This is a genomic window from Vibrio sp. Sgm 5, from assembly GCF_026241575.1.
Taxonomy (GTDB): domain Bacteria; phylum Pseudomonadota; class Gammaproteobacteria; order Enterobacterales; family Vibrionaceae; genus Vibrio; species Vibrio jasicida.
In genome coordinates, this window is the sequence record NZ_JAPHPY010000038.1 from 1 (window position 1) to 56,312 (window position 56,312).

55 protein-coding genes and 1 tRNA gene are annotated in these 56,312 nt (G+C 45.0%); 32 read left to right on the plus strand and 24 right to left on the minus strand.

What is annotated here, in order from left to right; translation table 11 throughout:
- The first annotated feature begins 423 nt into the window (after nt 1–423).
- From OQJ86_RS18665 to OQJ86_RS18680, 4 genes are all read left to right on the plus strand, one after another.
- The gene (locus OQJ86_RS18665) at nt 424–1,629 is read left to right on the plus strand and encodes a DUF1611 domain-containing protein (RefSeq protein WP_265989121.1); all 1,206 of its coding nucleotides are present in this window, start codon (nt 424–426) and stop codon (nt 1,627–1,629) included.
- Nucleotides 1,626–2,738: an alanine/ornithine racemase family PLP-dependent enzyme gene (locus OQJ86_RS18670; protein ID WP_265989123.1), complete on the plus strand. Its 1,113-nt coding sequence runs from the start codon at nt 1,626–1,628 to the stop codon at nt 2,736–2,738. The genes OQJ86_RS18665 and OQJ86_RS18670 overlap by 4 nt, the downstream gene beginning before the upstream one ends.
- Nucleotides 2,713–3,099 carry a type II secretion system pilot lipoprotein GspS-beta gene (gene gspS2 / locus OQJ86_RS18675; protein WP_225874956.1) on the plus strand — a complete coding sequence of 129 codons (387 nt, stop codon included), beginning with the start codon at nt 2,713–2,715 and terminating at the stop codon, nt 3,097–3,099. The genes OQJ86_RS18670 and gspS2 overlap by 26 nt, the downstream gene beginning before the upstream one ends.
- 92 nt (nt 3,100–3,191) lie before the next feature.
- Nucleotides 3,192–3,500 (plus strand): DUF1840 domain-containing protein, encoded by a 309-nt coding sequence (locus OQJ86_RS18680; protein ID WP_265989126.1) that lies wholly within the window; start codon nt 3,192–3,194, stop codon nt 3,498–3,500.
- A gap of 148 nt (nt 3,501–3,648) precedes the next feature.
- Here OQJ86_RS18680 and nhaA read toward each other — a convergent pair whose 3' ends face one another.
- From nhaA to OQJ86_RS18710, 6 genes are all read right to left on the minus strand, one after another.
- Nucleotides 3,649–4,992 (minus strand): Na+/H+ antiporter NhaA, encoded by a 1,344-nt coding sequence (gene nhaA, locus OQJ86_RS18685; RefSeq protein WP_265989128.1) that lies wholly within the window; start codon nt 4,990–4,992, stop codon nt 3,649–3,651.
- Nucleotides 4,989–5,978, minus strand: coding sequence for a protease modulator HflC (gene hflC, locus OQJ86_RS18690; RefSeq protein ID WP_265689583.1), 990 nt, complete (start codon nt 5,976–5,978; stop codon nt 4,989–4,991). Before hflC ends, nhaA begins: the two co-directional genes overlap by 4 nt.
- Nucleotides 5,975–7,033: an FtsH protease activity modulator HflK gene (hflK, locus tag OQJ86_RS18695; RefSeq protein ID WP_265689584.1), complete on the minus strand. Its 1,059-nt coding sequence runs from the start codon at nt 7,031–7,033 to the stop codon at nt 5,975–5,977. The genes hflC and hflK overlap by 4 nt, the downstream gene beginning before the upstream one ends.
- Nucleotides 7,034–7,643: 610 nt before the next feature.
- On the minus strand, nt 7,644–8,888 hold the full coding sequence (locus OQJ86_RS18700; protein ID WP_265989134.1) for an NAD(P)/FAD-dependent oxidoreductase: 1,245 nt from the start codon (nt 8,886–8,888) through the stop codon (nt 7,644–7,646).
- Nucleotides 8,889–8,896: 8 nt separating this feature from the next.
- Nucleotides 8,897–9,964 carry a class I SAM-dependent methyltransferase gene (locus OQJ86_RS18705; protein ID WP_038879344.1) on the minus strand — a complete coding sequence of 356 codons (1,068 nt, stop codon included), beginning with the start codon at nt 9,962–9,964 and terminating at the stop codon, nt 8,897–8,899.
- A 27-nt stretch (nt 9,965–9,991) separates the two neighbouring features.
- A complete protein-coding gene (locus OQJ86_RS18710) occupies nt 9,992–10,390 on the minus strand; it encodes a hypothetical protein (protein WP_038879342.1) in 399 nt (132 codons plus the stop codon).
- 74 nt (nt 10,391–10,464) lie between these two features.
- On the opposite strand from OQJ86_RS18710, the gene OQJ86_RS18715 reads away from it, so the two are divergent.
- Genes OQJ86_RS18715 through OQJ86_RS18795 form a run of 17 tightly spaced genes read left to right on the plus strand, consistent with a single transcriptional unit; the run spans nt 10,465 to nt 25,716 of the window.
- Nucleotides 10,465–11,205, plus strand: a complete 741-nt coding sequence (locus OQJ86_RS18715; RefSeq protein WP_265989137.1) for a beta-ketoacyl synthase chain length factor — start codon at nt 10,465–10,467, stop codon at nt 11,203–11,205.
- Entirely contained in the window at nt 11,202–11,963 is a 762-nt protein-coding gene (locus OQJ86_RS18720; RefSeq protein ID WP_039975620.1) for a lysophospholipid acyltransferase family protein, read from the plus strand. The genes OQJ86_RS18715 and OQJ86_RS18720 overlap by 4 nt, the downstream gene beginning before the upstream one ends.
- Before the next feature lie 10 nt (nt 11,964–11,973).
- Nucleotides 11,974–12,246: a phosphopantetheine-binding protein gene (locus tag OQJ86_RS18725; RefSeq protein ID WP_038865613.1), complete on the plus strand. Its 273-nt coding sequence runs from the start codon at nt 11,974–11,976 to the stop codon at nt 12,244–12,246.
- 15 nt (nt 12,247–12,261) lie between these two features.
- Entirely contained in the window at nt 12,262–12,519 is a 258-nt protein-coding gene (locus OQJ86_RS18730; protein ID WP_042604629.1) for an acyl carrier protein, read from the plus strand.
- The gene (locus OQJ86_RS18735) at nt 12,519–13,079 is read left to right on the plus strand and encodes a septation protein IspZ (RefSeq protein WP_038865617.1); all 561 of its coding nucleotides are present in this window, start codon (nt 12,519–12,521) and stop codon (nt 13,077–13,079) included. Before OQJ86_RS18730 ends, OQJ86_RS18735 begins: the two co-directional genes overlap by 1 nt.
- 5 nt (nt 13,080–13,084) lie before the next feature.
- Nucleotides 13,085–14,455: an AMP-binding protein gene (locus OQJ86_RS18740; protein WP_265989143.1), complete on the plus strand. Its 1,371-nt coding sequence runs from the start codon at nt 13,085–13,087 to the stop codon at nt 14,453–14,455.
- A 13-nt stretch (nt 14,456–14,468) separates the two neighbouring features.
- Nucleotides 14,469–14,828, plus strand: a complete 360-nt coding sequence (locus OQJ86_RS18745) for a 3-hydroxyacyl-ACP dehydratase (protein ID WP_045463721.1) — start codon at nt 14,469–14,471, stop codon at nt 14,826–14,828.
- 1 nt (nt 14,829) lies between these two features.
- Nucleotides 14,830–16,563 carry a glycosyltransferase family 2 protein gene (locus OQJ86_RS18750; protein ID WP_265989148.1) on the plus strand — a complete coding sequence of 578 codons (1,734 nt, stop codon included), beginning with the start codon at nt 14,830–14,832 and terminating at the stop codon, nt 16,561–16,563.
- On the plus strand, nt 16,547–18,100 hold the full coding sequence (locus OQJ86_RS18755) for an HAL/PAL/TAL family ammonia-lyase (protein WP_265989150.1): 1,554 nt from the start codon (nt 16,547–16,549) through the stop codon (nt 18,098–18,100). Before OQJ86_RS18750 ends, OQJ86_RS18755 begins: the two co-directional genes overlap by 17 nt.
- Nucleotides 18,100–18,546, plus strand: coding sequence for an acyl-CoA thioesterase (locus OQJ86_RS18760; protein WP_265989152.1), 447 nt, complete (start codon nt 18,100–18,102; stop codon nt 18,544–18,546). The genes OQJ86_RS18755 and OQJ86_RS18760 overlap by 1 nt, the downstream gene beginning before the upstream one ends.
- Complete coding sequence (locus OQJ86_RS18765) at nt 18,546–19,157, plus strand: LolA family protein (protein ID WP_038865630.1); 612 nt, start codon at nt 18,546–18,548, stop codon at nt 19,155–19,157. The genes OQJ86_RS18760 and OQJ86_RS18765 overlap by 1 nt, the downstream gene beginning before the upstream one ends.
- Nucleotides 19,129–21,471 carry an MMPL family transporter gene (locus tag OQJ86_RS18770; RefSeq protein ID WP_265989155.1) on the plus strand — a complete coding sequence of 781 codons (2,343 nt, stop codon included), beginning with the start codon at nt 19,129–19,131 and terminating at the stop codon, nt 21,469–21,471. The genes OQJ86_RS18765 and OQJ86_RS18770 overlap by 29 nt, the downstream gene beginning before the upstream one ends.
- A gap of 26 nt (nt 21,472–21,497) precedes the next feature.
- Nucleotides 21,498–22,109 carry a DUF3261 domain-containing protein gene (locus tag OQJ86_RS18775; protein WP_265989157.1) on the plus strand — a complete coding sequence of 204 codons (612 nt, stop codon included), beginning with the start codon at nt 21,498–21,500 and terminating at the stop codon, nt 22,107–22,109.
- A gap of 20 nt (nt 22,110–22,129) precedes the next feature.
- The gene (locus tag OQJ86_RS18780) at nt 22,130–23,317 is read left to right on the plus strand and encodes a beta-ketoacyl-[acyl-carrier-protein] synthase family protein (RefSeq protein WP_265989159.1); all 1,188 of its coding nucleotides are present in this window, start codon (nt 22,130–22,132) and stop codon (nt 23,315–23,317) included.
- Nucleotides 23,310–23,774, plus strand: a complete 465-nt coding sequence (locus OQJ86_RS18785; protein WP_038865636.1) for a hotdog family protein — start codon at nt 23,310–23,312, stop codon at nt 23,772–23,774. The genes OQJ86_RS18780 and OQJ86_RS18785 overlap by 8 nt, the downstream gene beginning before the upstream one ends.
- On the plus strand, nt 23,771–24,496 hold the full coding sequence (locus OQJ86_RS18790) for a 3-ketoacyl-ACP reductase FabG2 (RefSeq protein ID WP_039975601.1): 726 nt from the start codon (nt 23,771–23,773) through the stop codon (nt 24,494–24,496). Before OQJ86_RS18785 ends, OQJ86_RS18790 begins: the two co-directional genes overlap by 4 nt.
- Nucleotides 24,493–25,716 (plus strand): beta-ketoacyl-ACP synthase, encoded by a 1,224-nt coding sequence (locus OQJ86_RS18795; protein WP_171373602.1) that lies wholly within the window; start codon nt 24,493–24,495, stop codon nt 25,714–25,716. Before OQJ86_RS18790 ends, OQJ86_RS18795 begins: the two co-directional genes overlap by 4 nt.
- 101 nt (nt 25,717–25,817) lie before the next feature.
- Here the strand turns inward: OQJ86_RS18795 and OQJ86_RS18800 are convergent.
- Nucleotides 25,818–25,894: transfer RNA gene (locus OQJ86_RS18800), tRNA-Arg, on the minus strand.
- A gap of 203 nt (nt 25,895–26,097) precedes the next feature.
- Between OQJ86_RS18800 and folD the strand changes: the two genes are divergently transcribed.
- Together folD and OQJ86_RS18810 are read left to right on the plus strand one after the other, a co-directional pair.
- Entirely contained in the window at nt 26,098–26,958 is an 861-nt protein-coding gene (gene folD / locus OQJ86_RS18805; protein ID WP_039975596.1) for a bifunctional methylenetetrahydrofolate dehydrogenase/methenyltetrahydrofolate cyclohydrolase FolD, read from the plus strand.
- Between the two features lie 644 nt (nt 26,959–27,602).
- Nucleotides 27,603–27,962: an endonuclease domain-containing protein gene (locus tag OQJ86_RS18810; protein ID WP_080869700.1), complete on the plus strand. Its 360-nt coding sequence runs from the start codon at nt 27,603–27,605 to the stop codon at nt 27,960–27,962.
- Nucleotides 27,963–28,329: 367 nt separating this feature from the next.
- On the opposite strand, the gene OQJ86_RS18815 is transcribed toward OQJ86_RS18810, so the two are convergent.
- The 4 genes from OQJ86_RS18815 to OQJ86_RS18830 all read right to left on the minus strand — a co-directional run bounded on the left by OQJ86_RS18815 (nt 28,330) and on the right by OQJ86_RS18830 (nt 32,084).
- Nucleotides 28,330–29,529, minus strand: coding sequence for a NupC/NupG family nucleoside CNT transporter (locus tag OQJ86_RS18815; protein ID WP_042606107.1), 1,200 nt, complete (start codon nt 29,527–29,529; stop codon nt 28,330–28,332).
- Nucleotides 29,530–29,764: 235 nt separating this feature from the next.
- Nucleotides 29,765–30,709 carry a LysR family transcriptional regulator gene (locus OQJ86_RS18820; RefSeq protein WP_038879297.1) on the minus strand — a complete coding sequence of 315 codons (945 nt, stop codon included), beginning with the start codon at nt 30,707–30,709 and terminating at the stop codon, nt 29,765–29,767.
- 70 nt (nt 30,710–30,779) lie between these two features.
- Nucleotides 30,780–31,751, minus strand: a complete 972-nt coding sequence (locus OQJ86_RS18825; protein WP_038865648.1) for a lytic murein transglycosylase — start codon at nt 31,749–31,751, stop codon at nt 30,780–30,782.
- Nucleotides 31,752–31,802: 51 nt separating this feature from the next.
- Complete coding sequence (locus OQJ86_RS18830) at nt 31,803–32,084, minus strand: YcgL domain-containing protein (RefSeq protein WP_038865650.1); 282 nt, start codon at nt 32,082–32,084, stop codon at nt 31,803–31,805.
- Nucleotides 32,085–32,281: 197 nt separating this feature from the next.
- On the opposite strand from OQJ86_RS18830, the gene minC reads away from it, so the two are divergent.
- From minC to minE, 3 genes are read left to right on the plus strand one after another with little or no spacing between them, the layout of a single operon-like run.
- Nucleotides 32,282–32,944: a septum site-determining protein MinC gene (gene minC / locus OQJ86_RS18835; protein ID WP_054756979.1), complete on the plus strand. Its 663-nt coding sequence runs from the start codon at nt 32,282–32,284 to the stop codon at nt 32,942–32,944.
- Nucleotides 32,945–32,961: 17 nt separating this feature from the next.
- Entirely contained in the window at nt 32,962–33,774 is an 813-nt protein-coding gene (minD, locus tag OQJ86_RS18840; protein ID WP_005437688.1) for a septum site-determining protein MinD, read from the plus strand.
- A gap of 2 nt (nt 33,775–33,776) precedes the next feature.
- Nucleotides 33,777–34,040, plus strand: coding sequence for a cell division topological specificity factor MinE (gene minE / locus OQJ86_RS18845; protein ID WP_005437690.1), 264 nt, complete (start codon nt 33,777–33,779; stop codon nt 34,038–34,040).
- Nucleotides 34,041–34,148: 108 nt separating this feature from the next.
- Here minE and rnd read toward each other — a convergent pair whose 3' ends face one another.
- From rnd to OQJ86_RS18880, 7 genes are all read right to left on the minus strand, one after another.
- The gene (gene rnd / locus OQJ86_RS18850) at nt 34,149–35,267 is read right to left on the minus strand and encodes a ribonuclease D (protein WP_265989170.1); all 1,119 of its coding nucleotides are present in this window, start codon (nt 35,265–35,267) and stop codon (nt 34,149–34,151) included.
- Nucleotides 35,268–35,354: 87 nt separating this feature from the next.
- Nucleotides 35,355–37,046 carry a long-chain-fatty-acid--CoA ligase FadD gene (fadD, locus tag OQJ86_RS18855; protein WP_038865654.1) on the minus strand — a complete coding sequence of 564 codons (1,692 nt, stop codon included), beginning with the start codon at nt 37,044–37,046 and terminating at the stop codon, nt 35,355–35,357.
- A gap of 106 nt (nt 37,047–37,152) precedes the next feature.
- Complete coding sequence (locus tag OQJ86_RS18860; RefSeq protein WP_265989172.1) at nt 37,153–38,007, minus strand: alpha/beta fold hydrolase; 855 nt, start codon at nt 38,005–38,007, stop codon at nt 37,153–37,155.
- Nucleotides 38,008–38,013: 6 nt separating this feature from the next.
- Entirely contained in the window at nt 38,014–38,571 is a 558-nt protein-coding gene (locus OQJ86_RS18865; protein WP_042606110.1) for a Slp family lipoprotein, read from the minus strand.
- 25 nt (nt 38,572–38,596) lie between these two features.
- Complete coding sequence (locus tag OQJ86_RS18870; RefSeq protein WP_005428720.1) at nt 38,597–38,902, minus strand: hypothetical protein; 306 nt, start codon at nt 38,900–38,902, stop codon at nt 38,597–38,599.
- A gap of 53 nt (nt 38,903–38,955) precedes the next feature.
- Nucleotides 38,956–39,657: a tRNA (adenosine(37)-N6)-threonylcarbamoyltransferase complex dimerization subunit type 1 TsaB gene (gene tsaB / locus OQJ86_RS18875; RefSeq protein ID WP_038891806.1), complete on the minus strand. Its 702-nt coding sequence runs from the start codon at nt 39,655–39,657 to the stop codon at nt 38,956–38,958.
- Nucleotides 39,658–39,702: 45 nt separating this feature from the next.
- Nucleotides 39,703–41,628 carry an ATP-dependent DNA helicase gene (locus OQJ86_RS18880; protein WP_265989177.1) on the minus strand — a complete coding sequence of 642 codons (1,926 nt, stop codon included), beginning with the start codon at nt 41,626–41,628 and terminating at the stop codon, nt 39,703–39,705.
- 217 nt (nt 41,629–41,845) lie between these two features.
- On the opposite strand from OQJ86_RS18880, the gene purU reads away from it, so the two are divergent.
- Nucleotides 41,846–42,679 carry a formyltetrahydrofolate deformylase gene (purU, locus tag OQJ86_RS18885; protein ID WP_038865660.1) on the plus strand — a complete coding sequence of 278 codons (834 nt, stop codon included), beginning with the start codon at nt 41,846–41,848 and terminating at the stop codon, nt 42,677–42,679.
- 75 nt (nt 42,680–42,754) lie between these two features.
- Here purU and OQJ86_RS18890 read toward each other — a convergent pair whose 3' ends face one another.
- Nucleotides 42,755–43,354, minus strand: coding sequence for a VOC family protein (locus OQJ86_RS18890; protein WP_265989179.1), 600 nt, complete (start codon nt 43,352–43,354; stop codon nt 42,755–42,757).
- A 220-nt stretch (nt 43,355–43,574) separates the two neighbouring features.
- Here OQJ86_RS18890 and argS point away from each other — a divergent pair, with 220 nt between their 5' ends.
- The 3 genes from argS (at nt 43,575) to OQJ86_RS18905 (ending at nt 46,513) form a co-directional block, all read left to right on the plus strand.
- On the plus strand, nt 43,575–45,308 hold the full coding sequence (argS, locus tag OQJ86_RS18895) for an arginine--tRNA ligase (RefSeq protein ID WP_265989181.1): 1,734 nt from the start codon (nt 43,575–43,577) through the stop codon (nt 45,306–45,308).
- Between the two features lie 104 nt (nt 45,309–45,412).
- Complete coding sequence (locus OQJ86_RS18900; RefSeq protein WP_038879276.1) at nt 45,413–45,841, plus strand: HIT family protein; 429 nt, start codon at nt 45,413–45,415, stop codon at nt 45,839–45,841.
- A gap of 150 nt (nt 45,842–45,991) precedes the next feature.
- Nucleotides 45,992–46,513: a YqhA family protein gene (locus OQJ86_RS18905; RefSeq protein WP_265989185.1), complete on the plus strand. Its 522-nt coding sequence runs from the start codon at nt 45,992–45,994 to the stop codon at nt 46,511–46,513.
- Nucleotides 46,514–46,604: 91 nt separating this feature from the next.
- Here the strand turns inward: OQJ86_RS18905 and OQJ86_RS18910 are convergent, their stop codons facing one another.
- The 5 genes from OQJ86_RS18910 to znuA all read right to left on the minus strand — a co-directional run bounded on the left by OQJ86_RS18910 (nt 46,605) and on the right by znuA (nt 54,565).
- Entirely contained in the window at nt 46,605–46,835 is a 231-nt protein-coding gene (locus OQJ86_RS18910) for a FeoC-like transcriptional regulator (protein WP_038865666.1), read from the minus strand.
- Complete coding sequence (gene feoB / locus OQJ86_RS18915; RefSeq protein ID WP_265989189.1) at nt 46,832–49,108, minus strand: Fe(2+) transporter permease subunit FeoB; 2,277 nt, start codon at nt 49,106–49,108, stop codon at nt 46,832–46,834. The genes OQJ86_RS18910 and feoB overlap by 4 nt, the downstream gene beginning before the upstream one ends.
- The gene (locus OQJ86_RS18920; protein WP_038879271.1) at nt 49,108–49,335 is read right to left on the minus strand and encodes a FeoA family protein; all 228 of its coding nucleotides are present in this window, start codon (nt 49,333–49,335) and stop codon (nt 49,108–49,110) included. Before OQJ86_RS18920 ends, feoB begins: the two co-directional genes overlap by 1 nt.
- Nucleotides 49,336–50,097: 762 nt before the next feature.
- Nucleotides 50,098–53,472 (minus strand): AraC family transcriptional regulator, encoded by a 3,375-nt coding sequence (locus OQJ86_RS18925; RefSeq protein WP_198593889.1) that lies wholly within the window; start codon nt 53,470–53,472, stop codon nt 50,098–50,100.
- A 211-nt stretch (nt 53,473–53,683) separates the two neighbouring features.
- Nucleotides 53,684–54,565 carry a zinc ABC transporter substrate-binding protein ZnuA gene (gene znuA, locus OQJ86_RS18930; RefSeq protein WP_265989195.1) on the minus strand — a complete coding sequence of 294 codons (882 nt, stop codon included), beginning with the start codon at nt 54,563–54,565 and terminating at the stop codon, nt 53,684–53,686.
- 78 nt (nt 54,566–54,643) lie between these two features.
- Here znuA and znuC point away from each other — a divergent pair, with 78 nt between their 5' ends.
- Entirely contained in the window at nt 54,644–55,432 is a 789-nt protein-coding gene (gene znuC / locus OQJ86_RS18935; RefSeq protein WP_265989197.1) for a zinc ABC transporter ATP-binding protein ZnuC, read from the plus strand.
- Complete coding sequence (gene znuB, locus OQJ86_RS18940; protein WP_265989199.1) at nt 55,425–56,210, plus strand: zinc ABC transporter permease subunit ZnuB; 786 nt, start codon at nt 55,425–55,427, stop codon at nt 56,208–56,210. The genes znuC and znuB overlap by 8 nt, the downstream gene beginning before the upstream one ends.
- The last annotated feature ends 102 nt before the right edge of the window (nt 56,211–56,312 follow it).

Consider the following 56,312-nt stretch of genomic DNA (forward strand, 5'->3'; position numbering starts at 1 on the left):
ACCAGAGAAGCCATCACTCAACATCACCAATGCTGAAAAGTCTGGGCTGATGGCGATGGCTTAAACCGATCTCAGGTAAATTTAGCACAGACCTCACTACTGTATTTTTGGACAAAAACGCGTTACACTAAAAGCTCTGACCCACTCAACTGATATTAGAAAAAGTATCTGAAACTTTAAACCTTAGAGGTTGATATGGAAGTGTTGAACAAGAAGTCTTAAATCTCTAATCAATCACTCGAGTATGGGTTAAGTCTTAAAGTGATAGACGCCGAAAGTGTATCAATAATAACCAACAAAAGTCTTGGAAGTGTGTTAGCATGGTTGCTCACCCTACCGCTTAGTAGGGACTTCTTTTCTTTTCCGAACTCACATCTCGGCACTCCTTAGTAGCCCCCCTAAGCCTTACTGCAGGCTTTAATTATGTCAATTTCAACTAGAAAGCTAAGAAACATCTTTCAATTAACTAGAACCGAACATATAAGAAACGACCATAGCCCAACTCGTCCGGAACCTTGGACGCCGCTTTGTCATAAAGTTAATCCGACGACTCCTTCTGCAATTATTTACTGTGAAGGTAACTTTAATAAAACTGACGGAAAGACAGCGAATGGTTTGGTAAGGCACTCCCACAATTATCGCATTTTATCTGTCATTGATAGTGAGCTCGCTAGCTTAGATTCCGGTGAAGTTCTTTATGGTACGAAAAATCATATTCCTATTGTGGCAAATATTGAAGAAGCCATTATTCAGGCGGAAACAGTTCCTGATTACTTTATTTTTGGGATAGCGCCATCAAAAGGTTTTCTTTCAGATTCTGAAAAGCAAATTATTCTCGATGCTATGTCATTAAATATGAATATAGTGAATGGCTTACATGAGTTCTTAAATGATGACCCTGTTTTTCGTGAAGCCAGCTTAAAAAATAATGTTCATATTCTTGATATTCGTAGACCCAAGAGCAAGGGAGAACTGCAATTATTTAGTGGCAAAATACACAGTGTTCAGTGTCCAAGAATTGCGATAATGGGAACGGACTGCGCATTGGGGAAAAGAACGACTGCGACGATACTGGCGAATGAGTTAAGAAATAAGGGTCTCAATGTTGTTATGATAGCGACGGGACAAACGGGCATTATACAAGGTGCTCCTTATTGTGTGGCATTAGATGCTGTCCCCTCTCAATTTTGTGCTGGGGAGCTAGAAGCAGTAATTGTTAAAGCGTATGAAGCAGAGAATCCAGATATCATTATTATTGAAGGACAGGGAGCACTGAGTCATCCTGCATTCTCTACCAGTTCGTTTATATTACGTGGTAGTTGTCCGACTAGTGTTATTCTACAACATGCGCCTAAGCGTATGTATCGCATAGATTTCCCAGATATGCCGATGCCTTCCGTTGCCTGTGAGATAAACCTCATAGAGGCGTTCTCCAATACTACAGTTATCGGGTTAACTCTGAATCATGAAGGGATGTCTTCAGATGAGATTATTTCCGAAATAAATTTGTATTCTGCTGAGTTTGGCCTACCTGTGACAGATCCATTATCTCAATCTAAAGAACAACTGTTGCAGATGGTATTGTCGACCTATCCTTTGTTAGAAAACAAAATATCAGAGCAAAGGTGAGTTACCCGAAGCTAAATATTGACTGTTCAAAAATCCACCATAACGCTAAGTTTCTTATTGAAACACTTGCTTTAAAAAATGTCTCAGTCACACCAGTTACAAAGTCCTGTTTAGGTCATCCTATCATTGCGCACATTCTGGTTGATGCTGGAGCAAGTATGCTTGCTGATTCTAGAGTGGAAAATATACAACGAATGACACATTGTGGGGTTGCAGTTCCGAAAGTGTTAATACGCACTCCAATGCTGAGTCAGATTGCGAGTGTGGTTGCGTATTGTGACATCAGTCTGAATACTGAAGTTCAAGTTATTCAGCGGCTCTCTCGCGTAGCAAAACGAGCAAATATTAAACACGGTGTGATAATAATGGTTGAGCTTGGAGATTTGAGAGAAGGTGTTATGCCATGTCGCGTCATTAATTTCATACGTGAGATCATTCTATTACCCAATATAGTTATTAAAGGGATAGGGGCGAATCTTACGTGTCGCTATGGTGTTGCTCCTGATGATAAAAAGATGAGGCTTCTTTCTGATCTTGCAGACGGTATTGAAGCAGTTTTTGGTATTAGTCTTGAGATTATTTCAGGTGGAAACTCATCTTCAATCAATTGGGTTCTAGCTCATGAGGGGAAAACTCGAGTCAACAACTTGCGACTCGGAGAAGCAATATTCTTAGGCTGTGTCCCTGTAGAGCAGAATTCAATCAAAGGGTTACACACCGATGCGATTACGTTAACTGCTGAGGTGATCGAAGCTAAAATTAAACCTTCTTTGCCATGGGGGAATCGAGGGGGCAATGCATTTGGTGAAAGGGAAATACTCCAAGACCGCGGAGCTGTTTCGCAAGCAATTCTCGCCTTAGGTCGTCAAGATGTTTGTGTGACGGGACTTAACGCTCCTTATGATATGAACATTTTGTCGTCAAGCAGTGATCACTTGATACTCGAAAGTTCCCAAACACCCTTAACCGTTGGAACGAAAGTTCAATTCACTCTCGATTACAGTGCATTTTTGTCGGCTATGTCATCCAACTCAATGCATAAAGTTTTTCATAATTATAACTCTAGAAATAGTTCAAGAGGGAGTGTTTTTCTTGAATCAACATCGTAATACATTCGTACTATTTATCATCATTCTGCTGAACGGTTGTTTATCAAATCAAATGTTACCAAATGAGTTATCTGATTATAGAGCAACGATTATTTCAAGTCGACTCCCACAAAAAATAGGAGCATTAACACTAGTACAAGCCAAGTCAGATGCGAATAACATTTCTCTTATTTTTACCAAAAGCAAATTTGTTGATATGGATAGTCTAGTTGAGCAAGTCGCTATCGAATTTTGTGAGAAAGAGGAAACTAGATATCTATTGAAACGTGGTATTTCTTATCGAATTATAACGTTAGATTCCAGTAATAAAGTAGATAGCCTCAATTCCATCTCTTTAAACACATGTATTAATGATGAATGAACAAATAGATACTAGCAAACATTCAATTGGGGTTATCTTTGAAGCTGCTTAAGACATAGTTTTGTTTAGATAGCAAATGCAGAGAGGTTTTTATGCTAGTAAAATTTAGTTGTAAAAATCATGCAAGTGTCATCATGTTTGGTGACGTTGCTCAAGAAATAATAAAAATGATGGGGCATAGTGGAAAGGTGCCAAGTGCGATTTTTTCATCAGATATACCAGAGGTACTGGTAAAACTAAATAGTGCGTTCGAACGTGAAAAAATACGAAACCTTAATAGTGTTGAAGTGCATGAAAACGCAGAACCTACTATTTCGATTATTGAGCGAGCTTATCCATTACTTGAATTATTAAAAACAGCAATAGAAGGGAAATGTGACGTTATGTGGGAAACGCTGTAGTTCATAATAAATGAGTCTTTTCTCTTCAACATATCAATCAATAGAGTATATGCTGATCTCTTTAATATTCACTACCTACCTTGTTATTATAGAGGTAAGTAGTGACTTCTTTTATGTCCTATTTTATAAGTTGGAATAACAAGCATCATCAAGCATCTTTCCGTTTTTCTTTAACAGAGAAATAGCGAAGAAAGATGATGCCGAGAAAAGCCGAAACAATAGACGCTAAGAAGATGCCTAATTTCGCAGAATTAATTTGATTAGGGTCATAAGCTAATTCCGCGATGAACAATGCCATAGTAAAACCTATGCCAGCTAACATCCCCCCCCCTATAATCATTCCCCAATTCAAGTTTTCAGGTAATATTGCAATTTTAAGTCGGACGGCAATCCAACTAAACAAGGTAATACCTATTGGCTTGCCAAAAACAAAACCTAAAAATATAGCAAGCGTAATTGGAGAAGTTAAATTCGCCGTAGTTAGCGAAACACCCGCGTTGGAAAGAGCAAACAACGGTAACACGACAAACCCAACCCAAGGATGAAGTAACATTTCCAGCCGCTCAACTGGCGAAAGAGTTTCGCGCGCAGCCGCTGCAGCGGTTCTTAACGTCTCTCCTTCTACTTTATCACCACTCCATTGTTCTATAGTGGAAGATGACACTACGGTATCCATAATGATGGAAAGATGCTCCTTACTCACCCACTTATTTGTAGGGGTTAGTAAGCCGAGAATCACTCCGGTGATTGTGGGATGTATGCCAGACATATCGATGGCTATCCATATCATTCCTCCAACAATAGAAAAGAGCACTATACTGCGGATCCCTAAAAAGCCCATAACCCGAACAATAATAAACCCTAACAAGGCATAAAGTATGGACATCCAGTTAACACTATCTCCATAGCCAATAGCAACAACAAAGATCGCGCCGATATCATCTACCACAGCCATTGATAGCATGAATATACGCAAGCTGCTTGGAATGCTTCGTCCTAAAAGTGCTAGGCACCCGATCACAAATGCGGTATCTGTAGCCATGACTGTGCCCCAACCATGTTGCCCTGATTCACCAAACTGTATAAGAAAATAGAAAAGAGGAGGCACTAACATGCCCCCAAGAGCAGCTGCAATAGACAAAATCGCTAATCTAGGGTTCCTAAGTTCTCCTAGCACTAACTCACGTTTGAGTTCCAAGGCAATAAGAAAGAAAAATAAGGTCATTCCTACGTCATTGATCCATTTGTGTAATGACCGTTCAAATACTAAATCACCAAAAGTAACCCCTACCGAAATCTGCCAAAAGCGAGTAAACGATTCACTTAAATTTGAGTTGGCTAGTGAAATGGCAACTAACGTTGAAACAAATAGTACAATACCTGCTGCAGATTCAATATGTATGAAACGGTATATTGGTTGAGAGATCCAATCAATATATCCCTTGGGTAGGCGAGTTAGATTAGTTGGTGTTATTTTTTCTCTTTTACTCATTGTTTTTCAACTGTGATATTTGGATTTCTATCTATACCATTAAGAAACTTGAATAAGTCACTATTAGTAGACAAAACAAGCGTTGTGTTCTCTGAAATAACGGTCGAGTAAGACTGCATCGTGCGTGTGAATTCATAAAATTGTCTTGTTTCAGGATTTTTATTGTAAGCTGATGAATAAATTTCGGCGGCTTTAGCGTCAGCTTGTCCCCGAATCTCTTCGACTTCACGATAGGCCTCAGATTGAATCTTATCCAAGTCTCTCACTCTGTCACCTCGAATCCTCGCAGCCTCCCCATTTCCTTCGGATAAAAAACGTTCTGCAATTTGACGACGTTCACTAATCATTCGCTCATAAATTTTAGGGCGAACACTTTCATTGTAATTAATACGTTTAAATCTAATGTCGAGCAACTCAATTCCAAAGATTTTTATTTTTTCTGACGCTGCAGAGAATATTTCTTGCTCTACAAATTGGCGACCTTTTTGGATAGGAACTAAGGCGCCTATTTTCAGATCTCTTTCAGCTTCACTCAATAATGGATCTCGTAATGGTTTGCGATTTTTGTTAGTACGTATTATTTCGATCAATTCATGTTTTGCTACAGCATTTCGTGTCTCACTACCTAAAATATCGTCTAGTCGAGATTGTGCACTGCGTTCATCTTTGAGACGTAAAAAGTACTGAAGCGGGTCAACGATTCGCCATCGAGCAAACAAGTCTACAGAAATATACAGTTTATCTTTTGTTGGCATGTCGGAAGGGCGACCATCCCATTCCAACACTCGTTTGTCGATGGTATTAATTTCTTGAATATATGGTACTTTTATTTTTAATCCAGCATTAACAATAGGCATCCCTACTGGCTTTCCAAACTGAGTGATAATTACCTGTTGAACCTCACTTACTGTGTAAAGTGCGTTATATACACTAAAAGATGTACCTAAAATCAATGCGGCTATGACCCCTTTTTTAATCGATTTCATCTAGGCTCTCCTTGTGTGTCGTTGAGATTGAGCAAAGGCAAAATATTGTTTGCTCGTTCATCAATGATAATTTTGGTCCGAATATTAGGTAATACTGCCTGCATTGTTTCTAAATAAATTCTGCGTTTAGTTACTTCTGGGGCTTTAACATACTCGAACAGTAATGCATTGAAGCGAACCGTATCTCCCTTAGCTTCATTGATGCGTTTTAAGCGATAGCCATCAGCTTCTCTGATCCGTTGATCTTTTTCACCTAACGCTAAGGGGATCACTTTGTTGTAATCTCGGCGAGCTTCGTTTATGAGCTTTTCTTTTTCCTGTTGGGCTTGGTTCACTTCATTAAACGATGCCTGGACAGGTTGAGGAGGGTTGATGTTTTTTAACTGAACTTGGTCAATTCTGATCCCTAAAGCATATTTTGTAGCGAGCTCTTGCATTTTTGAGAGCGCTTCAGACTCAATTTCTTGCCGACCAATTGTGATCACTTCATCCACAGTTCTATCACCCACCACTTCACGCATTACGGATTCAGAAACATATCGAAGGGTTTCACTAGGCTCTCGAACTTCGAACAAAAACTTGATGGGATCGGAGATTCGATATTGCACCACCCATTCGACGAGAGCGGCATTTAAATCACCTGTAACCATTTGTGTTTCTTGACGTCGAGTGTTTATTCTCGGGCTTTGGTTGGGATTTTTTGCCATGGGTGTTATGAACCCAAACTCCTGCTTTAGTTGTCGTTTCACAGGTAAGATTTCAGCCGTATCAATGCCAAGTGGCATCTTGAGATGAAGCCCTGCAGGAACAATATGGACATATTTGCCAAAGCGTTGTATCACAGCAACAGAATCGCTTGGTACCGTGTAAAAACACGTCCAGAATATGATTGCTAAAAAGAAAATAATAAGAGGGATAAAAAAGCTTGAATTCCTTCCGCCTGGAAGCATTTTTTTTAAGTGATGGAGAATAGTATAAAATACCTCACCTAAATTAGGAGGATCTTGTTTTCCTCCGCCCCAAGGGCTACCTGAAGGTTGGTTATGATGGAGCATGAGCATGCCCTCCGGCTATAGGCGAACAAATTTTCACCTATTCTATCTTTATACATTGGGGGGAGACATCGAATTAACAAGGGCATATTTTTTTAATTTGAGATATTTACTTAAGACTGATAGAGATTAACTGATCTATTCATCGATGGTGGCGATTCAATACTTCCTCAAGTAAAATCTGACCGATAAAATAGTGAACTAAAACAGTAAGTAAACTTCAAAGTGACCAAAAACGAAGCAGTACTAGAAACGCGCGAGAGGAATAATCTCGATTTCTGCACCTAAAACACAGTGAGGGTGCTTACTGTCTATTTGAGTAACAGAGATACGGCCTAATATTTTGTCTTTCACATTAATTAATGTATTGTAAAGTCCGCTGATTACCTAGTCATTAATACTAGACGTAACTCATTTAGGGGCAAATTATCAGTTAGCTTTTTAGGCTGAAGAAATACGGTTCCCAAGAAAAACACGTCTTCATCATTAGATTGATTTCATCATCTGAAAAACGTAGCGTCATTAGCTCAGCAGAACTAAAAAACAAAATGCCCCACTTTCACAAGCAGGGCTTTGATATTGGATGACTATCACTCAGTTTCGGCTCTGGGCCTTAACGCTTTTCGCTTCTTACCAATTCCGCTAATGTAGATAAGCGTTGCTCGCTTTGTTTGACGTATGGGTTTGCTTCGTCCCATGCGTAACCGGCGAGGATCGCGCTGATCATTTGTTTGATGCGTGGATTCGGTTCTTGGTAGAAGATGACATCTTGTAGCTTACCGTTGTACCAACCTTCTACATAGGTGCGGAAGGTGTTCACTCCAACCATCAGGCGATCGGCGTAGTCTGCTTGCCAATCCACGGCTTCACCGTTGAGCTGGCGCTCAATACAGTCTGCTGCAAATTGAGCTGACTTCATCGCGATGGTCACGCCAGATGAAAAGACAGGATCAAGGAATTCACCGGCATTGCCAAGCAAAGCATAATGCGATGTTGCAAGCTGTTTTACATTGGCCGAGTATCCACCGAGCTCACCGGCTGGGTTCGGGTAGTTGGCTTGATTAAGCAACTCAGCCAAACCAGGCTCTTCGCTTGCTAGTTGTTTAATGGCTGCGATTTTGTCTTCTGGGTAGTTTTCAAAAAACGCTGGCTCACCGACCACACCAAATGAACAGGTGCCGTTGGAGAATGGGATCAACCAATACCAAACATCGTGGTTATCTGGATGCACAGAGATCAGGATCTTGTTGCGATCGTATTCGATGTTCTCGGCAGTGATGTTGTCTTCAATGTGGGTAAAGATCGCCTTTCTTGGTGGCAAGCAAGACGGCTCTTCCAGCTCTAACAATCTTGGAAGCACACGCCCAAAGCCGCTGGCGTCTAATACATAATCGGCTTCAATTTGATACGCTAATTCGTTTTCATCGATAACAGAAAGAACCGACTTTGAGCCTTCAAATTCGATGCTTTTCAGTTCGTGCTGGTAACGAATTTCAACCCCTTGCTGCGCGGCACTGTCTGCCAGTACTTTATCGAAGTGACCACGCTGGACTTGGTAGGTTGTACCCGGACCTGAGGTGAACTTATCGGTAAAATCAAATTGGGTGTAAGCGCCGTTGCGACGAAATGCAGCCCCGTCTTTGTATTGGAAACCAGTTTGGTTGACTGCCTCTAACATGCCCGCTTGCTCTACAACTTCCATGCACGCTGGAAGTAGGCTTTCACCAATAGAGAAACGTGGAAAGGTGGCTTTTTCAATCACAACAACATCGATATCTCGTGCGTTGAGCAATGCTGATACGGTAGAACCTGACGGGCCCGCACCAATAACGACGACTTGCTTTTGCTCTGTTTTCATTCTGTTTTCTAGTTTGCTTGTAGTTTTAATAATGTGTGACCAAGGCCAATGTTGTCTGTTCTTTCTGCCACGGTTAAGCCTGCAGCTTCAACAATCTCTAGGAAGTCATCACTGCGGTAGAAGCGGCTGTTACCATTTGCAAGGCAAGTAAAGTACAGCGACGTGGCATTCAAACTGTAAGAGGCACCCGCGTATTTTTGCGCGTCCCAGAACAATTCTAGAATGTATACGGTATCGCCTTGTCGTAGTTGCGCTTTAACTTTCTTTAAAATATTGAGAATTTCGATTGGAGAGAAACAATCGAGGAACTGGCTCATCCACCAAATGTCGGCATGCTCAGGCAAGGTTTGAGCTTTGTCCAGCATGTTAGCAGGGAATGGTTTGATGCGATCACTTAGCTGGTTATCCGCTGCGTTCGACATCGCCACTTCAAGCTGCTGTGGTAAATCGACAATCGTCACTTGAACGTCTTGATTGTGGTTACAACACTGCATCGCCCACTTACCTGTGTTACCACCGATATCGACAATGTGGCTTGGTTTGTTGGCAAACACTTCTTTTAGTAGCAATGGGAAGGAACGGTCTGAGTAGAAATGATCAAACTTGAACCAGCTCTGCTTCGCTTGCTCTGGTAGGGTCGACAGCCCTTGGTAAATGGTTTCCCAGTCACCCAGTTCTTTTAAGCCTGACGGTTTGCCCTCTTTGATCGCATCGGTTAGGTGCATCATTGCGGCATAACAAACGTCCGCCGTGAAATCCATGTTGGCTTGCGTCATGCCATCATAAAGCAAATAGAAGCCAAGGTTTGCCAATGAGTAGTTAGGTTTTTCCCACAGCACGATATGCGCGCTAATGGCCATGTCTAACAGCACTTTGACGCCATATTCAGATACGCCCGTTTTCTCTGCGATCTCTACGGCGTTCATGCCTTTTGAGCCCGCACTATCCAACGCAGCTAAAATGCCAAGATCTCGAAGTGTTCTCGCGGTCTGGAAAACAATAGGGGCGAAAGATAATTTTTGAGCTTCTGTTTTTGCTTCAAAAGCGTTGAATGGATCAATATTTTGATTTAACACGAAAAAACCTAACTACTATTAATAAAATTATTGTTGAGACTCAGCACCTAAAAGTGCGATGGCTCTCTGAATATCAACATTCAGGTTGTTAACCCAACGATTGTAATTACGGTGAATTTTGCCATCACTCGCTTTTAGATTTACTGAGTTGAGATAAATAATTGAATAATATTTGTTGTTATATGGAATTTTTACTTCAGCAAAATGGCTACGAACGTGAATTTTGGCAATTAATACACCTGGGCTCACTTCTTCTATCGTCCAACCACGATTAGTTGCCGATTGCACAATCGCAGCTTTTACTTGTTTATTTTGAAGATCATAAGCAACTGGAGTATCCTCCACATTCATTACAGGTTGTACTCTTCCACAACCGACAAGAAGCACTGTTAATAACACAGAGATAAGCAGCTTTAAGCGAGACATGGTCGTTTCCTTTTATTGTGACTCTGGTGAAACCCAGATTCTATCGAGCTGTAAAATAAACAATTTAAACAAATATGCCAAACTCGAAGATCAAAATTTCGTTTAATATCGATGCATTATCCGCCAATTCATTGGGTTTAAATCAACCAGAAGAATGGGAGCAGTGGGCATCGGACTGTATATGGCCTGAAGAGGGCAAATTACACGTCGCAGATATCCCACCAATGATGCGCCGACGTATGAGCGCATTAAGCAAACTTGCGGTACAAACCGCGATTGGTTTACTCAAACAGTACGATGTGGATTACTTGGTGTTTGCGAGTCGCCATGGTGAGTTACATCGCAGCGCAGCGTTGATTGAAGACATTCTCCAAGGCGAAGAAGCTTCCCCAATGGCGTTTTCTCAGTCGGTGCACAATACCGCAGCGGGCTTGGCAACCATTGCGACTAAGCAACCTATCCCATTGACGTCGATTGCGGCATCAGAGAACACTTTTCAAAGCGCATTGATTGAAGCGTGGTTGTTTCTCGCAGAGAACCCAGACAAAAAAGTACTGTTTATCGACTTTGATGAACCCTTGCCTGATGCTTACTCGGAGTTTGAGACCCAGCAGTATCAAGGTTATGCCGTCGGTATGGTGTTGTCTGCTGGTGACGATTTTAAGATAGAGCAAGTCGCAACAGAAAAAAGCGGACACACGTCCCAGCCTTGCCCGCTCCCACAAGGATTAGCTTTCTTAAAACACTATCTTTGTGAAGATCCAAGCTGGTTGATTCATTCGCCACAGCAAACGTGGGAATGGCATCGTCGATGAGGGTTTTGAATCAATATTGGCGTGTCTTTGCTACTGGCTTTTGTTTTTCCGTATTTGGGCTTGGCGGTCTGGTGCTCAGCTTTATCGTCATTCCACTCATTGGTTTAACCACCTCCGATCAAACCGCCAAGGAATATAAAGTCCAAGGTGCGATACAGTTTGCTTTTAATACCTTCTGTAAATTGATGAAATTTACTGGCGCAATCGATTATAAGATCATCGGCGCAGATATTATTCAACAAGATCAAAATTGCCTTATTGTTGCCAACCACCCAAGTTTAATTGATTACGTTCTTATCGCATCTCAATTAAAGCGCTGCGATTGTTTAGTAAAGTCAGCGATTTGGGCCAACCCATTTATGAAACACATTGTGAAAGCTGCGGGTTATATTCCTAATGAAGCTCCTGATGATTTATTAACAATGTGTGAAGAACGTTTTGATAATGGCAATGTATTGCTCATTTTTCCGGAAGGCACAAGAACCACTCCTGGGGTAAAATCAAAATTACAGCGTGGTGCTGCACAAATAGCAGTAAGAACGCAGCGAGATTTAAGAGTTGTACATATTACGGTGACGCCTAGCTTCTTAACAAAAGAGAAAAAGTGGTATCAAGTTCCGGCGACAAAGCCCTTTTTCAAAGTGGAAGTGAAGGATAAAGTTGAGATTGAGCCTTTTATAAAGCAAACTACGTCCCCAACAATAGCGGCTCGTCGCTTACAGCAGCATTTAGCTGATACTATTTTTCCAGAATTATAAGCAGGTCCCAGTGGAACAATTACACAACAATATCAAGCAACTTATTATTGACGCGTTGAACCTAGAAGATTTAACCGTCGACGATATTGAAACCGAAGCGCCGCTGTTTGGTGATGGTCTAGGCTTGGATTCTATTGATGCACTTGAGCTTGGCTTAGCGATTAAAAAGCAATACAACATTGTCATTGATGCTGACGATTCAAATACACGTGAGCACTTTGCTTCAGTAGCTAACCTTGCGAAGTACATTTCTTCTCAAACTTCTTCCCAAGATAATGAATAGTTTTTAGGTATATTCATGACAGATGTAAATAAAGAACAAGTATTTGAACAAGTTAAAGATGCACTGGTAGAACTGTTTGAAATCGACGCTGCGGATATCCAGCCAGAAGCACACCTTTACACCGATCTCGACCTAGACAGCATTGACGCGGTAGACCTTGTGGTTCACCTGCAAAATGTCACTGGTAAGAAAATCAAGCCAGCTGAATTCAGCACCGTTCGTACGGTGGATGACGTGGTAACGGCTGTCGCTGAACTTCTTAAGGAAAGTTAATGCGCCAATTGCTGACTGGTCTGTCTGCAATTGTCCTGTTTGCCTACCCTTTTGCTGTTTACTTCGGCATTGATCGATTTGGCTTAAACCTCGTTGGGGGCTTGTTAATTGCAGCGTTGCTCTTGCGATTATTGGTTGCAAACAAGACCCCGCTGAAAGAATTTAAGTTTCTTGCTTTCACCACTGGCATTGTTGGTATCGTTCTGGTCACCCTTGGGGTTGTATTTAAGCAACACGGGTGGCTAAAGTTCTATCCTGTCGTGGTGAACCTTTGCATGCTTGGGGTGTTCGCCCTCAGCTTAAGACAGCCTCAAACCATCATTGAGCGATTGGCTCGGCTTCAAGAACCAGATTTGCCTGAAAGCGGCGTACTCTACACACGTAAAGTCACTCTGGTGTGGTGCGCATTTTTTATTATGAATGCGGCAACTGCACTGTATACCTGCTTTGAATCCATCGAGATTTGGACGTTATACAACGGCCTGATCAGCTACCTACTTGCAGGCAGTTTATTTGCCGGTGAATGGATAGTGCGCCAATTTGTACGAAAGGAACACTAGATCGTATGAACACCCGTTCTTCTGACTTCTCTTCTATTGCCATGTTAATGCGCGCTCAACGTCCTGAACCATCGGTCGTCGCCTTCGAGTCCGCTCAAGAAAAAACATGGGACGAATTTCAACGCAGTGTTTCCGCTCTAAAAAGACAACTCGACGCCAATCCATCGCAGCGTATTGCTCTTTGCTTTGCCAATAGCTACCTGTTTGCCATCAGTTTTCTTGCTTGTTGTCATGCCAATAAAGCCATCGTTTTACCAGGAAACTACCAACCAGAAGCATTAAAAGAACTTGATGAACATTACGACCTCGTCCTTCATGATGCTGACGTTTCGGTACCTGACAGCTTGACCACACGTTGTGTGACGGAAGAAGCAGATGACCGCTCGATGGAGTGGCACTCGCTTAACGCCAGCGCTCTGAGCATCACTTTGTTTACGTCCGGTTCTAGTGGTAAACCTAAAGCCATCGCGAAAACACTTAAACAACTGGATGTCGAAATTGCGATTCTTCAATCCTTATGGGGAGAGAAGATCGCTGGCTGTCAGATTGAAAGTACGGTCTCTCATCAGCATATTTATGGCTTACTTTTCCGTGTGCTTTGGCCACTTTGTGCTGGTCGCGCTTTCGCTACCCACAATCTGGAGTTTCCAGAGCAAATTGTGAATCATGCCACCAGCAATACCGCTTTAATTAGCAGCCCTGCTCTGCTCAAGCGTCTCACCGAGGAGCATAAACCGACGGCATTGCGCTGCGTTTTCTCCTCTGGTGGCCCATTACCGAATGACGCCGCACAACACAGTGCTGAGATTTTTGGTGACTATCCAGTCGAAGTATTTGGTAGTACAGAAACTGGCGGTATTGCTTATCGTCAACAACTTACTGCGACACAACCTTGGACGCTGTTCCCTGGAGTTGAAGCGGCATTAAACCATGAAAATTGTTTAAAGCTTCGCTCACCGCACATCGATGAAAACGCTTGGTATCAAACCGCAGATGAATGCTATTTCCATGATAGTATTTCTTTCGAATTACGCGGCCGCACAGACCGAATCGTTAAGGTCGAAGAAAAACGTGTGTCTTTGGTTGAAGTAGAAAAACGTTTAGAACAACTGCCTTGGATTAAGGAAAGTGCTGTTATTCCTATGGAGCAAGCAGGACGATTGTCGCTTTTTGCTGTCATAGTATTGAACGAGCAAGGCCAGCAGACATTAAGTGAACTGGGCAAAGGCAAGTTTTGGCTTGCACTGAGAAAAGCGCTACGTAACTGGTTAGAGCCGATTGCGATACCACGCAAATTCCGAGTGCTGGATGAAGTACCACTTAACAGCCAAGGTAAGCGACAAGTCGCTGAAATAGAAAAACTATTCCAAGAATAATTAAGCATCGAACATGGACAAAAGAAAACCAACGCTCAAGAACATAGACGTGTTAGATAAGACAGCGACCATTGAGATGCTTGTCGACGCTGACATCATGGATTTCCAAGGGCACTTTACGCATTTCCCCCTACTGCCGGGCGTAACTCAAATCGATTGGGCGCTGTTTTATGCCGTCGAATACCTCAATACGCCTGCAGTATTTAAAGGGATGGAAGTGATCAAATTCCAAGAACCTATCCTGCCAGATATGCAGGTTAGCTTATCGCTGTCTTGGGATTCTGAACGTGAAAAGCTGGCGTTCAAATATACTTCTCAATCCGCTGAACAGACGATTGTTCACTCATCTGGCAAAATGAAATTGGGTAGCTAGTGTGAGCGGCGCAAACTCCTATCAACCGTGCTTTCTGATCCCTTGCTATAACCATGGTAGCACCATCGCTGCCGTTGTAGATTCTCTCGCGTCATTTTCCATGCCCATTTTGGTCGTAGATGACGGCAGTGAAGAGGCGACAAAACAAACACTGGATGCGTTAGCAAACGAAGAGAAAATCACCTTAATTCGTCTGACCGAAAACCAAGGGAAAGGCGGAGCGGTAATGGCTGGTATTCAACAAGCCTACGCGGATGGCTTTAGTCATGCGATTCAAATCGACGCCGACGGTCAACATGATCTTGATGCTCTACCTAATCTGCTTCAAGCTTCACAAGATAAGCCAGATAACTTGATTTCAGGCCAACCGATTTACGACGACAGCGTACCAAAATCGCGTCTGTATGGCCGATACGCGACCCATATCTGGGTATGGATTGAAACCTTGTCTCTGTCGATTAAAGACAGCATGTGCGGCTTTCGTGCTTATCCTCTCGAAGCAACGGCCAACGTCCTCAATAAGAATGAGATTGGCAAACGAATGGACTTCGATATCGAGATCCTTGTCCGCATGTATTGGGATGGCACTGATATCGACTTTGTTCCGACTCGGGTGATTTACCCTGAAGGCGGTATTTCTCACTTTGACGCGTTGTGGGACAACGTCAAAATCAGTTGGATGCATACTCGCTTGTTCTTTGGCATGTTGCCACGCATTCCATCTTTGTTAGCTCGAAAACGTCAATCTAAAGACATCGAACAAAAGCACAATCAAAGCGATGCGCATTGGTCGAAACGCAAAGAGCAAGGCACCGTTTTAGGCATCAAGACGCTTCTGGCGATCTACCGTCTGTTTGGCCGCAAAGCGTTCGACTTCATCCTGAAGTTAGTGATGCGCTATTACCACCTTACTGGTAAGTCTTCACGTCAAGCATCTGAGCTTTATCTCAACCAATTACAGACTTACGCGAAACAGCAAAGTTTAGTGTTACCACAGCCACTCGATAGCTATCATCATCTTTTGTCATTTGGCCGCACCATGCTGGATAAGCTGGCCGCGTGGCAAGGTGACTTTGACGTGAGTAATCTCACCATTCATGGTCAGCACCACTTCGAAGCAATGGCAGAGAAACAACAAGGTGTGGTCATTCTGGGCTCACATCTAGGCAACATAGAACTGTGCCGCGCACTTGGTCGTCGCCATTCTCATGTCAAAATTAATGCTTTGGTGTTCACCGAACACGCTGAGCAGTTCAATGCGGTCATGAAAGCCGTAAACCCGAGCTCAGAACTCAACGTGATTCAAGTCAGCTCAATGGGGCCAGACACCGCCATTTTGCTACAACAAAAAATTGAGCAAGGTGAATGGGTCGTGATTGTAGGAGACCGCACTTCAACCAGCGTTGAAAGCCGCGTGGTTTGGGCAGACTTTTTAGGTAAATCCGCCCCCTTCCCTCAAGGCCCATTTATGTTGGCCTCGGTACTGAAGGCGCCGGTATATTTGCTGTTTGGCCTACGAGACGACAATGCCATCACCCCGCACTTCAATGTGTACTTCGAACATTTTAGTGACCAAATCGTCCTACCACGCAAAACGCGCCAAGCAGCGTTAGATACTGTGGTACAGCAATACGCGCAACGATTGGAACACCATACTCTGCAAGCACCGTTGCAGTGGTATAACTTTTTCAACTTCTGGACTTTAAGTAATCAGCAACATGACAACGAACACTAATCAAAACATTACCTTCGGCGCACAAGCTCTTTCTATCGAAGATGTGGTTGCGATTGCACAAGGCGCAAATGCAAGCATGAATGCGTCACCAGAATTTACGTCTAAGATCGATCGTGGCGTCGCTTTTCTAGAGAAATTGCTGAAAGAAGAAGGCGTCATTTACGGCGTGACCACAGGTTACGGTGACTCGTGTACCGTCGCGATTCCACCAGCATTGGTTGATGAGTTACCGCTGCACTTAACTCGCTTTCATGGTTGTGGCTTAGGTGAAATCCTTTCCCACGAACAAGCAAGAGCCGTTCTTGCGACGCGTCTGTGTTCATTATCGCAAGGTGTATCGGGTGTTTCTCACGATCTACTTAACCAGATCGTAAACCTAATCAACCATGATGTTGCTCCACGTATTCCGCAAGAAGGCTCCGTAGGCGCAAGTGGTGACCTAACGCCGCTTTCTTACCTTGCTGCAGCATTGATTGGTGAACGCGATGTGCTTTACAAAGGTGAAGTACGTCCAACCCAAGAAGTGTTTGCCGAATTAGGTATTAACCCAATTACGCTTAAACCAAAAGAAGGGTTGGCGCTAATGAATGGCACATCGGTCATGACTGCGCTGGCTTGTATCGCTTATAAACGCGCAGAATATCTTGCGCAGTTGTGTACCAAGATAACGGCAATGGTATCGGTGGGCATGCAAGGGAATGATTTCCACTTTGATGAAGCCTTGTTCGCCGTGAAGCCGCACCCAGGCCAACAACAAGTTGCCGCTTGGCTGCGTAACGACCTTAAAGCCGAGCGCCCACCACGCAATAGCGACCGTCTTCAAGACCGTTACTCTCTGCGTTGTGCTCCGCATGTGATTGGTATGGTGCAAGATTCTCTGCCTTGGTTACGTCAATTGATCGAAAACGAACTCAACAGTGCTAACGACAACCCAATCATTGATGGTGACAACGAACGTGTGCTGCATGGCGGTCACTTCTATGGCGGCCACATCGCAATGGCCATGGATACCTTAAAAGCGAACATTGCTAACCTTTCTGATTTGTTGGATCGTCAAATGGCACAGCTGATGGATTACAAGTTCAACAACGGCCTTCCGTTTAACCTGACCGGTGCAGAGGGCGAACGTAAACCAATCAACCACGGTTTCAAAGCAGTACAAATCGGCATCTCCGCATGGACAGCAGAAGCGCTGAAACACACCATGCCTGCAAGCGTGTTCTCTCGTTCAACAGAGTGCCACAACCAAGACAAAGTCAGCATGGGCACCATTGCTGCACGCGATTGTATGCGTGTACTGGAACTAACCGAACAAGTTGCAGCCGCGTCATTGCTGGCAAGTGTGCAAGCGGTAGAAATTCGTCGTCGCCATAATGAGCTTGATGAGCACCACATGAGCAGTAACTTGAAGATGATTCGCGATGCGGTACTGGAAGAGTTTGAGTTTGTTGTCGAAGATCGTCCTTTAGAGCATGATCTGCGTAACTTCATTGCTAAAATTCAGCAACGTCAATGGTCGTTGTACGCGGAGGCGTAATGCAAGAACAAGTTCTTTACCCTTTGGAAGCTGAGGTGACGATGATCACCTCATTTCAAGATGCAGATCCAATGGGTGTGATTTATCACGGAAACTTCTTTCGCTATTTTGAAGAAGCACGTCGTGTCCTAATGGAAAAGATTGAATACAGCTACCGCAATATGAATGAGTCTGGCTACATGTGGCCAATCATTGATACGCGCGTGAAGTACGTAAAAGCAATTCCGTTCAATCATGAAATTCGTATTACCGCAAAGCTGACAGAGTGGGAGAACCGCTTGCGCGTCGACTACGTGATCTACGATGCCAACACTGACCAACGTATGTGTAAAGCGCACACGACCCAAGTCGCGGTATCGATTGAGAAACAAGAGATGTGCTTTGCTTCACCTGCCGTATTCATGGACAAAATTGAACAATGGCACAAGCATGGGAGCCTTGCTTAATGCGCAAATGGTTATGCTCTTTATTGATGCTGTTCTCTGTTTCTGCTTGGGCTCAAGTGACTGATTTAGAGTCCCTTCAACAGCAGTTATCTCAGAACGAGATAGTACGTGGTGACTTTAAACAAAGCCGCCACCTTGAAATGTTCAATCAACCGCTAACATCAACCGGTAAATTTACGCTCAGTAAATCGCATGGCTTATTGTGGCAACAACAAGTGCCATTTGCTGTGAACTTAGTGCTTACTCAAAACAAGTTGCGTCAAACGTTTGGGGATCAAGTTTCAAAGATCATTACAGCCCAAGAAAACCCAATGGCGTTTTACTTCAGCCATGTGTTTCTTTCGGTATTCCATGGCGATACTGCAGCACTAAAAGCGCAATTTACGCTTAATTTCTCTGCTCAAGAAAACGGTAAATGGCAACTGGCTCTAACGCCTAAACAAGCGCCCCTCAATGCGGTATTTAAAGTGATTACCCTTTCTGGTGAACAACATATCGACCAATTAATGCTAGAAGAACTGCGTGGTGACAAAACAGAAATCGAGTTCACTCAACAGACTTCACTACCACTGGAAATGACGGATGCTGAAAAGGCTCAATTTGACTTCTAAATTCCGGCTAGGTTCGTACTCACTGGCTTTGGTTTGGTTGGGGATTGTAGTGCTTGCAAGTTCGCTGTTGCTGACGCAATGGCTTGGTAGCGAGCACTCACCAATTGAAACTAACATTCTGAAGCTATTGCCAGAAAATCAGCAAAACCCAATTGCTGAACAAGCCTTCGACGCGGTTTCTAGCAGCATGAGTGATAAGGTTATTTTTGTTTTGTCGGCGCCAGATAAAGCCAAACTTTTTCAGGCTGCGGCAGTATTTGAGCAAGGCTTACAACAAACTCAGCACTTTACTGAAGTTGTCGGCAAAATCTCACCAGACAAGCAAAAAGCATGGGCAAGTTACTACTTCAACCATCGCTTTCAGCAACTCACTCCTGAACAACGCGTACGATTAACAACAAATCCTCAAGCGCAAGTTCAGCATGTGATTCAATCTCTCTACAATCCCTTTTCTGGTGTGACAGGACAAGAGTTACAAACCGACCCGTTCTTACTCTTCCGTGATTATTTAGGTCAGGTAACTCAACAAACCTCAGCGTTTCATTTAGAAAATGGGTATTTGTTTACCGAGAAGAACGGCCAACCTTATTTGTTGATCACGGCGACATTAGGTGGCTCACCTTACGCATTATCAACCCAATTGGCGGTGCCTGAAATTGACCAATTGGAACACACCATTGCTAACAAATATGGCGTACAAACGGCACATACTGGTGTGCTGTTTTATGCCGACTTTGGAACTCAAAGCGCGAAGTCAGAAATCAGTACCATCGGCGTATTCTCTCTGCTAGGAATTGTGGTGCTGTTTCTCGTCGTCTTCCGTAGTGTAACGCCATTGGCTTTAGCACTATTGTCTATCTCGGTTGGACTTGCCGTCGCACTAGGTATCACGACATGGATTTTTGGCAGAGTTCACCTGTTTAGCTTGGTTTTTGGCGCGAGTCTGATTGGGGTTTCCATTGACTACGCTTTCCATTATCTAACAGAACGGTTAGCCGCTGGTAATCAATGGGACAGCCGCTTGGGGCTGAAACACATCTTTGCTGCAATCACACTTGGGCTTGCCACCAGTTTGATTGGCTATTTAGGTATGCTGGTCGCGCCTTTTCCTGGGCTGCAGCAGTTGGCTCTGTTCTCATCGATTGGTTTGATTGCCGCCTATGCGACCGTCGTGGCTTGGTATCCGATATTGGCGACACAGCCCTCTCAATCGGCCGCAATTTTACCGGGTAAACGCTTGCTCTCAGTTTGGTTAAACTTATGGCAGCGCCCTGCTTTCAAATTCGGTTTGCCTGTGTTGTGTTTAGCCATCAGCGGATACTATCTTGCTCAACTCAAATACGATGATGATATTCGCCAACTGCAAGCCATGCCAGCGACGTTAAAGCAACAAGAAGCCTTGATAACACAAGTGAGTGGCATGCAGGCATCACAACAAATGTTGGTCGTTAGTGCTGACTCAGATGAAGCCTTAATGCAGCGCTTGGAAAGCCTTGAGCTGATTTTAGTTAACTGGCAAAAAGAGCGCCTTATCAAAGGCCATCAGAGTTTGGCTCAATACTTAGGTTCGAATCAGCGCCAACAACAAGATTTCAGCTTAATCAGCCACTTGTACCAAACTCAGAGGCCAGCATTAGCAGCAGGATTGCAACTGACTAAAGTGCCAGAGTTACAAGCTGAATTTGCACCGATCACCCTAGCACAGTACCTCAGTAACCCGGTATCAGAACCGATTCGCTTTCTGCATTTAGGTGAGATTGAAGGTAAATCAGCCGCCGTGATTACACTGAATGAAGTTAAGAATCTCGGTCTGGTGCAAGCGTTCGCTCAATCACAAGCTGACGTGACTTACCTAAACAAAGCAGAAGAAATTTCTACCCTGTTTGGTGAATACCGAATCAAAATCATGGAGCTATTACTGGCAGCGACAGCCTTAATTTTTGCGGTATTAGTCAAACGCTACGGCTTTAAACACGCTTGGCGAATCTTGTTACCGTCTGCCATTGCTTGTGCCGGTGGCCTGGCAACAGCCGTGGCCGCGGGTTCAACGCTCAATCTGTTTAACTTACTTGGCCTGATTTTGATTCTTGGTATTGGTATCGACTACACCTTGTTCTTTGCCGAGAAGGCTCGCAGTCTCAGCACCTTGCTTGCAATTACGTTGTCAGCCATTACCACGGTCTTATCTTTTGGTCTGCTCTCGTTGAGCCAAACGCATGCCATCCATAGCTTTGGTATCACGGTGTTAAGCGGTATTTTTATCGCTTGGCTGCTCTCTCCTATCGCCATCATGACGGAAGATAAATCACAATGAAGCTCAGAACGATGAAGCCCATAACGATGAAGATAACCACGATGCTCCGAGTTACTGTTGGCCTCACGCTAAGCATTCTGCTCAGTGCGTGTAGCTTAGTTCCTCAGCAGTCAACGCCAACGGTGGAAATAGCCAAAGGCACCCAAGTCTCTCTTCCAGCCCCGAGCGCACTAGGCTACCAGCTCACAGCAAGCCAATTGATCACCGCGACTTGGTCGATTGATGGCAAAGACAAGCAAGAACAATTACCCGTACAACTGCAAGTCAGCGACGCTGATGTGGTCTTGGCTGGTTTTTCCTCATGGGGAACTCGCGTCTTGTCACTGCAATACGATGGCACGCAAATCAATACTGAAATTTTAAACGGGCTACAAGGCACCTTACCGGAACCAGAGCAGGTACTATTCAATCTAATGATCACGCTGTGGCCGAGTTCCGCTTGGGAAGCGCCGCTAAATAAGGTAAGGTGGCGAATGATTGATGATGGATATTCCCGAACCGTATTTGATAGCGACGGTGAAAAGGTCATAGAGATACGCTATGCAAACGCTGACAAGTTAAAAGGTCAGGTTGATTTTCACCACCTCAAACATGGGTTCTCAATCTCCATTCAAACACTGCAATATCAATTAAACTAGAACGACCTTAGTAAATCTATATGCCAACTCGCTCTCCTCAACCTTTGTATATTCAGGCCTGTGGTTTTCATTCCGCATTAGGCAAAGATGAAAACGTTATTCATCGGTGCCTAGCTGGAATTCAACCATCTAACATGGTCATTGATGCGGATATTCTGAACTCTGGCCGCCAAACAGTGATTGGCCGAGTGGCAGAGTCGTTACCAGAGGTGCCGCCTGAGTTAGTCCCATTTGATACTCGCAACAATCGTCTGGCACTATCTGCTCTTCGTCAGATTGAAGGGCCTGTGCGCGACGCCATAGAACAGTATGGTGTAGAACGTGTTGCCGTTGTTATCGGTAGCAGCACGTCAGGCATCACCGATGGCGAGGTGGCATTTGCAGAAAAACTCTCCGAAGGAGACTTCCCTGCAAGCTACCACTATCGCAAGCAAGAACTTGGCAATTGCAGTGACTTTGTCGCCGCTTATTTTGGTTTAACCGGACCGTGTTATGCAGTTTCCACAGCTTGCTCTTCGAGTGGCCGCGTATTTATTACTGCTCGACGCCTGATTCGAACCGGGCTTGTAGATGCGGTGATTGTCGGTGGTGTCGATACGATTTGTCGCCTAACACTTAACGGCTTCAACGGATTAGAAGCTCTTTCAGAACAGCACTGCGCACCTTTCAGTGCTGACCGTAATGGCATCAACATTGGCGAATCGGCTTCTATCATGTTGCTAAGTACATCTCCAACCAAAGTGGCCTTACTTGGCACCGGTGACAGCTCTGACGCGCATCATATCTCCGCCCCTCACCCTGAAGGTGTTGGCGCAGAACAAGCGATGATGAAGGCACTCGAGAACGCGCGCTTATCACCAAGTGACATTGGTTACATCAACGCCCATGGCACAGCAACACCACTGAATGATTCGATGGAAAGCAAAGCCATCCATCGTTGCTTTGCCGATGCAGTCCCTGTCAGCTCAACCAAACCGTTAACAGGTCACACATTGGGTGCAGCCAGCGCCACAGAAGCGGCCATTGCGTGGCATATTTTAAATTACGACCTCGACCTTCCGATTCAGTCTTGTGAAAATAAAGCCGAAGACATCGAGATTTCGTTGGTAGAAACAGCAACGAAACTGAATGGTAAGGCCATTTTAAGCAACTCTTTTGCTTTTGGTGGTAATAACGTTAGTCTCATTTTTGGTTACGCTCATGACTAAACTTCCCCCTATTGAACAACTGCTTCCGCACGATAAACCGATGATTCTGGTTGATCGTGCTTTAGACGTTCAGCAAGACACCATTCATTGCCAAGTTGATATCGGTGACCACAATCCATTCTTCAACCAAGAAAGCCTCTCGGTGCCTGCTTATGTCGGTATCGAATTCATGGCTCAATCTGTCGCCGCTTGGTCCGGCTATCACGCGCTTACTCAAGGTGAAGAACCGCCCATCGGTTTTTTGCTTGGCAGCCGACGCTACGTGGCAGATTGCGATGCGTTTATGCAGGGGCAAATACTCGACGTATACGCAGAAAAAATGATGGAAGACAATGGTATGGCAGTATTTTCGGCTCGAATTGAGTGGCAAGAAAATACCATTGCGACCTGCCAACTGAACGTTTACGTCCCATCAGAAGAAAAATTAAAAGAAATGAAAATCAGGAGTCAACAATGACCCGACAAGTCCTCGTAACAGGTGCTAGTAAAGGCATCGGTAAAGCCATCGCCGTTCAACTTGCGAAAGACGGTTTTGACATCGTCGTGCATTACATGGGCGATCAACAAGGCGCACAAGATACTTTAGGTACTATCCAACAAAATGGTGGCAACGGCCGCCTAATTCAGTTTGATATCAGTAACCGTGAAGAATGCCGCAACAAGCTAGAAGCGGACATTGCCGAGCATGGCGCATACTACGGCGTAGTTAACAATGCTGGGATTACTCGCGACACCGCCTTCCCTGCAATGACAGAAGAAGAGTGGGACGGTGTGATTCATACTAACTTAGATAGCTTCTACAATGTCCTGCACCCTTGTGTGATGCCAATGGTACAAAAACGCAAAGGCGGCCGCATTGTAACGCTAGCTTCGGTATCTGGCTTGATGGGCAACCGCGGCCAAACCAACTACAGCGCAGCAAAAGCAGGCGTGATTGGTGCAACTAAGTCATTGGCTCTTGAGCTAGCAAAACGCAAGATCACCGTAAACTGCGTGGCGCCCGGTCTTATCGATACTGGCATGGTAGACGAGCACGTAAAAGAGCACGCGATGCCACAAATCCCTCTGCGCCGCATGGGTGAACCAGAGGAGGTCGCTGGCCTTGTGAGTTACTTAATGTCAGACATCGCGGGCTACGTGACTCGCCAAGTCATTTCAGTAAACGGAGGCTTAGTATGAGTCGTCGAGTCGTTGTAACAGGTATGTCCGGCGTTACTGCTTTTGGTAACGATTGGTCTGCAGTAGAACCTAAACTACGCGATTGTCAAAACGCCACTCAATACATGCCCTCTTACGAGCAATATGATGGTTTGAATACCAAACTGGCAGCCCCAGTCATGGATTTTGAACTGCCTAAGCACTACAAGCGCAAACAAGTTCGCGGCATGGGTCGTGTTTCTAAACTGGCTACCGTAGCCACCGAAAACGCATTAAACCAAGCTGGCTTAATTGGCAACGAAGTGCTGACAAACGGTCAAACTGGCATTGCTTACGGCTCTTCAACAGGCAGTACCGATGCGATTGGTGCCTTTGGTGTCATGCTTAACGAGAAAACCACCAAAGCCATCACTGCAACCACCTACGTACAAATGATGCCGCACACGACTGCAGTTAACGTTGGGCTGTTCTTCGGCTTACGTGGTCGAGTGATTCCGACCAGCAGCGCCTGTACTTCTGGCAGTCAAGCGATTGGTTACGCCTACGAAGCTATCAAACACGGCTACCAAACCGTTATGGTTGCAGGTGGCGCTGAAGAGCTTTGTCCGACAGAATCTGCTGTCTTCGATACCCTTTTTGCGACCAGTCTAAAAAATGAAGAGCCGAAAAGCACACCGAGGCCTTATGACACTGACCGCGACGGCCTAGTGATCGGTGAAGGTGCGGGTACGTTGGTTTTAGAAGAATACGAACACGCCGTTGCACGTGGTGCGACAATCTATGCAGAGATTATCGGCTTTGCAAGTAACTGCGATGCGGCACACGTGACGCAACCTCAAATGGAAACCATGCAGATCTGTATGGAAATGGCGTTACAAAATGCAGGTATTCCTGCGGATAAAATCGATTATGTTTCCGCTCACGGAACGGCAACCGACCGAGGAGATATCGCAGAAAGTAACGCGACTGCCAATGCACTCGGTAAAGTGCCAATCAGTTCTTTAAAGAGCTACTTTGGCCATACTCTGGGCGCTTGCGGCGCTATCGAAGCCTGGTTAAGTCTTGAGATGATGCATACAGGTTGGTTTAGCCCGACCCTTAACTTGGATAATCTCGATCCACAATGTGGTGATCTCGATTACTTATCCGGTCAAGGCCGTGAACTGAAAGTGGAATACTTAATGAGCAACAACTTCGCGTTCGGTGGCATCAACACTTCGATCATTTTTAAGAAGATTTAACCCGTTAAAAAGGCGCTAGTAGAGACTAGCGCTTTTTTATTAAATTGGCTAAAACGACAAAGCCCCGATAACTCGAGGAGTTATCGGGGCTTTTGAATAAATGGCACGCCCTATAGGATTCGAACCTATGACCACATCCTTAGAAGGGACGTGCTCTATCCAGCTGAGCTAAGGGCGCGCTACAGGGACAGGATTATACGAGTTCAAGCGCTTAAATCAACGTGTTTTCATAACATTCTGATCTGAATGCCTAAAAAAAGGGCATTGAAACGAGAAATGTTCAAAAACACCACAAAGCAAACGTTTGCGTATGGATGTTAAATAGATTTTCTGCGACAATGCGCCGCAAATAATTTCCCTTCTCAATTTAAAAGGAAAGTCATGACTGCTCAAAATATAGATGGAACTCTCATTTCCCAAACTGTTCGATCCGAAGTTGCAGCACGAGTGAAAGCTCGCGTTGGAGCGGGCCTACGTGCACCAGGTCTTGCAGTTGTTCTAGTTGGTGAAGACCCAGCTTCTCAAGTTTACGTTGGCAGCAAACGCCGTGCGTGCGAAGAAGTTGGCTTTGTCTCTAAGTCTTTTGACCTTCCTGCGACTACGTCGGAAGAAGAGTTGCTATCTCTCATTGACGAGTTGAACAATGATGCAGAAATCGACGGTATTCTTGTTCAGTTGCCACTTCCTGCTGGCATCGATGCAACGCATGTTCTTGAGCGTATTCACCCAGAGAAAGACGTGGATGGCTTCCACCCTTATAACGTGGGCCGTCTAGCGCAGCGTATTCCTAAGCTTCGCTCTTGCACGCCAAAAGGCATCATTACTCTTCTTGATCGTTACAACATCGAACTACGTGGCAAGCACGCGGTTGTGGTTGGCGCATCAAACATCGTTGGTCGTCCTATGACACTTGAGCTGCTACTTGCAGGCTGTACAACGACAACTTGTCACCGCTTTACGAAAGATCTAGAAGGCCACGTTCGCCAAGCTGATCTTGTTGTGGTTGCGGTTGGTAAGCCAAACTTCATTCCTGGCGAGTGGATTAAGAAAGGGGCTGTTGTGGTCGATGTGGGCATCAACCGTCTTGAATCTGGCAAGCTAGTCGGCGACGTGGAATACGATAAAGCACGTGAGAACGCGAGCTTTATTACTCCTGTACCGGGCGGCGTAGGTCCTATGACGGTAGCAAGTCTAATTGAGAACACGATGCTCGCTTGCGAGCAGTTCCATACGAAGAAATAAAAAATTACCGATACTGAAAGGGCTCCGAAAGGAGCCATTTTTGTTTGGAGCAGCAACCCCCTCTAACTCCCCCTTAAAAATGGGGAGGACCTGACTGAGATCTCTATTCGTTCGCTAACTTATTCAAATGCAGCGACCAGATTTAGTTCGGAGTAATAATCCCCTCTAGCTCCCCCCTGAAAATTGGGAGGACCTGACTGAGCTAACTTTTGGTTCGCTGACTTATTCAAATACCGAAACTGGATTTAGTTCGGAGTAATAACCCCCTCTAACTCCCCCTTGAAAATGGGGAGGACCTGACTGAGCTCGCTACTCGTTTGTTAACTTATTCAAATGCAGCAACCGGATTTAGTTTGGAGTAATAATCCCCTCTAGCTCCCCCCTGAAAATGGGGAGGACTGGACTGAGCTAGCTACTCGTTTGTTAACTTATTCAAATGCAGCTACCGGATTTAGTTCGGAGTAATAATCCCCTCTAGCTCCCCCCTGAAAATGGGGAGGACTGGATCGCTCTAACAGATGCAATCAAAGCAAACATTATATGAATTCTCGATTATCGCTTCACACTAAGCGCACTCCGCTCTAGTCCCCTCCCCTTTTTAAGGGGAGGGTTAGGGAGGGGTTGAGAACGCAAAGGAAGCACAAGTGCAACAACGAACGTTTAACTTGAAGTATCAAAAGAAAATCAGAAGCCAGCTACGCTCGAATATGCCAAAACCTGAAGAAGTACTTTGGCAAAAAATTAGACGAAAACAACTCGGTGTAAAGTTTCGTAGGCAACACGGTATTGGTCGCTACATCGTTGACTTCTATTGTGCAGAATTGAGTCTCGTAATAGAAATTGATGGCGATAGCCATTTCTCTACCGAGGGAAAAGAGAAAGATACAAAGAGGGATGCATTCATAGAAGCGTTGGGGATTAAGGTTCTGCGATTTACCAACGAAGAAGTGATGAAGCAAACCGAGTCTGTTTTGGAAAGGATTATTCAATTTAGTTCGGAGTAATAACCCCCTCTAACTCCCCCTTGAAAATGGGGAGGACCTGACTGAGATCGCTATTCGTTTGTTAACTTATTCAAATGCAGCAGTCGGATTTAGTTCAGAGCAGCAACCCCCTCTAACTCCCCCTTGAAAATGGGGAGGACCTGACTGAGATCGCTATTCGTTCACTAACTTATTCAAATGCAGCGACCGGATTTAGTTCGGAGCAGCAACCCCCTCTAACTCCCCCTTGAAAATGGGGAGGACTGGATCGCTCTAACAGATGCAATCAAAGCAAACATTATATGAATTCTCGATTATCGCTTCACACTAAGCGCGCTCCGCTCTAGTCCCCTCCCCTTTTTAAGGGGAGGGTTAGGGAGGGGTTCTGTTACAAACTCAAAATCACGCCAGCGATTGATGCACTCATCAAGTTCGCCATTACACCTGCTGCAATTGCACGGAAACCGTATTTCGAGATGAATGAACGCTTCTCTGGTACGAGTGAGCCTAGACCACCAATCAGCATTGCCATGGTTGAAATGTTTGCGAAACCACACAGTGCGAAGGTTACGATAGCTTGTGAGTGTGCGCTTAACTGAGACTTCACTTCCATCAGTTGGATGAAGGCCACGAACTCGTTTACCACAATCTTGTTACCGATCAGAGAACCAGCCACGATAGCTTCGTTCCAAGGGATACCCAGCAACCATGCGATTGGTGCGAATAGGTAACCAAGTACTAGCTCGAAGCTCAGTTCCATGCCAAACAGACCGCCAAACCAGCCTAGAATGCCGTTTAGCATCGCGATAACACTCACAAACGCCAATAGGGTTGCACCTACCGCTACTGCGATACGTAGACCAGACATTGCGCCGTCTGCCATTGCTTCAACCACGTTGGTTGCTCGTGGAATTTCTACTTGGTCTAGGTCGATATCTGGAGTTGTGGTGTCTGTCTCTGGCATCATGATTTTGGCCATCAGAAGACCCGCAGGCGCAGACATGAATGCCGCTGCGATTAGGAAGTTCAGATCCACACCCAGTGATGCGTAACCTACTAGTGTGCCACCAGCAACCGATGCCAAACCACCAGTCATTACTGCGAAGAACTGAGAGTCTGTCATGTGCTTAAGATATGGCTTAACGACTAGTGGTGCTTCAATCATGCCCACGAAGATGTTCGCTGTAGCAGACAGTGATTCTGCTCGGCCAGTGCCTAACAAGCGCTGTAGACCACCACCGATTAGGTTGATCACTTTAGGCATCAGACCGATGTGGTACAAACCTGAAATCAGTGCTGAAAAGAAGATAATAATGCCAAGTACGTTGATCGCGAAGGTAAAGCCACCTGTTGCTAGGTTGCCAAATAGGAACGCGATGCCCTCTTGACCGTAGTTGATCAGATTAGAAACCGCGCCAGTTACTGCGTTAAGCGCTTCTTTACCCGCTGGGACATACAATACCAAAAGCGCGAAGATAACTTGCAGAGCAAAAGCCAAAGACACCGTTCGTAGACGAATGTTCTTACGGTTAGTCGAAAGCAGCCATGCTACGAATAGGATGGCTACGATACCAAGAATTGAGTTCATAAAATGAATCCGACAAAGGGAAAACAGGAAAGGCGTCGGATTGTATAGAGCATAATAAATGCTGCAAGTTGGAGATGTTAACAGGCTGAATAAGTCGGCTGGTTGCAATTTAACCAGCCAAATAACCCATTGAATTAAATGAAGATAAACGTTTGCCTAAAATAATTATTTCCAAATGGAAAAGATGTTTCTGAATTTGGAAAAATTTTGTGATTAAAATCACCTTATGTACTCACTACTTAGGAATCGAGATATAAGGAGCTAATCGCTGATCCCAATGGCAAGGCGATCCGATCTTCTGTTTGATGAAATCGATCACTGCAGAGATCTTTTTCGGCATATGCTGACGACTTGGGTACACCGCATAAAACGGCATAGATTGGCTGGCTCTCCAATCTGGTAGAAGCTGAATCAGTTTACCTGAGCGGAATTCATCCCCTAGCAAGTAAGTGGCTAAGTAAGCAATCCCCCACCCTGCGATCGCAGCATCACGTACCGCTTCTGCCAAATCGACTGAGTAGTTGCCAGAGACTTTCACGTTGAGCTCTTGCTCGCGATTGGTGAACGCCCAACTGGTGTAGTCACGCTCCCAACTGCGGTAGATAAGACAGTTGTGTTGCGACAAGTCATTCGGTTCGGTTGGTGTATCGTACTTGAGTAAGTAATCCGGCGATGCCGCAACCACGAATTGGCAATCTGCTAAGCGCTGAGCAATGTAGCCTTCTGGCAAATGTTCATTATTGGTGATCCACAGATCCAAGCCTTCTTCGAGCATATCGACTTTGTAATCGAACAAATGCACTTCAACTTGCAGTTGTGGGTACTGCTCGCGAAGTTCTTGGATAGCAGGAATGATGTGGAGTGTGCCAAAAGATTGCGACAACCCAAGACGAACCAAGCCGGCGACTTCATCGCGTTGGCTTTCCATCTCTAACGTGGCACTGCTAACGGCTTGTACGACTTGCTCACAGTGGTGGTAGAAGGTTTGCCCCGCTTCGGTTGGCGTGAAGCTGCGCGTGGTACGTTGCACAAGCTTGATGCCTAATGAAGCTTCTAATTGGCTAAGCTGTTTACTGACGTGAGAAACAGACACACCAAGGCTCTTTGCCGCAGCGGTAAAATTCTTATGTTTGATCAACGCCGAGAAGATCACCATTTGTGCAGCACGTTCAGATAACACGCAAACCTCGTTTAAAATAGAGAAAACAAAGGGCTCCGAAGAGCCCTTTTTATTCGTTTATACATTCAACCTAGAATGTGATGCGGTCAGCTAAATGACTTACCGCCAGTGCGAAGTAGTAAGAGCGGTTCCACTTCATCAACACATTGTAGTTGTTGTACACCAAGTAAGTACGGCCGTTCTCATCGTCTGGCATGATCAACCAAGCTTTGATGTCTTCGTCCAGCTTCGGAAGTGGGCTGCCATCGTATTTGGTGATACCAAGCTTGCTCCACTCTTGAAGGTACTTACCTTTTTCTGCTTCGCGACCTTGCAGGTTGTGGTCAATGCCGTGTGGCACTTTAACCTGACGACCCCAAGTGAACTTATCATCCCAGCCAGATTTGCTTAGGTAGTTCGCAGTAGAAGCAAACACGTCTGCTTCTGATTGCCAGATGTCCTTCTTACCATCGCCGTTACCATCTGCGGCAAAGCGCAGGAATGAGCTTGGCATAAACTGACATTGACCCATCGCGCCAGCCCAAGAACCTTTGAAGTTCTCTAGCTCGATATGACCTTCATCTAGGATTTGTAGCGCCGCCATGGTTTCTTTACGGAAGAACTCTTCACGACGACCTTCAAACGCCATGGTCGACAACGCGTCGATCACGCGGAAGTTACCGGTGAACTTACCGAAGTTACTTTCCACGCCCCAAAGTGCAACGATAAAGCGCGGCTGTACACCAAACTCATCGCCAATGCGTTTTAGTTCAGCGTAGTGTTCTTTATACAGTTGCTTCGCTTGCTTGACCTTCCACTCAGGAACCGCACGCGGAATGTATTCGTCTAACGTCAGTTTCTTCTCTGGCTGGTTACGGTCTGCTTTTACTGCACGTGGTTTGTATTCCACATCAGAAAAAGCGGCACTGATCACCTGCTCAGAAATACCTTTATCACGCGCTTCTGCACGCAATTTATTTAGGTATTCATCAAAGCCGTCGCTGCTTGCAAAGGCTGAAGTACACATACCAACGCTGAGCATGGCTGCCAGTAATTTTTTCATATCGCCCTCCTTTATGAGCGAGGCAGAATTCCCAGATGAAAAGTCGCGAGTTTATTCGCCTTTCTGCTGGGCTTTTTGTTCTTTGTATTTATCGAGTAGGTTTTCCGGCGGAGGCGGAACCTGTAGGAAGAAACCGTCATTAATTAATGAAGCTTTCACTTTCTCGACATCAACTTGTGCCAAAGTACGGCCATCAAGTTTGATTGTCATCACCGGCATAGGCTTACCGAACATTTGCATAAGCATGTCAGGAACCTGTGAGAAATCATCCTTTTTCGGAATATAGAGATAAGTGCCTTCTTTTTTAGAACTTTTATAAATAGAACAAAGCATGACGAGCCTTTTGTGCTGATTTACCCGCTTTGAGTGCGGATTTTGTTGAAAACGTAAAATTCTCGCAAACTTGATTGCAAATTTGAGATTAATTCACTTATTTGCTCGCTTGAGAACTTGCTGCGCTAAAGGATGAAATATAACATGACAGACCTAGTTTAAGGCAACGCTCTTTCAATAAAGGCAAGAAGTCCACGATGACCCATTCACCTGACCTTAAAGGTAGCAGTTTTACATTGTCAGTTTTACACCTTTCTGACAAAGAGATCGCTACGACTGTCGAATTTTTGCAAGAAAAGGTTTCTCAAGCGCCTTCTTTCTTCGCATCCGCACCTCTGGTTATCAATATAGCAAAAGTAGAAGGTGATATTGATTTCCTCGCACTTAAACAAGGCATCGCTGACGCAGGGTTTATTCCGGTTGGTGTGACTGGCTGTAAAGATAAACGCGTTCAAAACCTTGCTTCAGAAGCGGGCTTCGCCATCATGTCTGCGAGCAAATCTCCAACTCAAGCACCAGCCAAAATGGCTCCAACGAAGATCGTGCGCACGCCAGTTCGTTCTGGCCAGCAGATTTACGCCAAAGATGGTGACTTGGTTGTACTGGCACACGTAAGCGCTGGTGCAGAAGTGATTGCTGATGGCTCTATTCACATTCATGGCACCCTACGCGGACGTGCTATTGCCGGGGCGAGTGGCCAACAAGAAGCACGAATTATTTGTCACGATTTACAAGCTGAACTGGTTTCCATTGCAGGAGATTACTGGTTGAGCGATCAAATTGAGAGTGAGTATTGGCAAAAGAAAGTAATGATCAGTAAAGCCGAAGAATCATTACATCTAGAAACACTCACGATTTAGTCTAAAAAGGAAATAAAATGGCACGCATTATTGTAGTAACGTCTGGCAAAGGTGGCGTTGGTAAAACCACTTCAAGCGCAGCCATCGCCTCAGGTCTGGCTCTAAAGGGTAAAAAGACTGCGGTGATCGATTTTGATATCGGCTTGCGTAACCTCGATCTTATCATGGGCTGTGAACGCCGCGTGGTGTATGACTTTGTTAACGTCATCAACGGCGAAGCAACGCTTAACCAAGCGATGATCAAAGACAAGCGCACAGATAACCTATTCATTCTTCCAGCTTCTCAAACACGTGATAAAGACGCGCTAACGAAAGATGGCGTACAACGTGTGTTCACTGAGTTGGATGAGATGGGCTTCGACTTCATCATCTGTGACTCGCCAGCAGGTATCGAGCAAGGTGCTCTGATGGCGCTGTACTACGCAGATGAAGCGATCGTAACGACGAACCCGGAAGTATCTTCGGTACGTGACTCCGACCGTATCCTAGGTATTTTGGATTCGAAGTCGCTACGCGCAGAGCAAGGTCTTGAGCCAGTTAAGCAGCACCTACTACTGACGCGTTACAACCCTTCTCGCGTAACACAGGGTGAGATGCTAAGCGTTGAAGACGTGGAAGAGATCCTACACATTTCTCTATTGGGTGTGATTCCAGAGAGCCAAGCGGTACTGAATGCATCAAACAAAGGTGTACCTGTGATCTTTGACGAGAACACCGACGCAGGTATGGCTTACTCTGATACGGTAGACCGCCTACTGGGCAATCAGGTTGAATTTCGTTTCCTTACTGAGGAGAAGAAAGGACTCTTTAAACGACTATTCGGAGGCTAGACATGTCACTACTAGAATTTTTCCGCCCACAAAAGAAAACTTCTGCGAATCTAGCCAAAGAGCGTTTGCAGATCATCGTTGCTGAGCGTCGTAGCCAGAACGATCCTGCACCTTCTTACCTACCTCAATTGAAAGAGGACATCTTGAAGGTAATTAGCAAGTACGTTGCGATTGATCCAAACATGGTGGATTTGACGTTTGAACACAAGGACGATGATATTTCAGTTCTTGAGCTAAACGTGAAGTTGCCAGAAGACGAGAAGTAATTACTTTTCGACTTTGCTTGAGCGCTCTAAACACTTGAGTACTCAAAACAAAAACAAATGCGTGTTACAAAAAAGGTTGGCGATAATGCCAACCTTTTTTATTTGCTCCTATTTCAGAAGCTTATCCATGTTCTTTCCGAGAAGTTCAAGGCGCCAGCCTTGCATGACATCTGGTAGGCGTGCTGGGTCGCGATCTTTCTTCCATACCCAACTAATGATTTGATTGATCTGCTTTTTAGAAGCCAAAAACTCGGTCGCCAAACCTGACTTCTGCGATGCTACCTTCACTACATCTTTCATGTTCTTGAAGATTTGCTTGTAGCCTGGGTAATCCATCAAACGTTCAATTTTCGCTGGGTAATCATCGGCAGGTATTTGCTTTGCACTTTTCACGATACCCGCAATCCTCGCACCGTGGCGGTTAATCGCGCGGATGTCGATGCCTTCCGCTTCCATCTTCTTAAAGCCAGTCAAACCAAGACGAGCAACCGTCAGTAAGTCACCTTCTTTGAAGATGAAATTTAATGCGAGGTCGCGCTTAATTGCTTCTTTATAACGCCAAGTTGCTAGCGGCTTAAGGATCGCAAGTTCAGCCGGTCTTAACTGCCATGCGCCTTTAATGTCTAGGTACGCGTTTTCTTCGTTCACGTTGCGAATACGCTTTGAAACAAGCAGATCACTCTCTTGCTGAACCGCTTCCCACCAGCCAGCTTCATTGACTTTATCGAATAACTTCTCGTAAAGAGGCATTAGGTAATGAACGTCAGCTGCGGCGTAATCAAGCTGCTTTTGAGTCAATGGACGTGCCATCCAGTCAGTGCGAGACTCGCTCTTGTCGAGCTCAACGCCTAGGTATTCTTCCACCAGCGTAGCAAAGCCCGTCGATAAGCCGTGACCTAGGAATGCCGCCATAAGTTGAGTGTCAACCATTGGGAATGGTTTGCAGCCAAAGGCATTTTGGAAGACTTCTAAATCTTCACCACACGCGTGCAGCACTTTGAGTACTGAGGTGTCTTTTAACAACTCGACGAACGACGTCATGTCGGTCAGTTCAGTCGGGTCGATAAGGGAAAGTTGTTTGCCATCGAAAAGCTGAATCAAACCTAGTTGCGGATAGTAAGTTCTGATTCGGACGAATTCGGTATCCAGCATAACTACGTCGGCTTCTCTTGCTAGAGCGCAGACTTCTTCTAGGTCTTTGTTTTTCGTAATGATCTGATAGTTCACATGCTTCTCGCTATAAAAAAATGCCAGCAAAACGCTGGCATTCTAACACTATTTGGCAATAAATGATTGTTGCACAAAGAAATCCGCTTATGCGCTCTTCTTCGCAAGTTCTGCGTCGTTCTCTTCGCGCAGTACGCGACGAAGGATCTTACCTACGTTGGTCTTAGGTAGATCTTCACGGAACTCAACCAACTTCGGTACTTTGTAGCCCGTTAGGTGTTGGCGACAGTGTGCAATCACTTCGTCTTTGGTCAGGCTTGGATCGCGTTTTACAACGTAGATCTTCACCAACTCGCCAGACACTTCGTGAGGCTGGCCGATAGCCGCGACTTCCAATACTTTGCCGTGCAATGCAACTACGTCTTCAATTTCATTCGGATAAACGTTGAAGCCTGATACAAGAATCATATCTTTCTTACGATCAACAATGTGCAAGAAGCCTTCATCATCAAACTTAACGATGTCACCCGTCGATAGCCAACCGTCTTCGTTGATCACTTCTTTGGTCGCTTCTGGGCGCTGCCAGTAACCTTGCATCACTTGAGGACCGCGAACTTGAAGCTCACCTGTCTCTGTGTTTGCAAGTGCATTACCTTCTTCATCAACAATACGTACTTCAGTTGATGGTACAGGCAGACCGATAGAGCCGTTGTATTCCACTAGGTCGTGCGGGTAAGCCGCCACCAATGGAGAACATTCTGTTAGACCGTAACCTTCTAGTAGGTAACAGCCGGTGGTCTTTTGCCATTTTTCAGCCACGGCGCGTTGCACTGCCATACCACCACCTACTGCTAGGCGGAGGTTGCTGAAATCTAACTCATGGAAATCTTCATTGTTCACTAACGCGTTAAACAGGGTGTTAACGCCAGTAATCGCAGTGAACTGGTATTTTTGCAGCTCTTTCACAAAGCCCGGAATATCACGCGGGTTAGTGATAAGCAGATTGTTGCCACCCATCTCAACGAACAGTAGACAGTTCACCGTCAGTGCGAATACGTGGTAAAGCGGCAGCGCCGTTACAACAAGCTCGCGACCCGGAGACAATACTGGACCATAAGCACCTTTCGCCTGCATAACGTTAGCAATCATGTTGCGGTGCGTCAGGATTGCGCCTTTCGCTACGCCCGTTGTACCACCGGTATACTGCAGGAATGCGATATCATCACCAGACATGAATGGCTTCACGTACTGAAGGCGACGACCTCTGTGCAGTGCTTTACGCATTGAGATTGCGCCAGGTAAGTCGTACTTAGGTACCATGCCTTTCACGTACTTAACGACGAAGTCGACAAGCGTACCTTTCGCGCGTGGTAGCATTTGGCCAAGGCTGGTCAAGACGACGTGTTTCACTGGTGTATTTTCTACAACCTGCTCAAGTGTGTTCGCGAAGTTAGAAACGATAACGATCGCCGTTGCACCAGCATCGTTTAGCTGATGTTCAAGCTCACGTGGAGTATAAAGTGGGTTCACGTTCACAGCGATACAGCCAGCACGCAAAACACCAAATAGCGCGACAGGGTATTGCAGCAGGTTTGGCATCATAAGCGCGACACGGTCGCCCTTCTTCAGCTTAAGTTCGTTTTGTAGGTATGCGGCGAATGCGCGGCTACGCTCTTCCAATTTGCGGAAGGTCATGACCGAGCCCATGTTCATGAATGCCGGTTGGTCTGCGTACTTTTGAACAGACTGTTCGAACATTTCTACCAAAGACTCATATTGCTCTGGATTAATGGTTTCAGGTACGTCACTTGGATAACGTGAAAGCCATGGTTTATCCACGATGTTACTCCTCGTTTATAACTGGCTGAAAAATAGCGTCCTTTTTATTTTGAACACTATTACAGCACAGCAAACGTGCTTGAGCACGTAACTCTCAAACACTTGTTTAAATTTTGTTAACTACACCAAGAATTCGCTTTGCGACCTCGAGTGTTTGCTCTAAATGGCAATGGTGCCCACCCGCGACAGAAACCACATTCGGTGGATTTTCGCCCCAATCGACTTGGTTAGACTGTAAATGCTGAAATCCTTTGTCACCCAATATGATCAGGTGCGGACAGCGTATTTGGCTGGTGATCGAGTTCGCGTGGTCCTGTGCCATACGATAAAGAGTATCGCACTTTAATTTGGCATCGTGTCGCCAAAACCACTGGTTCTCACGACATTCAGTTCCGCGCTTTACGATTGGCATCAACTGCTCGGCGGTCAGGTGATTCGCTTGTATGCGTAGCTTTAACGCCAGATCGAAAGAAGCGATAGCTCGCTCCGGTTTATTGCGTTGACGTTGTCGGCCAAGGACACCATCTCGCAGTCGTTTCACACTATTGGAAGGTTGTTCAGCGAGTGGACCCGCTCCTTCAATTTGCACTAACGCTTCGACCTGTTCAGGAAAGGCAGCACTATAGCAACTTGCGATTAAGGCGCCTAGTGAATGCCCTACTAACATCAGTCTGTTTGGCGATAATTCATCCAATAGTTGGTGTAAATCAGCAATGTAGTCGTGGAAGGGGTAGTAATTGTCCGAGGATTTATGACTGGATAAGCCATGACCAAATAGGTCAATCGCCAATAAATGAAGGTCAGGGTTTCGCTGATGGGTGGCATTCATCAAACTTTTGAAGCTGCCCGCGTTATCCATCCACCCATGAAGAAAAACGACTGAACAAGCAGTCGTTTTTTCGTTTCCGATCTCTAAGGCAGCCATGCTCCCATTTGGGAGTTCGAAACGGCGCTCATTCATCACAGATTATTTAACCTTCTTGATCACCTTGCCATCTTGCGGGAAGTCATTTCGCCACATGCGGCAGTTAATAGAGTAACAAGGGTAGTAATAGGTTGGTGTGTCGTACATACGTACGCGCTCTTCAATCTTCCATAAGCGGTAGCCATCGCCTTTGATGACTGGGAAGATGTATTGGTGCTCACCAATTTTGCCTTCTTCTTCGCCCGAACCTTTACCAACAACGGTAATGATTCGACCTTTACTAAAAGAAACTGACTCTAAGTAACCATCAAAATACACCGCAAAGCGACCCGTTGGTTCTTGGTCGATATCTGGCTTGCCAGATTTGCTGATTGGAAGGTTTACGATCTCAAGACGCGTTTGGTCTTTCAAGTTATCCACTTTCGCGATAACACCACCAAGGCGAACATCGTTAGCAGCCTGTCCTTGGTCTTCGGCAAAGGTTTTGTAATCCGTCAGAACCTGCTCGGTGCTTGCATTCAACTCTTCAGGAAGAGAGCTACAGGCAGAAAGCCCGAATGCTGCGATAGTAACCAGAAAAATACGTCCAGAAAGTTTCATAAACCCCCACTATAAATTTGTTGTTTTACACATAGATATCGACACCAAGTAACTGAGCAAGTTCCTCTTTCTTCGCTCGATTCATGACATCCATATACTGTTCCATTGCTTTGCGAGCATGACCCTCAGGCAAATCGTATTGCACTTGAGCACGATGAATCTGAGACTCATCCACTTGCTTAATGGAATGCGCGACGGCGTTCGCCACCTTAGAAGGTTGACCAACAGACTGCTTATCTTGAGTTTTCTTTACCTGCCCTTTTTTACCGACTTTATTGGTGCGATTTGCACCCGGTATTAACGCAGGAGGTAAACCATTGATAGACGCCATAACGTTCCATAAAAATACAGGGCAAACGCCCCGTATATTCTAGTAGTGATGAATTATTCGCGACCCGGAAGTTTCTTCCACGTCACATTATCACGCAGATAAACCGGGCTCGATTCTTCTACTGGGACTGTGTTGCCTTTCTTAAGCTCCTGCTCAGCAAGAATCACGATGTCTTGCGAATCAGGGTAAAGCACATCACCGCTCGTTAAGTTGAATGGCAGTTTGCCAAGATCTTCTTGGTAAGCATCCCAACCAGTACCCGCTTTAGTCCACGTTTTGTCGTCTGCTTGCGCTTCTTCCGCTAGACGCGCTGGTGGAATAACGCATTCTGCATCCACACCGGCCCATTCACCGTTTTCTTGGCGAGTGTAACGTGCCCAGTAAACTTCACTCATGCGTGCATCAATCGCAACAGCTACATCCGTTGCGCCGTGTAGACGGTAGCTTGCTTGCGCCATCGCAGCCAGCGTTGAAACGCCGATCATTGGCAGATCAGCACCAAACGCTAAACCTTGTGCAATACCAATCCCGATACGAACGCCAGTAAAACTGCCCGGACCACGACCAAACGCCAATGCGTCTAAATCTTGTAGAGTCAAGCCCGCTTCTTTCAGTACTTCGTCTACCATAGGCAGCACTTTCTTAGTGTGGTCACGAGGAGCCACTTCACTGCGTGAAATCACTTGGTCATTAACCAGTAGCGCAACTGAACAGTTTTCAGTTGCCGTATCGATAGCAAGAATTTTTGCGCTCATGTAACTCTCTACAATTCTTCTTTAATTTATTGATGCCACAGCGTATTAATCTGCGGCAGGTTGTTCTGTTTTTAGGAATGTTTTGATTCGTTCCAAATCCCGTGTTCTTGGGATTGGCGGTAAACTGCCGAGGAAGATGCCACCGTAATCACGCGTTACCAAACGGTTGTCGCAAATGATCAAGGCACCATGGTCTTTTTGGTCTCGAATCAAACGTCCTACACCCTGCTTTAACGTGATAACCGCATCTGGGATTTGCACTTCTGCAAACGGCTCACCGCCACGTAATCGACAATCTTCGATTCGGGCTTTGAGCAGCGGGTCATCAGGGGCAGTAAACGGTAATTTGTCGATGATAACACAGCTCAGCGCATCACCTCTAACATCGATCCCCTCCCAGAATGCCCCCGTCGCCACCAGCAATGCATTACCTAGCTCCATAAACTCGGCAAGGGTCTTTTGTTTGCTCATTTCGCCTTGCATTAGCACTGGCAAATCCAGCACTTCACGAAAGCGTTCACCAAGCTCACGCATCATGCTGTGCGAAGTACACAGAAAGAAACAACGCCCATCGTTTTCTTCAATCACAGGCGCAAGCATTCGCACCAGTTTGTCGGCTAAGCCAGGGCTGTTTGGCTCTGGTAGATAACGAGGTACACATAGGCGCGCTTGCTTCTCATAATCGAACGGAGATGGCAACGAAAACTGCTGCTTCGGCTTCAATCCAAGACGATCGGTAAAGTGTTTAAAGTCACCCGATACCGCTAGGGTTGCTGAGGTAAAAATCCACGCGCCTTGTTTGATTTCGATTTGCTCATGGAATTTATCCGCCACCGAAAGCGGCGTAATGTGCAGAGCAAAATGACGTGGCGATGTATCAAACCAATAGGAATAACCTGTGATGTCGACATCGCAAACACGGTCAATTCGACCTTTTATTAGATTGGCACGTTCAAACGCAGTATCCAGCAACTGGCTTCGACCCAGTGCCAGTTTCAACACATCAATCGCCAGATCTAAGCTATCAGTTAAACGCACCAATTCACGTTTAATGGACTCAGATTGCATCGCTTCACGCCAGTTACCACGAAAGCCCGGTTCACCCAGCACGATGCGCATATCCATCGCACTTTGCATCAGCTTATCGCCGACTTTTTGCAGTTGACGCATGTCTTTTGCTTCAGTGCGGTAAGCAATCTCAATGTCTTTGGCGAGCTCTTGGATTTGACGGCTAGAGATCGATTGTCCGAAGTATTCGCTGGCAATGTCTGGAAGCTGGTGAGCTTCGTCGAAGATGAACACGTCAGCTTCTGGGATCAATTCACCAAAGCCAGTTTCTTTGATCGCAAGGTCCGCAAGGAATAAGTGGTGGTTGACTACAACAATGTCTGAATCCATCGCACGTTTACGTGCTTTCAAGACGAAACAATCGGTGTAGCTCGGACAGTCTTTACCCAGACAGTTATCATTCGTTGACGTAATCGTCGGAATAATCATGCTGTCTTCTGGCAGATCATCACAATCACCCAAGTCACCCGTTTTAGTTTCAGACGACCAACTACGAACCTTAACCAATTGGGTAAGCAGTGTTGGGTCAGCTTGATTCGTATGGCTTTCGACCATTTGACGACTTAAACGATCCAAACAAAGGTAGTTAGAACGACCTTTTAAAAGTGCCACTTGACCATAGAAGCCCAGCGAATTCACCATCAAAGGCAAATCACGGTGATACAGCTGTTCTTGTAGGTTCTTCGACCCGGTACTGATGATGACTTTCTTGCCACTCAATAACGCAGGCACAAGGTAAGCGAAGGTTTTGCCGGTCCCCGTTCCCGCTTCAACCACCAACTGAGTTTGTTCTTTGATCGCATTGCTGACAGCTTCTGCCATATCAATTTGTGGCTGGCGAGCTTGGAAGCCCGGAATGGCTTTACCTAACGCGCCCTCAGAGGAGAATGTTTTTGCGATCATGCCTGACATCTGGTTGGAAAAATTGTCGAGAGTATATCAGGAGTTGAGCGTAAACATCAGCCAACAAAAGCACTAGGTTTTAGCATCATGCGGATAATTTGTTGAAACCACGCCAAGAATAGATTATTTATGAAGTCAGATTGCCGTACGATTCACGCTTCTAAAGTGAGTATTTTATTCGTACGCTAGAAAAATAATGCATGGAAGTATCTGATTTATGGAAAAGAAAACACTGTTGACTCATTGCAGCGACGCACCGGGTCTAATCTCAAAAATCACCAATATCTGTTATAAGCATCAGCTGAATATCGTTCATAATAACGAATTTGTTGATAACACCAGTGGGTACTTTTTCATGAGAACTGAGTTGGAGGGATACTTCAACGATCAAACGCTTCTCGCTGATTTAGATCAAGCACTGCCGCAAGGAGCAAAGCGCACGTTGATCAGCTCTCGCCGCAAACGCATCGTTATCCTAGTGACGAAAGAAGCGCACTGTTTGGGTGATATTCTGATGAAGACTTATGACGGCAGCTTAGATGTTGAAATTGCTGCGGTTGTTGGTAATTACGACAAACTGCAAACGCTGACCGAACGTTTTGATATCCCTTATCACCACGTGACACACGAAGATCTTAGCCGTGAAGAGCACGAGCAGAAGATGCTTGAAGTGATTGATCAATACGATGCCGATTATCTTGTGCTAGCGAAATACATGCGTGTTCTCACTCCAACTTTCGTAGAGAAATACCGTCACAAGATCATCAATATCCACCACAGCTTCTTACCCGCGTTTATCGGCGCAAAACCGTACCAACAAGCTTACGACCGCGGTGTGAAGATCATCGGTGCAACAGCGCACTTCGTGACGAATGACTTGGATGAAGGCCCAATCATCAAGCAGGACGTTATTCCAGTGGATCACACGTTTAGCGCACAAGATATGGCGCAAGCGGGTCGCGATGTCGAGAAGAACGTATTGAGCAAGGCTTTGAATAAAGTGATCAATGATCACGTTTTTGTTTACGGCAATAAGACGGTTATTCTTTAAGTTTATCGAATTTCAATAAAAGAAAGGGTTGCTCATTGGGCAACCCTTTCTTCTTTCTAATCGTTAAAAGCTAACTTATTCAGCCTGCTCTGACTCCACAATACGCTTGAGTGAATGTGGGTGCAGCTTGATACAAATACCTTGATACTTAAACGCCACGGTTGGGTTGTTCAAGCGTTCGCCTTCCCCTTTTGGGCTCGATAGTTTGATCTTCACGCCCAGCTCTCCTAACTCATCAAAACGCGCACCAAACGCAGGATAAGTGTGTTTCAAATCCGCTAAAAACTCATCGGCGGTTTCAGCATGAGACGGAATCACAAACTCCACATGTTCCCAGCTTTCAGTTGAGTAGATTTTGCCTTCCGCTGGGTATGGTAGCTCCAAACACTCTATCTTCCAGCCACGGCTTTCCAACTCTTTGTCGAATTCGATAACAATAATTGGGCGACCGTTGATTTTCGCTTGTGAAATCACCTTACCGTATTGATTCCATGCTTCATGCGCGGCTTTCGCTGTTTCAGTATCATTAATACGCAGCGCAATATGGTCAGCTTGAGCAAAGCTCAGATCCAGTTTTAACAGGGATGCAAGCTCTTCAATCTTCGCCATAAATGCATCCAGATCTTGGATCATCAATTCAGGCGCTAGGCGTTTTTCAACTAGTTGAGTCGTCATTGTGGCTCTCTTATAGGGCGATTTATCTCATTACTCTGAGCGCAATAGTAAACGCAAACTAAGCCACATTTCCATTCAATCGAAAAAGTATAAATTTCCCCAATTCCTCTCTGTATGAAAAGCAATAAAGTTGTTATCATTAGCCCCATTTTTGTGAACTCCAACAGAACTCGGCACTTACTTCGCCGAGTTCTTCGTCCTTGAATTGAAGGAAACGCGTGTGAATATCCAAGCACTTATTAATGACAAAGTATCTCAGGCTCTAGAAGCCGCTGGCGCACCTGCAGGCAGCCCTGCGGCAGTACGCCAATCAGCAAAGCCACAATTTGGTGACTACCAAGCAAACGGCGTAATGGGCGTTGCTAAAAAACTGGGTACTAACCCACGAGAATTTGCACAGAAAGTACTGGATGTTCTAGACCTAGATGGTATTGCGAGCAAGACAGAAATCGCTGGTCCTGGTTTCATCAACATTTTCCTAAGCGAAGAGTTCCTAGCAAAACAAGCGGAAGCAGCACTGGCTGACTCACGTCTTGGCGTTGCAGCAGACGAAGCTCAAACGATCGTTGCTGACTACTCTGCACCAAACGTTGCTAAAGAAATGCACGTTGGTCACCTACGTTCAACCATCATCGGTGATGCAGTCGTACGTACTCTTGAGTTCCTAGGTCACAAAGTGATCCGTGCGAACCACATCGGTGACTGGGGTACTCAGTTCGGTATGCTTATCGCAAACCTTGAGCGTGTACAACAAGAGTCTGGGGAAGTTTCTATGGAACTGGCGGATCTTGAAGGTTTCTACCGTGAATCGAAAAAGCTGTACGATGAAGACGAAGAGTTTGCAGTAAAAGCTCGTGGCTACGTTGTAAAACTGCAAAGCGGTGACGAGTTCTGCGCAGAAATGTGGAAGAAGCTAGTTGACGTTACCATGATCCAAAACCAACGCAACTACGATCGTCTAAACGTATCTCTATCTCGTGATGACGTAATGGGCGAGAGCATGTACAACGACATGCTACCTAAGATCGTAGCAGACCTTAAAGCACAAGGTCTTGCGGTTGAAGATGACGGCGCGCAAGTTGTGTTCCTTGAAGAATTCAAGAACAAAGACGGCGAAGCGATGGGCGTTATCGTTCAGAAACGCGACGGCGGCTTCCTATACACAACAACGGACATCGCATGTGCGAAATACCGTTACGAAGAACTAGGCGCGGATCGCGTACTTTACTTCATCGACTCTCGTCAGCACCAACACCTAATGCAAGCTTGGACTATCGTTCGTAAAGCGGGTTACGTGCCAGAGTCAGTATCTCTTGAGCACCACGCGTTTGGTATGATGCTAGGTAAAGATGGTAAGCCATTCAAGACTCGTGCAGGCGGTACGGTTCGTCTTGCTGATCTTCTTGATGAAGCAGAAGTTCGTGCAGCACAGCTGATCGAATCTAAGAACCCTGAGCTAGCTGAAGACGAGAAGAAAGCGATCGCAAATACTGTTGCAATGGCAGCGGTTAAATACGCAGACCTTTCTAAGCACCGTACAACGGACTACGTGTTCGATTGGGACAACATGCTAGCGTTCGAAGGTAACACTGCACCGTACATGCAATACGCTTACACTCGTGTAGCATCTGTATTCGCTAAAGCTGGCGTTTCTATGGATGATCTACAAGGTGAAATCAAAATCACTGACGAGAAAGAAAAAGCGCTTATTGCAAAACTTATGCAGTTCGAAGAAGCGGTTCAATCTGTTGCTCGCGAAGGTCAACCACACATCATGTGTAGCTACCTATTCGAATTAGCAGGTCAGTTCTCTAGCTTCTACGAAGCGTGCCCTATCCTAGTTGCAGAAGACGAAGCAGTGAAACAAAGCCGTCTGAAACTAGCAGCGCTAACAGCGAAGACTATCAAGCAGGGGCTGTCTCTACTAGGTATCGATACTCTAGAGCGCATGTAAGCGAATCGAGAATCGAGATGATTTAGAAAGGTTGGCGTGAAAGTGCCAACCTTTTGTTTTATCTGGCGTATACTGATGTCATTCAATTCAAATCGGATAATATAATGAGTTTTGAACTGCACCCTCAACTGGCAAAAGACACCACCGTTATCGGTCACTTCCCACTGTGTGTGGCGCTTCTGCATAAAGACAATGCCGTGCCATGGGTTATCTTGGTACCTAAACGTGCAAACCTAAAAGAGCTTCACCACTTGCCAATGCAAGAACAGCAACAATTTTTGCTAGAGTCTCAAGCGGTAAGCCAAGCACTGGAAGCCACATTCCGTCCAGACAAGTTAAACCTTGGTGCGCTAGGTAATATGGTGCCACAGCTGCACATTCACCATATCGCTCGCTTCAAAGATGACGTCGCATGGCCTGGACCGGTTTGGGGTAACACCAAAGGTAAATTCCGTACAGAAGAAGAGCAAAACGAGCTACTTGGGCGCATTAAGAACGTACTGTCACTGAGCTCTATTTTCCAAAAGGCATAAGCACCGCGAGTAAAAATCATCCGCCTTTGAATACACACGAGATAAGTAGAGGAAGATTAATGCATATTTGTAACAATCTTTCTCATTTTTCTGGGATTATCACTTAAATCAAACTTGTTTAGACTGCCAGCTCAATTAGAGAGGGTCATCATGAAACAAGTCTTCAACACATTCCGATACGTCAGCTGGATCGCCATCATCTGTTCTATGGCTCCTTCGTTCTTGCTTTTTGTTATGGGCGCAGCGAAAACCTATTCGGCGTTTGCAGTCTTCATTCTTAATCAAACACCTCCGGAAGCACTCGCACATTTAGATAAAGCAGATATCGCGATCGCTTATTTGATCAAGTCACTGGATACATTTCTTGTTGCGCTAGTTTTGTTCATCTTTGCTCACGGCATCTACACACTATTTATTTCCAACAAAGCTAAAGCGAAAACACAAGAACAGTCGGTTTTACATTGGATCAGAACCCCAAACATCGGCCACCTGAAAAATATCTTGGCTGAAGTCATCATTGTGATTTTGTTTGTGAAGTTCTTGGAGCTCGTACTGATTAACTTCGACAGCTTAAATTGGACGATCTTGACCTTACCTATTTCGATTTTAGTTTTAAGTCTAGGGTTGAAGTTCCTCGGGTTAGGTGCGACTAAACACTCTGAAGAACATTGATTCCACTGTATTCACAATACAATAACTAGCAAAAGAAAAGCCGCATCGTTACTGATGCGGCTTTGTCGTCTTTACATGATAATTTTGATTGCTACATGGTCACTGTCAGTGATAAACCATCTTGCTTAGTTACTGAGTAACGTACTCGAGTCACATCATGAGCTTTATTGGTGTCGACTAGACGGTTAATTTTTCCCTTCTTGATCCACACGCTTAACATCGCGTCGGCGCCATCTTCACTCATCCCAAACTGCTTAGCCAGATCTGATTGAGAGACGATTCCTTTGTCTGCAATGTATTGATAAAGCTCTTTTAAAATCATGCCACTTGCGCCTCTAATGCACCGTTTTGCTTCTTACCAACTCGTTTGAACACACGGTATGTACCAAAGAAGATTGCTACAATTACCGCAATCCAAATACCACTGGTCACTGGGCTATCTGCGAAATGTGTCAGTTGGTTGTAAAACGTCGCACATAGGTAAGCCAGTCCCATTGTCCATACTGCTATAAATCGAGCGAACTTATGGCCAAACTCACGTACGTAAGCACCCATTGCTGCAACACATGGTGTGTACAGTAAGATAAAGATTAGGTAAGCAAACGCTGCATTGCCAGAAGCAAACTGCGATTTGATGTTACCGAAGATAGAAGCATCGACTTCTTGTTCTTCTGCAACCGCATTTGAGTCAGTTAAGTCACCCACTTCAATACCTAGTGGATCTGAGTAGCTCAAACCGGCTAGGTTTTCTGGGATACTCATTACTGCCTCTTCTAGGCTGCCCATTAGATCAAATTCTGCGTCTTCACCGTCGCTTGGCGTAGTGTATAGACTGTTCAGCGTACCAACTACCGCCTCTTTTGCGAAGATACCGGTAATGATACCTACCGTCGCCGGCCAGTTGTCTTCTTGAACACCGATTGGCGCGAATACTGGAGTCACAACTTGCGCTGCTTTAGAAAGCACAGAGTTTTCGCTGTCTTCGTTACCAAAGCTGCCATCAGTACCCAATGAGTTGAAGAAACTCAGAATAGCAACAACGATAACGATGGTTTTACCTGCACCAAGTACAAAGCGCTTTAGCTTTTGCCAAGTTTTGATCACCACGTTTTGTAGCGTCGGAAGCTCGTAATCAGGCATTTCCATTACTAGGCTGTCACTGCTACCTGGGTAAAGCGTGTGCTTAAGGAAAAGACCCGTGAAGATCGCTGCCACAATACCAAGTAGGTAAAGTGCGAATACAATGTTCTGACCAGAACCTGGGAAGAATGCCGCAGCGAATAACGCGTATACAGGCAGACGAGCACCACATGACATAAATGGCGCCATAGATGCAGCCAGTTTACGCTCACGTTCTTGGTCTAGAGTACGAGTTGCCATGATTGACGGAACGTTACAGCCAAAACCAAGAACCAACGGTACAAATGCTTTGCCCGGTAGACCGATCTTCTGCATCACTTTGTCTAATACGAATGCTGCACGAGCCATGTAACCTGAGCTCTCAAGTACCGCTAGGAACAGGTACAAACAAGCGATAACCGGAATGAAGGTTGCAACCGTCTGGATACCACCACCGATACCATCAGCAAGAACCGTCACTAACCACACAGGCAAATGACCGTCTAACAAGTGGTGACCACCATCAACCAACAGAGCACCAACACCGATATCGAAGAAGTCGATGAACGCACTACCAATGTTGATAGAGAACATGAACATTAGGTACATCACAACGAAGAAGAATGGGATGCCCACCCACTTGTTCAAAATGAATTGGTCTAGCTTTTCAGTCACGCTGCGGCTTAGCTTACCTTCGCTACGGCGTACTTTCTTACACTCTTCGTGAAGATGTGTGTATTTGGTGTCAGCCACATGCAGGTCAACATCAAGATCTAGCTCGGCAATCGTATTTTCAACACTATTGCGGTCTGCATCCGACATGCTATTAAGAACCAGTGCATCTTTTTCTAGTGCGCGAATCGCCAATGCTCGGTGAGAAACAGTTTGATCATTGAAAAGAGCCGAAACTTTGCCGATCGCCGCTTCCATTTGTTCGCCGTAGTTCAAAGCGACTTCTTTTAACGCGACACCTTGAACCACAGACTTGTGCAGCTTCTCTTTAAATTCTGCTACTTGTGCTTTGTTTGTCGCTGACAGGCTAACTACCGGGCAACCCAACGTTTTTTCGAGTTCTGCAACGTTGATGATTTGGCGCTCACGCTTAAGCGCGTCCATCTTGTTCAACACAACAATCATCGGGCGACCAAGTTCGCGCAGTTGTAGCGTCATATATAAGCTACGTTCAAGACTGGTTGCGTCAACAACGTTAATGATTAAGTCAGCAGGGTGAGTTAGAACCGCACGAGAGGCAATGGATTCATCAATACTGTTGCTGTCATTACCACTGTCTAAAGAGTAAATGCCCGGCAGGTCAGTTAAAGCAAAGTCGTCACCGGCATGTTTGAACTGACCGGTTTTCTTCTCGACGGTGACACCTGCCCAGTTACCTACTTGCTGCTTTGCACCAGTAAGACCATTAAAAAGCGTCGTTTTACCGCTGTTTGGGTTACCGACTGTAAGAATTTGGTATTGCATTATACGCGCTCCACTTCGATGCTTTGAGCAATAGCTTCTCGTAGTGCCACAGAAACACCACGTACTTCTACTTGCAGTGGGTCACCCATTGGAGCTCGTCGAATGACTTTCACTTCAGTATTGGGAAGCAAACCCATCACCATAAGCTTTTTTCTGACATCCGATGTAAGACCTTCCAATAAACGAATAGTCACCGTTTCGCCGGGTTTAATCTCTGATAACTTCATAATGGCCCTTAAGGGTAGTGCTAATGAGAAATATTATTATTAATAGTATACAGGAAGCAGATGATACTCCGCCATTCCCTTGCATTCATTGTGTGAAATCAAAGATTTCATTAATGCTTTTGACGAAGTACAACGTCAACTCCGTTAATCAATCTCTCGTCATTTTCGTCAAAATTGAATATTTTCAGCAACACAGCAATTAACACAATCGCAACAAACCAATACTAATTAAATAAAATAACAAACAAAAACAAAGACTTAGGTTCAAATTGGCATTTTGTCGCTTTTCTCACATTAACCTGTCGTTATTTTTATAAGAAAAATAAGTAAGGTCTCGTATAGTTAACCCATCGAGAGGCAACAGCCACTCAAAAGAATTCCAGAGGTGGCATGGCAACATGTCACTCCGGCAGCAAGCGAAGGTGTCATTGACACCCGTGGTATAGTCCCCCCGGCTATACCACGATATTTTTTTTCTTCTCTTTCTTTATCCACTTAACGCTTTACTCCCCTTAATACTCAATACATCAACACTCCATTGTTCACTGTTAGTTTCCCGAACTTAATTGCACTACCTCGAGCACGCTCAACCCCACACAACCAAAAGATCATGTGATAAATAGTCATAGCTCGCATCTCAAAGCATGCCTCTAACAAGCCGCGTCAAACCAAGTTGATTCGATGCTTGGCGTAATAAAAAGCCCAGCATCAAAACGAGCTGGGCTTAACAATTTAATAGCAGAGCATCAAAAGCTAATGAATCTAGCTAACTTGATTCTCTTGCGTCATAGCAAACTTAGACGGAGGTAAACCGAAGTGGTGCTTAAACTTTTGACTGAAGTAGGAAGGGTCATTAAAGCCGCAATTAAATGCAACCTCACTGATTTTTTCACCCGCTAATAGTTGCTCACATGCTGTTTCTAAGCGCACCTCTGTAAGATAATCTTTGAAAGTTCTCGATGACGCGGATTTGAAACGACGCTGTAAGCTACGTTCAGACATAAACAGCAACTTCGCCGCAGAGGCGGTACCGAATTCCGCATCATGATAATTTTCTGCAACTAATTGATAAACTTTCATCAGCCACTCTTGCTCCGGTGACACTTTCTCCGATATTGGTTCTGATTGGGTAAATTCCGGTAATGATTCCTCAACATGGCTCAGCTCTTGCGCACATGGCCAAGTGATTTCGATTTTATTCTGAGCATCAGAGGCGAACATTGATAAATGTCCTCCACTCACCGATACCAGTTGAGGCAGGTTGTCCATACTTAAGTCTACATTTGTAGTATTAGAAGGACGCATCGTCGACACTTTACTAGGCAGTTGAGTTCCGTAATCGATAAAGCTGAGCGAAACAATGTCATTTCCCTCCTCTAAGACCAGCTTAACTGACTGACCTCGGAATGAACGCTTTATCGCATTAGCAAAGATGCTATTGAAGATAACATCGAGATTAAAACTCTCAAGTGCGATTCGACTGGATTTATTAGCATCTTCCAACTCGACAACAATGCCAGCTTTCGAGAAATCCTCTCGCCATACGTCAACGACAGACTGCGTTATTTGGCTTAGGTTGTAATTTTGGCTGCCACCGCTGCTATCTTCTGGCGAACTCTTTAATTCGTTAAGTTGCCAGTAGGTTTTCGAAAGATGGTCTTGGGTTGCTGAGTCCAGATCTATAGGCAACCTATTGGCAATGGAATCGACGCTTGTCTTAATCGATTGGGCAACATGGTCGACTAATAAGTTTCTTACCTGTATTTGCTTTCTCAACTGCTGATTACTGGTGAGTAATACACGACTTTGATGGCGTAATTGGTTTGTTTTCAATGTAACTTGAGCAGCGAGGTCACGGTTGGCCTGTAGTACATAGCGAGAACGCCAGTAAATAATCAAAGCAAGAATGACAATAACCACCATGGTAAAACCCGTGATCGCGAGTTTAGATAAATACCACGGTTCCAAGACAGTAAATTTCGAATCAAGCCCTATCATTCCAGAGGCTAATTGTGAGTCATTGCTCACTTGTAAGTGATACTCTCCTGAATTCAGGTGCTCTAGAGTCAGTTGCCCACCTTCTAAAGTTTGCCACTTCTCATTTTCGTGCAAGCGATAATACAAATTCTGATTGTCAGGTTTAGGCATGACACCAAAAAGGAAACTTAAAGAAGACCCATACGGTAGCTTCATCTCCAAAAGATCGGCGCTTCCGACTTGAACCACATCATTTTCTAACATGACTTGGCTAACAATAAGCTTGGATTCTGGCGTATTAGACACCAGAAGCTTAGAAGCATCAGCCTTGACCAACCCATATTGCGAACCAAAGATAAGTTGGCGGTCACTATCCTCAGCACGCCTGATCGTATTACATACACCAGGCAAGAACTCATTATTTATCAAGCCGGATGAAGAGGAATAATGTTTCATTAACTGACCAGACAAATGGTAATAACTCAGGCCAACAGACGATGCGAGCCAGACGCCTTCAGAGTCACTGATCATACATGCAGGACGAGAGTTGGAAACACTCATTTCCATGACTTGCTTTGAATCACTACCTGGCATCGTTTTAAACACGCCGTATGCAGAGGCAAACCACTGAGAACCATCGATTGCTGTAATCATGTCTAAGGATTCACCGTATTTTTCTGAGAAACGGTTGAATCGGATTCGTTCTCCATCGTACTCGTACACACCGTGGTCAGTACCAATCAATAACAGTTCTTCTTTGTCGTAGAGACGGGTGATCTTAGCAGGTAGGTATTGGCTGACTAACCAATCACTACCAAAGTTCCTAACTTCTTGGCTAGAAACATCAATATTAAATAATTGATACCCACTTGAAGCCCACAGTCTTGTTGAACCATCAGCAACGATATGATCGATAGGTCGACCAGCCATAACCCTTAAATAGGGATAACTAACACGTTCTAAATCATTTAAATTGTAGATCTCTAATCCTGAAGACGTCGCCAGCCATAATCTGTCGCCTTGGAAAGCAAACTCATTGATTTGTGATGCTAAATTCATCACTTTCATGACACCTTTAGAGCCAGAACGATATAAGTTGTGGTCATCGACAAACCATAACACGCCATCTGGGCCAGTTAATGTCTGTCGAATACGGCCAGAAAGTGTTTGTGAGTCATAACTGCTGAAAGTAATACGTTCAAACTTTTTGCTGAATAGTGAGTAATAGCGAATCCCTTGATTCGTCGCGATCCACATTCCTCCCATATTATCGTTCAACAAAGAGTAAATTTTGGTACTCGCTAATTCGATCTCCAAGAAACTTGCAGGCGTCACCTGAGTCACAGCACCAGTCAAAAAAGAGTACAGATATAACCCTTGTTCCGTACCAACCCAATACTCTTGGTTCGTCTCTGCAAACGTCAAAACATGGGAGGCTCCGATTCTGATCACGGGTTTGTTAGGCTCGTAAATATTGAAAATCAGCGCACCTTTCAACGTTCCGATGAGTATTTCCCTTCGAGTATGCGAATAATAGACTTTTTCTATGTAGTGCTTACCTGAGGAAACGACGTGGTTAAACGAATTGCCTTCAGAAAGATAGACACCTGATGTCGTCGCCAAGGCCCATTTTGTTTCAACAAATATGGCATCGTTGATGTATACATAACTATTGTTGCTGTGCTGATAAAGCTGGAGCAATGAGAAGGAATTCAGCTCGCTGGTGTCGATGTTATACGTATAGAAATGCGCACCATCACTGACCCAAATATATTGACCCGAAGAACCAATTTTACGTATTTGGGAGCCTGGATTGAGGCTAAAGACTAGCCGACGATCTCGATTTGGGTAGGTTTGATAAACTTCATTTTCAACAAACGTCCAAAATGACCCTTTGTGATAGGCTAATTGTTCTTCTCTCGCTGGCAGGAAACTGCCTGATTTGGGAAGCGTCGTTTGACCGTCATAGAACAATACTCTGCCGTGAACATCATGGATCCATAGCCCGCCCTGTTCACCAGGAAACAATTTTTTCGCCGCAATAAAAGTGCCCTTAACCTGATTTGGCAAAGGGTAGAAGATCGCATTCGCTTCACTTGAAGCAAACGCTTGAAATGAGAGGATAAAAAACCCAAAAAATAGGGCTAATGGGCGCAGCAAGTTGAAATCCTTACATGTATCAATACGTGCGTGCTCTTGTACACTCATGCCTTCCATAGCTAAGTGTCAATATGGTTATTTCGAGCCGCTAATTATTGATAATGATACTTCAAATCCTTTAATAGGAAAGACTCACTGCGCCAAAGGTTGCAATTCTTACTGTTGGATCACGTTAAAAACGAATTCAGTGTAAGGAGTAACAACACATTTGTTACTTTTCGCTCAAACATTGACTAAAGCTATTCGACATTTGTTTCAGAAATGCAAAGTAACTGCCTGACTGTACATCAATTTCACTGCCTAGCGGATCAAGTACGCCAGTGTTCACATCATTACCACGCATAACACTTTCGATCACTGCAGGAGTAAACTGTGGCTCAGAAAAGACACATGCTACATCGCCCGTCCCTAGTGTTTTACGGATATGAATCAATGTTTTTGCGCCAGGCTTGCGATCAGGAGAGACAGTAAAGTGGCCTATTTGGTTTAGCCCATAACGCTCTTCAAAGTAACCATAGGCATCATGGAAAACAAAATACCCCTTATCTTTAACTGGCGTAAGCTCTTGCTTAATTTCTGCGTCTGTCGTTTTCAGATGTTCATCAAATTTTTTCAGGTTTGCTGCATAAGTGCCGGCATTAGCAGGGTCGATTTCAGCGAGTTTATGGGCGATCGCGTTAGCGACTTGTTGAACGGTTTCAATACCAAGCCAAAAATGAGGATCATGGGTACCGTGATCGTGCCCATCATGGTCGTGAGCATGCTCGCTACCAAATTCACGCAATTTAAGGTCTGGAATTTTACTTACGGTAAGCGTGTTGTCTTTGTCTGCTACCACTTTTTCAAGGAAGGGTTCTAAATCATGCCCATACCAAATAACAAGATCAGCCGCAGCCGCTTTTTTGACATCCGAAGGACGCAAAGCATAATCATGAGGAGAGGCATTATTCTGAAGTAACACATCCGGTGTTGTTACACCTTCCGTTAGCTCAGTTGTGATCATTTGAATAGGTTTGATGCTGGTTAACACGGTCACTGCGTGTGCAGGTAAAGTTAGTATTGCTGAAGCAGCAAGAATTAGTGCTCTTTTCATAGTTTTACTTGGGATATGGCGTTGAAAGTGAGATAATGTTACATTATAACATTATCAGTTTGCAAATGAGTTTCATTCATGTCTTCATTAGTCCGTCTTGAACAGCTGTGCGTCGAATTCGATGGTCGTAGAGTTCTTGATAACATCAGCATGGAATTAGAAAAGGGTAAAATCACTACTCTTATCGGTCCCAACGGAGCGGGAAAATCCACTTTAGTTCGAGTCATTTTAGGGTTACAAAAACCGACAAGTGGCAAACTTACGAGCAAACGAAAGCTGAAGATTGGATATGTTCCTCAGAAACTGAAACTCAACGATTCTCTGCCTCTCAATGTCGTTCGATTCCTTAATCTTGCTGGGAAATACAGCAAACAAGAATGCCTAGATGCTTTGAGATTAGTTGGAGCGGAACACTTACTAAATAGCAATATGCATCGCTTGTCTGGTGGTGAGAACCAGCGGGTATTGCTCGCTCGTGCTCTACTCCAGCGACCAGAACTCTTAGTGCTTGATGAACCAGCCCAAGGCGTTGATATTCAAGGTCAGATTGACTTATACGATTTAATCGAAAGCATTCGTCATCGCTTCGATTGTGGTGTATTCATGGTATCGCACGATCTGCATCTGGTAATGGCGAAAACGGATGATGTCATATGTTTGCACCATCATGTTTGTTGCTCTGGCTCACCAGCGACGATTACTCAGCATCCGTCGTACATCGCTCTATTTGGCAACGCGACTCGTGAATCACTTGCTTTTTATCATCATGATCATGAACACCATCATCACGATCTTGCTGGCTCTCCTGTAACAGGCGATGCGACATCTTGCTCACAACATAACCACGGACATCACCACCATGATTGAGTTTTTACTGCCTTCTATTCTTGCTGGCATTGGTATTGCCATTATTGCAGGACCATTAGGCTCTTTCGTCGTGTGGCGGAAAATGGCTTACTTTGGTGATACGTTAGCGCATGCTTCCCTAATGGGACTCGCCCTTGGCTTTCTGCTTAATGTAAATTTGTATCTGGCTCTTTTAGTGTGCTGTTTAGCCCTTGCGGTGTTGCTCGTAACGCTACAAAAACAGCAACTCGTTGCCACCGATACCCTACTTGGTATTTTAGCTCATAGCGCCCTTTCCATCGGCTTAGTTTCTGTGAGCTTCTTGGATAATGTTCGCATTGACTTGATGAGCTACCTATTTGGTGACTTACTCGCCGTTTCTCCACAAGACTTAATGTTCATTTACGCTGGTGTTGTGGCTGTAAGTGTATGTTTGTACTTTTTCTGGCGTCCATTGTTATCGAGCACCGTAAGTGAAGAGTTAGCTGCTGTCGAAGGCGTAAATACAGATTTAGTGCGCTTAGTATTAATGCTGATGGTCGGTATTGTTATCGCAGTAGGTATGAAGTTTGTTGGTGCACTGATTATGACTTCCCTATTGATCATCCCTGCAGCAACCGCACGTAAAGTCTCTTCATCGCCGGAACAAATGGCCTTTTTCGCCTCAATCATTGGCTCTGTTGCTGTATTAATGGGACTCAGTCTGTCTTGGCATTTCGATACACCCGCAGGTCCTTCTGTTGTGATTAGCGCGACATCCCTATTTATGCTTAGCCAACTGATTAGGCGCAAAGCGTAAGACAAAAAGAAAAGCCTGCGAAATCGCCTGTCTCTTATACACAAATCCCCAAGCTTGTAGTTTGGGGATTTTTTTTGAACTCTTTCACGTGTGTGCGATCTG

Excerpts from the sequence above, each read along its gene's own strand:
- OQJ86_RS18665 (WP_265989121.1), top strand. The coding sequence starts at position 424 with ATGTCAATTTCAACTAGAAAGCTAAGAAACATCTTTCAATTAACTAGA.
- OQJ86_RS18680 (WP_265989126.1), top strand. The coding sequence starts at position 3,192 with ATGCTAGTAAAATTTAGTTGTAAAAATCATGCAAGTGTCATCATGTTT.
- nhaA (WP_265989128.1), bottom strand. The coding sequence starts at position 4,992 with ATGAGTAAAAGAGAAAAAATAACACCAACTAATCTAACTCGCCTACCC.
- hflC (WP_265689583.1), bottom strand. The coding sequence starts at position 5,978 with ATGAAATCGATTAAAAAAGGGGTCATAGCCGCATTGATTTTAGGTACA.
- hflK (WP_265689584.1), bottom strand. The coding sequence starts at position 7,033 with ATGCTCCATCATAACCAACCTTCAGGTAGCCCTTGGGGCGGAGGAAAA.
- OQJ86_RS18700 (WP_265989134.1), bottom strand. The coding sequence starts at position 8,888 with ATGAAAACAGAGCAAAAGCAAGTCGTCGTTATTGGTGCGGGCCCGTCA.
- OQJ86_RS18710 (WP_038879342.1), bottom strand. The coding sequence starts at position 10,390 with ATGTCTCGCTTAAAGCTGCTTATCTCTGTGTTATTAACAGTGCTTCTT.
- OQJ86_RS18715 (WP_265989137.1), top strand. The coding sequence starts at position 10,465 with ATGCCAAACTCGAAGATCAAAATTTCGTTTAATATCGATGCATTATCC.
- OQJ86_RS18720 (WP_039975620.1), top strand. The coding sequence starts at position 11,202 with ATGAGGGTTTTGAATCAATATTGGCGTGTCTTTGCTACTGGCTTTTGT.
- OQJ86_RS18730 (WP_042604629.1), top strand. The coding sequence starts at position 12,262 with ATGACAGATGTAAATAAAGAACAAGTATTTGAACAAGTTAAAGATGCA.
- OQJ86_RS18735 (WP_038865617.1), top strand. The coding sequence starts at position 12,519 with ATGCGCCAATTGCTGACTGGTCTGTCTGCAATTGTCCTGTTTGCCTAC.
- OQJ86_RS18740 (WP_265989143.1), top strand. The coding sequence starts at position 13,085 with ATGAACACCCGTTCTTCTGACTTCTCTTCTATTGCCATGTTAATGCGC.
- OQJ86_RS18745 (WP_045463721.1), top strand. The coding sequence starts at position 14,469 with ATGGACAAAAGAAAACCAACGCTCAAGAACATAGACGTGTTAGATAAG.
- OQJ86_RS18755 (WP_265989150.1), top strand. The coding sequence starts at position 16,547 with ATGACAACGAACACTAATCAAAACATTACCTTCGGCGCACAAGCTCTT.
- OQJ86_RS18760 (WP_265989152.1), top strand. The coding sequence starts at position 18,100 with ATGCAAGAACAAGTTCTTTACCCTTTGGAAGCTGAGGTGACGATGATC.
- OQJ86_RS18765 (WP_038865630.1), top strand. The coding sequence starts at position 18,546 with ATGCGCAAATGGTTATGCTCTTTATTGATGCTGTTCTCTGTTTCTGCT.
- OQJ86_RS18770 (WP_265989155.1), top strand. The coding sequence starts at position 19,129 with ATGCTGAAAAGGCTCAATTTGACTTCTAAATTCCGGCTAGGTTCGTAC.
- OQJ86_RS18775 (WP_265989157.1), top strand. The coding sequence starts at position 21,498 with ATGAAGATAACCACGATGCTCCGAGTTACTGTTGGCCTCACGCTAAGC.
- OQJ86_RS18780 (WP_265989159.1), top strand. The coding sequence starts at position 22,130 with ATGCCAACTCGCTCTCCTCAACCTTTGTATATTCAGGCCTGTGGTTTT.
- OQJ86_RS18785 (WP_038865636.1), top strand. The coding sequence starts at position 23,310 with ATGACTAAACTTCCCCCTATTGAACAACTGCTTCCGCACGATAAACCG.
- OQJ86_RS18790 (WP_039975601.1), top strand. The coding sequence starts at position 23,771 with ATGACCCGACAAGTCCTCGTAACAGGTGCTAGTAAAGGCATCGGTAAA.
- OQJ86_RS18795 (WP_171373602.1), top strand. The coding sequence starts at position 24,493 with ATGAGTCGTCGAGTCGTTGTAACAGGTATGTCCGGCGTTACTGCTTTT.
- folD (WP_039975596.1), top strand. The coding sequence starts at position 26,098 with ATGACTGCTCAAAATATAGATGGAACTCTCATTTCCCAAACTGTTCGA.
- OQJ86_RS18815 (WP_042606107.1), bottom strand. The coding sequence starts at position 29,529 with ATGAACTCAATTCTTGGTATCGTAGCCATCCTATTCGTAGCATGGCTG.
- OQJ86_RS18825 (WP_038865648.1), bottom strand. The coding sequence starts at position 31,751 with ATGAAAAAATTACTGGCAGCCATGCTCAGCGTTGGTATGTGTACTTCA.
- OQJ86_RS18830 (WP_038865650.1), bottom strand. The coding sequence starts at position 32,084 with ATGCTTTGTTCTATTTATAAAAGTTCTAAAAAAGAAGGCACTTATCTC.
- minC (WP_054756979.1), top strand. The coding sequence starts at position 32,282 with ATGACCCATTCACCTGACCTTAAAGGTAGCAGTTTTACATTGTCAGTT.
- minD (WP_005437688.1), top strand. The coding sequence starts at position 32,962 with ATGGCACGCATTATTGTAGTAACGTCTGGCAAAGGTGGCGTTGGTAAA.
- minE (WP_005437690.1), top strand. The coding sequence starts at position 33,777 with ATGTCACTACTAGAATTTTTCCGCCCACAAAAGAAAACTTCTGCGAAT.
- OQJ86_RS18860 (WP_265989172.1), bottom strand. The coding sequence starts at position 38,007 with ATGAATGAGCGCCGTTTCGAACTCCCAAATGGGAGCATGGCTGCCTTA.
- OQJ86_RS18865 (WP_042606110.1), bottom strand. The coding sequence starts at position 38,571 with ATGAAACTTTCTGGACGTATTTTTCTGGTTACTATCGCAGCATTCGGG.
- OQJ86_RS18870 (WP_005428720.1), bottom strand. The coding sequence starts at position 38,902 with ATGGCGTCTATCAATGGTTTACCTCCTGCGTTAATACCGGGTGCAAAT.
- tsaB (WP_038891806.1), bottom strand. The coding sequence starts at position 39,657 with ATGAGCGCAAAAATTCTTGCTATCGATACGGCAACTGAAAACTGTTCA.
- OQJ86_RS18880 (WP_265989177.1), bottom strand. The coding sequence starts at position 41,628 with ATGATCGCAAAAACATTCTCCTCTGAGGGCGCGTTAGGTAAAGCCATT.
- purU (WP_038865660.1), top strand. The coding sequence starts at position 41,846 with ATGGAAAAGAAAACACTGTTGACTCATTGCAGCGACGCACCGGGTCTA.
- OQJ86_RS18890 (WP_265989179.1), bottom strand. The coding sequence starts at position 43,354 with ATGACGACTCAACTAGTTGAAAAACGCCTAGCGCCTGAATTGATGATC.
- OQJ86_RS18900 (WP_038879276.1), top strand. The coding sequence starts at position 45,413 with ATGAGTTTTGAACTGCACCCTCAACTGGCAAAAGACACCACCGTTATC.
- OQJ86_RS18905 (WP_265989185.1), top strand. The coding sequence starts at position 45,992 with ATGAAACAAGTCTTCAACACATTCCGATACGTCAGCTGGATCGCCATC.
- OQJ86_RS18910 (WP_038865666.1), bottom strand. The coding sequence starts at position 46,835 with ATGATTTTAAAAGAGCTTTATCAATACATTGCAGACAAAGGAATCGTC.
- feoB (WP_265989189.1), bottom strand. The coding sequence starts at position 49,108 with ATGCAATACCAAATTCTTACAGTCGGTAACCCAAACAGCGGTAAAACG.
- OQJ86_RS18920 (WP_038879271.1), bottom strand. The coding sequence starts at position 49,335 with ATGAAGTTATCAGAGATTAAACCCGGCGAAACGGTGACTATTCGTTTA.
- znuA (WP_265989195.1), bottom strand. The coding sequence starts at position 54,565 with ATGAAAAGAGCACTAATTCTTGCTGCTTCAGCAATACTAACTTTACCT.
- znuC (WP_265989197.1), top strand. The coding sequence starts at position 54,644 with ATGTCTTCATTAGTCCGTCTTGAACAGCTGTGCGTCGAATTCGATGGT.
- znuB (WP_265989199.1), top strand. The coding sequence starts at position 55,425 with ATGATTGAGTTTTTACTGCCTTCTATTCTTGCTGGCATTGGTATTGCC.